This is a genomic window from Arthrobacter sp. NicSoilC5 (assembly GCF_019977395.1).
Lineage (GTDB): Bacteria > Actinomycetota > Actinomycetes > Actinomycetales > Micrococcaceae > Arthrobacter.
In genome coordinates, this window is sequence record NZ_AP024660.1 from 748943 (window position 1) to 806257 (window position 57315).

The following is a 57315-nucleotide window of genomic DNA, read 5'->3' on the forward strand; positions in this document are numbered from 1 at the left end:
GCCGACTGCTTGGTACCTTCGGCCGTGAGGATTGCTGCTCGCCGGTCGCGTTCGGCACGCATCTGCTTCTCCATGGAGTCCTGGATGGAGTGGGGCGGATCGATGGCCTTCAGTTCCACCCGTGAAACGCGGATGCCCCAGCGGCCGGTGGCCTCGTCCAGGACGCCGCGCAGCTGTCCGTTGATCTGGTCCCGCGACGTGAGGGCTTCCTCCAGGTTGAGGCCACCCACCACGTTGCGCAGGGTGGTGGTGGTGAGCTGTTCCACGGCCTGGATGTAGTTGGCGATTTCATACGTGGCCGCCCGCGGGTCCGTCACCTGGAAGTAGACCACCGTGTCGATGGACACCACCAGGTTGTCCTCGGTGATGACCGGCTGCGGCGGAAAGGACACCACTTGTTCACGCAGGTCCAGGAGCGGCAGGAGCCGGTCGACGAAAGGAATCAGGATGGTCAGGCCCGGATTGAGTGTCCGCTGGTACTTGCCGAGCCGTTCAACAACACCGGCGCGGGCCTGCGGAATGATCCGGACGGACCGGACCAAAACTATGATGACAAAGACGATCAGAACCACCAGCACGATGGCCAGTGCGGTTCCGCCTGCGTTTTCCATACAACTCCTTGTTCCCCAATTGTCAGGCTGTATCAGGCCCGGTGGCCGCCGTGGGCGGTACCGAAACCACTGCTGTTGCGCCGTCGATGGCCGCTACGACCACCGTCTGTCCTGCGGGAAGCACTCCCGCAGCGGAGCGCGCACTCCATATATCGCCGCCGATTTTCACCAGGCCGCCGTCGGACGTCACGGCCTCCATCACCACGGCCGGCTCACCGATCAGACGGTCCACGTTGGTTCGCTGCTCGGAGGGGCCCTTCTTCAGGTGGGACAGTGCCACGGGCCGGACAAAGGCCACCATGAGCAGCGACACGATGCAGAAGATGACTACCTGGAGCCAGGGCTCGGCGCCGGCAAAATCGGCTACCAGTGCGGCGAGCGATCCGCCGCCAAGCATGATGAAAAACAGGTCAAGGGTGATCATCTCGATCACTGCAAACGCCAGGAAAGCCGTGAGCCACAGCGCCCACCAGTTTTCCCCAAGCCATTCGAACATTCCTGCTTCCCCCTTCGTCACGGGGGAGCCGCGTCCGCGGACCCGCCAGCAACTGTCTTTTCATCCTAGTCCGCGGACCTGGCCTGTGGGCCGGTTCACAGCGGGTGCCGGGGGATAGTGGCCAAGTCGTTACGGGGCACCGTGGGCAGTAGGCCGAAACACGGACAGCCTGAATTTTGCGTCGGCTTCCACCGGTTCCGGTGAGTCTTCGAGGCGGGCGGCGATCTTGTCCCGGTCAAGGTGGTGGCCCGCCGGTCCCATGAACGCCAGGTCCGCGGCGGCCGCGCGGCCAAGCTTGAGCGGTATGTCCACGTCCAGGGCCTTTTCGGGCTCGAAGTGCCCGGCCAGCGCCTCTGCCAGCCGCTCATCCTTGCCCTCTTCAATGCCAAGCATTCCGGTCACGGCCGCGATGCCCGCCAGGTGTCCGGGCCGCGGTGTCACCACCGCCAGCACCCCCTCCGGTCGCAGGACCCGGGCGAACTCGGCGGGGTTCCGCGGTGCGAAGACCACGGTGACCGCGTCCACCGAGTTGTCCGCCACCGGCAGCGGCCGCCAGATGTCCCACACCAGGTTCACGGCTTCCGGGTTGAGGCGGGCAGCCCGCCTGAGGGCGAATTTCGAGATGTCCAGGCCAATGGCGGACGCCTTCCGCCCCCCGGCAGCTGCAGCATCGAGGATTGCCCGCAGATAGTGTCCGGTCCCCGTTCCCGAGTCAAGCACCACCGCGCCTTCCGGCCGCAGGACGGGTACGACTGCGGAGGCCAGGGCCTGCTGCAGCGGCCCGTAGTGCCCGTTCCCCAGGAAGGCGTACCGTGACGCCACCATCGCGGCGCTGTCCGGTTCGAAAGGTGTGCCTTTGCCCACCAGGAGGTTGAAGTAGCCCTGGCGCGCGGCGTCGAAGCTGTGCCCGGACGGGCACACCAGGCGCGGCTGGCGCGTGGCCTCCGCTTCCAGGTACTCCAGCGGATGTGAGCAGACGGGGCACAGGAGGGGAAGGTCCGCGGAAGGCATGGGAACCAGTTTAGGGCGGGCCGGGTATGCAGCCCTGCCCGCCCTGCATGCGGAGGGAGGCGGTGACCGTCAGCCGAGGGAGATCCCCGCAGGCCCGTCGTCGAAACCCAGCCCTTCCCGTGCCTTGTCAATGCCCGCTTCTGCCCAGTGCGCTGCGTATTCGGCATTGCTGCTCAAAGAGCGAAGCTGGGCGCGGTCTATGTACAGGATGCCGTCGAGGTGGTCCGTCTCGTGCTGCACGATGCGCGCCTGCCAGCCGGAGAACTCACGCCGCTTCGCCGCGCCGTCGGGTGTTACGTACTCCAGCAGCACGGCCTCCGGACGCGCCACCACCGCCTGCAGCCCATTGAGGGAAAGACAGCCCTCATAGAACGACGCGTGCTCCTCCCCAAGCGGCGTGTAATGGGGGTTGAGGATGGCCAGGAAATCCAGCGGACTCCGGTTGCGCAGGGCAGCGGCAACGGGATCGATGTCGAACTGGTCCTCCAGGACGGCGAGCCGCAGGGGGATGCCCAGCTGCGGCGCGGCAAGGCCCACGCCGGGCGCTTCGTGCATGACCTGCCGCATGATCCCGATCAGGCGGTCCAGCTGGTCCGCTGACAGCTGGCCGTCAAAGTCCGCGGCACGCTGGCGGAGCGCCGGGTGTCCGGCCTGGACGATGGGCGGGAGGGATCCGGCGGCCAGGATCCGCTCGACAATCTCACGGATCTGGCCGGCGCCGGCGGTGGTTGGGGGAACAGTCTGGGTCATGGGGACAGCCTACTGGCGGAGGGCGGGCGGGGACGTTGGGTAGGGTCTACTCCATGGCTGAAGATCCGCTCCCTGCAGCGTCCCCGCTGGAACACGTCCTTGAATTCATCCGGGTCCTTGAGTCGGGTGGCGGGGCAGCGGACATCCGGCCGTTCCTCTCTGCAGAGTTCGTGCTGACGGAAGCACCGCACCTGTTGGCCCCGGAAGGCTCCACGCGGACGCTGGCGGCGGTGCTGGCCGGTGCTGACCAGAGCCGCGACGTGGTGGAGGACCAGCAGTTCACTGTCCGGCGGACCACATGTGAAGGCGGCCGGGTGGTGGTGGAGGCGGATTGGTCTGCCACGGTGCTGATGGATCTGCGGTATTGGGACCGCGGCGAGACAATCCGGGCCAGGACCTCGTCCGTCTTCGAGGTCAGCAACGGCGTGATCGTGAGCCAGGACAGCTACGACTGCTACTTCCGGTAACCCGGCAAACTGGTCGGTGGTGTGGCCCCTAGTTCATGGTAAAACGCCTGGCGGCCCACTGGTTCACTGCCGGAATTGCGGCGGCCGCGGCAACACCGGCGGTACGCATCCGCAGGAGCGGGCCCGGCAGCGGCCTGCCCAGCATCATGTTGATTTCGGCCTGCCGGCGGGCCAGGACGGCAGCCCGCCGCCGGCTCTGCTCGAAGTCCCTGAGTTGAGTGCCCGGATCTTCACCGGTCAGTGCCGCGCAGGCCACCGGCACCAGGTCCCGGGCGCCCAGCCAACCGAGGTTCATGCCCTGGCCACCAATGGGGCTGATCTCATGGGCGGCATCGCCGAGCAGCACCGTCCGTCCGGCGACGGTCCGTTGGGCGATTCCGGACTGCACGTTGAAGGCACTGAGCATGGAGTTCGTGGCCGGATCCGGGCGAATCCCGGTCCTCCGGTGCACCAGCTCCGCAAGGTGGCCGGCCCCTGCCGCCGGTCCGGCCGGGGCGCCCAGCCGCACCACCCAGCGCCGGACGCCACCGGGCAGCGGGAAGGACTCAACGATTCCGTCCGGTTCAAGGAACAGGACAGCTTTGTCCCCGTAGTCCGTGCCGTCGTCGAAATCCCCCATGAGGTAGTGGTCGGGATACGTCTTCCGGACCATCGGGACCCCGAGCGCATCCCGCAGCCGTGACCGGGCACCGTTGGCCAGGACCAGCAAAGCCCCCGTCGCACTGCGGCCGGGACCCGTGGCACCCGCGCCGGCATCCACCGCGACGGTGACCGTGCCGGCGTCGTCGCTGACACCGGTGACTTTCGCACCCCTGACAATTGCCCCGGGGTCCAGGGCGAGGACGCGCTCTTCCAGGAACTGCTCCGTCCTGTACTGCGGGAGTGCCAGCACGAACGGAAAGTCCCTGGAGACGTCGTCGAATGCCATGGTGCCCACCGTCTTCCCGCGGCTCACCGCCATGCCGGACCGGATGTGGACACCCTCCTGCACCATGGCAGAGGCCACGCGCACGGCGGCCAGGGCCTCCAGGGCCGGCGGGTGGATGCCGATGGCCCGGGTATGCCGGTTCCGCTGCTGCCGTTGCTCAAAGACCCTTACCGAAACGCCTTCCTGCAGCAGCGCGGCCGCCAGGTACAGGCCCACGGGACCGCCGCCGGCGATCAGGACATCGGCATCCATCTCAGCCCTTCCGGTAGGCCAGGACCTGATGGAAGACCGATGAGTGCTCCACGGACCACCCCGGGGGAGCGGCTGCGGCAAGCTCGGCATGGGTGTAGCTGCGGCGGATGGACGTCAGCCCGTCTTCCCGGATGAAGGATTTCCGGAACGGCAGGGCGGCCACACCGAAGAGGGAGAATGCGATGGTGCTGCGGATGAGATCGTTGTGCAGCGCCTTGTGGCCGGCGAGGGTTTCCGAATCTGCCAGCAGTTGCTTGAGCTCCCCGGACTGGAGGTGGTGCAGTACGTGGTTGGAGATCACGACGTCGAACCTGGCACCTTCGCGGACCAGGTCACGGCTGTGCGCCTGGCGGAATTCCACGCCGGGCATGGGGGTGCGCCGGCCGGCGAAGGCGGCAGCGCGGGGATCCGGATCAATGCCGGTCACGTGCATGGACGTGCCGTCCCGGTGTGCCCAGCGGGCCAGCATGATGGCGAGGTCGCCGCCGCCGGACCCGATGTCCAGGACGGTCACGGGGCTTTTGTCCGGTTTGACGATGGTGCGCAATTCCCTGTTGTACAGGCCCCGCCAGCCGGACAACACCCGGTTGATGACCCAAAACTGCCGGTAAGTATTGTCCAGGAGCTTTTCATCGCAGTCCGTGCGGTCCATCTGCTCGATGTCCTCGGCGGCGCGCGTTCGCAGCAGAATCCCCATGGCCTGGCGTTCCAGTCAGGCCACGGGTGCTTCTGTGGGCGTCCGGTCCTGGCGCGCCTCCGGGGCGAATCCGGCAGCGTGGTCCTGCCGTACGAGGTCCTGGTTTGCGGCGATGGACTGCCGGAGCTTGGTGAACAGCCCCGTTTCCACGGTCAATCCCGGGCCGAAAGCCATGGAACAGATACGCCCGCCACCGTTGGAATCCCCGGGCAGCAGCGGCTGTTCCAGGATGTATTTGAGGACAAAGAGCACCGTGGCACTGCTCATGTTGCCGTAGTTCCGGAGGATGTCCCGCGCCGGAACCAGTTGCGCGTCGCTGAGGCCAAGCCGGGACTGGACCTTGTCCAGGATGCTGCGGCCACCAGGGTGGATGGCCCAGTGGGGGATCGCGGTGTAGGGGAGTGCCGCCAATTCCGGGTCCTTTGCCAGCAGTGGCTGCAGGGCACCCACGATGTGGTCATCGATGATGTGGGGCACATAGGTGCCCAGGACCATCTCGAACCCATGGTCGCCGATGTTCCATGCCATGGAGTCCTCACCGACCGGGGTCAGGACTGTTTCGAAGTGGTCCAGCTTCAGCAGCGCGGCTTCTTCCGCGCCGGGGCGTGCGGTCACGACGGCGGCGGCGGCGCCATCGGCGAAAAGGGCCGAACCCATGATGGTGTCCGGATCATTGGACGTGCGTACGTGCAGGGAGCAGAGTTCGGCGCAGACCACCAGGACCACCGCGTCCGGGTCCGATTCACAGAACAACTTCGCAGCGCGGAGCGCCGGAAACGCCGCGTAGCAGCCCATGAAGCCCAGGTGATACCGCTGTACGGAAGGACTAAGCCCGAGCTCGCGCACCACCTTGTAGTCCGGGCCCGGATTGAAAAAGCCCGTGCACGACACCGTCACGAGGTGAGTTATGTCAAGTAAATCCAGTTCGGGAGCCGCCTGCAGGGCAGCGCGGGCAGCCTCAACGAACAGCTTGGTGGCTTCCCGGGCGAAGATGTCGTTGCGGACCTTGGTGCTGGGATTCAGCAGGAGCCCGGTGTCCGGGTCATAGAACTGAGGATTGTCCGAGCGTGAGGTGTTGGTGAGTTCGCTGACTGCCGTAAATCTCGTGTCTATGGCTGCGCCGTCAAAGCAGGTGGTGACCAGGCGTGAACCAAGCCGGGAAAGACCCGGCTGCGCGGCGAATACATCACGGGCTTCGGACTGGATCAGCTTTGTCGTCGGAACTGCAGTTTCAAGTGAACGCACGTAGACCGTCATCACGTCATTCTTGACGTGCGCTTTGATTATGACAATGGTCCCGGCGGAATTGAACAGCGGTTTCGCCATGCATTTGTCCCGGGAAGCAGGCGCAAGTGTCCTGGATTGCAGGGCCTGGATTGCTTCGCATCCTGCCTCGCTCCGAGCCTCATCCCATTGCGCCGATAATCTACATTATGTCAAGTTATGTTTCGAGCGCTGCTGGGTAGAAGCCATTCCGGCGAGATCCCCCGCGCTGGTGGTCAATGACGCCTTTGCATCGAGGCCCCGACCACAGCTCCGACTCCGAGCCCCAACGCAAAGCCCCAGAATGGCGTGTGGAAAATCGCCAGCCCCAGGCTGATTCCCAAGGCTGCGCCCACCAGGCTGCAAATCCATAAGGCTTTGTTCACGATCTCTCCGTTATGGGCGGGTGGGCTCAACTACTGCAGCGACCTTACTTCATCCCTATCCGGTACATGCCTAAAAACGGGGAGATCCGCATCGAAATTGGGTAGCTCCCACCCATGCGCCACCGGCCTTGGGCGTCCTAACCTTTTGGACATGGCGGCAGGCCCACCCGGCCCACCGCGGGCGCGCGATGGGGCGGTCCCTGGATCCTCCTTTAGTCATGCAGACGGCGGCGGCGCCCGGTACTCCTTTTACTCCCCAGGACGCCCCCATGCGCGAACTCCCCCGCCCCCACACCTGCCCGCATTCCACGGCTACCTGCCCGGCTTGCCGTTCCGAGATGCGCGACGAAGCCCTGCGGCAGGCTCCCGGCAAACCCATTATTCTGCTGCGCCCCGCACCCGTCACGGTGCGTTCCATGCCGGCAAACGCCTTGGCCTACACCGTGACCGATGTCCTCATTGAGTGGGACGCGGACATGGATTACCACCTGCGGTGGGAGGCAAGCTGGCTTGTCCACCGGGTACAGGCAGCACACAAAGACCGCCACCTCCAGGAAGCGGTCTGACCGCCCGCTCCCCCACTCCGGGCACCGGGACGTCCCAACATGGCAGCCTCCCGTCGGCGGCTAAGCTCGAACCATGAGTTCGTTGAAAACCAAGCCTCCACAGACATCACCGGCACGGGCAGCAGTGGTGGCGGCAGCGGTGGATATGGTGCTGATCCTCGTTTTCGCCGCGATTGGCCGCGATGCACACCACCGTGAGGAGCCCATCCTCGGTGTGCTGTTGACTGCCTGGCCGTTCCTCGCCGGCGCGGCCGCCGGATGGATGATCGCCCGCGTATGGCGGAGCCCCTTCTCCATCACCCGGGCAGGGGTTCCAGTCTGGCTCGGAAGCCTGGTGGGCGGCATGCTCCTGCGGGCATTGACCGGCCAGACAGTTGTCCTGCCCTTCATCATCGTTGCCACGATTGCCCTGGCGGTGTTCCTTGTGGGCTACCGCCTCCTGCTGGCAGGCGCCTCACGCCTCCGCCGCAGGCCGGGCAGGTAGCGGGCACCAAAAGTTGGGCGGCAGGGTGGCGGCAGGGGAAACGGCACCCGTGTAATAGGCTGGCTGGAGAGAAAAGCCTGCCGTTCCCCAGTGCGGCGGCACCGATTGAAGGGGTACAAACGTGGTTACCGCATTTGTTCTGATCAAGACCGACGCCGCCCGCATTCCGGAGACGGCGGAAGAAATTTCGGCCATCGAAGGCATCAGCGAAGTGTATTCCGTCACCGGCGAATGGGACCTCATTGCGGTAGCCAGGGTCCGCAGGCATGAAGACCTCGCGGACGTCATTGCGGACAGGCTCTCGAAAGTTCCCGCCGTGGTCCACACCACCACCCACATCGCCTTCCGGGCGTACTCACAGCACGACCTCGACGCCGCCTTTTCGCTGGGTTTCGAACAGTAATCCGGCAACCCGGCCGTTAGGCGCGGGAGAGGGACACCCAACGGTCCAGGACGGCAGCGGCAGCACCGGAGTCGATCGAATGCGCTGCACGCGCGAAAGCCTCCTGCATCCGTGTCAGGAACGGGCCCTGTGCTTCGAGGTCGAACGCAACAAGGCCGGCCGCGGCGTTCAGCAGGACCGCATCCCGCGCCGGACCCTGGCTGCCGGCAAGGACGTCGCGGACGACTCCCGCGTTGGCCGCCGCATTGCCGCCGCGAAGCTGTTCAACAGTAGCCAGGCTGATGCCGAGGTCCTGCGGCGAGAAGTGCAGTTCATTGACGGCTCCGTGCCGGATTTCCCACACGGTTGATGGGCCAGTGGTGGTCAGCTCGTCCAGGCCGTCGTTGCCACGGAAGACCAGTCCCCTGCTCCCCCGGCGGGCCAGGACGCCCGCCACCAGCGGCGCCATCCGCGCGTTCGCAACGCCCACCGCCGAAGCCTGGACATTGGCGGGATTGGTCAGCGGTCCCAGGAAATTGAACGCAGTGGGCACTGCCAGCTCCCGCCGGGGCACGGCGGTGTGGCGGAATGACGGGTGGAACACCTGCGCGAAGCAGAACGTGATTCCCGCCTCTTCAGCGTTCCGGGCCACCCGGGCGATCGGCAGGTCAAGCCGGACACCGAGCGCTTCAAGAACGTCAGCAGACCCGGACGACGACGACGACGCCCGGTTGCCGTGCTTAACCACCTTCGCGCCGGCCCCGGCAGCGACCAGGGCGGCCATGGTGGAGATGTTGATGGTGTTAAGTTGGTCACCACCCGTGCCGACGATGTCCAGTTTCTCCCCGGTGATTGCCACGGGGTTGGCGTGGGCGAGCATTGCCTCAACCAGGCCGGAAAGCTCGTCCACCGTCTCGCCTTTGGCACTGAGGGCCACAAGGAATCCGGCAATCTGTGCAGGCGTGGCTTCACCGGACATGATGGTGTCCATGGCCCAGGAGGTGTTCTCCGCAGTGAGGTCATTGCCCTTGATCAGGGCCGAGATCAACCGGGGCCAGGTGTTGCCGGACGCTGTAGTTGCCTGAGAAGTCACTTGCTGATGCTATCGACCGACGGCGGCCACTGACCAATGTGAACGGTTGCGGGAACTTTTCCCGGCGATTTCGCGTCTTTGTAGAAAAAGTCCCCCGAAAAGGCGGTTTGCGTTGGGCAGCACGGACTTTTACAGACATAATGTCTATGTGACATCTGCGACCCATGCCCCCAGTACCCCGGCGCACCCCACGCTGAACCGCCCCAATATGGTTTCTGTTGGAACCGTTGTGTGGCTGTCCAGCGAGTTGATGTTCTTCGCCGGTCTCTTCGCCATGTACTTCACTCTGCGCTCCACCAGTGGGCAGATGTGGGCGGAAGAGACAGCCAAGCTCAACTTCCCCTTTGCGCTCGTAAACACGATCGTCCTCGTGGCCAGTTCCTTTACTTGCCAGATGGGCGTCTTCGCCGCAGAGCGGCTGCAGCCGCGGCGCACCGGAGGTGCACTGCAGTTCGCCCGCTGGGGAATGAACGAATGGTTCACCCTGACGTTCCTCATGGGCGCGTTCTTCGTTGCCGGCCAGACCACCGAGTACGCAATGCTGGTTTCCGAGCACGTCTCGCTCTCCTCCAACGCTTATGGCTCGGCCTTCTACATGACCACCGGCTTCCACGGCCTCCACGTCATCGGCGGCCTGATTGCCTTCCTGCTCATCATGGGCCGGTCCTTCGCCGCGAAGAAGTTCGGGCATTTCGAAGCAACGTCCGCGATCGTCACCTCTTACTACTGGCACTTCGTTGACGTCGTGTGGATTGGCCTCTTCCTGGTCATCTACGTACTCAAGTAGCCAGCTTTGATTCTTTTTCTACAAGAGGCAGAATTTCAGGTAGCGGCTCCCGGAGCCGGCGCAGGATCGAATAAAGGAACCACCACGTGAAGGCACTCTCACAAAAGCGGCGTCACCCACTTGCAGCAATAGCGCTGCTTCTGATGGGGCTCCTCATCACGGGTGGGCTGTACGCCGTGGCAACCACCGTCAACCAGGCCAAGGCTTCGACCACCACGTTCAGCGCAAGCGACACAGAGGAGGGCGGCAAGCTCTTCGCCGCCAACTGCGCCACCTGCCACGGCATGGGCGCCAGTGGTTCCAAGGACGGCCCCTCGCTGGTGGGTGTTGGTGCAGCCGCTGTTGATTTCCAGGTGGGCACCGGCCGCATGCCGATGCAGATGAACGGCCCCCAGGCCATGAAGAAGCCCGTCCAGTTCAATGACGAGCAGACCCACCAGCTTGCAGCCTACGTCGCCTCCCTGGGAGCCGGCCCGGCAGTTCCTGCAGAAGACCTGACAAACGGCGGCGGCGATGCAGCTGCCGGCGGTGAGCTCTTCCGGACCAACTGCGCCATGTGCCACAACGCCGCCGCTGCCGGTGGCGCGCTGACCCGCGGCAAGTTCGCACCCGCCCTTGCCGATGTATCCGGCAAGCACATCTACGAGGCCATGGTCACGGGCCCGCAGAACATGCCGGTCTTCAACGACGCGAACATCACTCCTGAAGGCAAGAAGGACATCATCACCTTCCTGAAGCAGATCGAGACCACCGGTTCACCGGGCGGTGCCGACCTCGGCTCGCTGGGTCCGGTTGCTGAAGGCCTGTTCGTTTGGGTTGCCGGTCTTGGCGTCATCATCGCCTTCACCATCTGGCTCACCTCCAGGACGTCCTGACGTTCCGCAGGAACACACAACTTCTGCTGCCCTGTCAGCAGCTTGAAATTAGAAACTAACCCGGCAAATGCCGGGACGAGAGAAGGATGAGGCGAATTATGGGCAACCATAGTGACGGCAGTCCGAACCACTCGGGCACCGTAGCTACGGCTGGTCAGAATGAGGTGGAGAAGTTCCAGGATCCTGGAATTCCCCCGCATCGTTTGCGCCTGGCTGACACGGACCCGAAGGCCGCAAAGCGGGCAGAACGGCAGGTCGCCTTACTATTTGGCATTTCTGTTGTTGGAACCCTGATCTTCCTGGTGGCGTACTTCGCCATTGATCTGGGTGATGACTCCAGCATCGCCACCATCCGGCTCCAGAACGCCCTGCTCGGCGTTGGCACTGCCTTCGCAATGCTGGGTATCGGTACCGGTATCGTGCACTGGGCCAAGGCCCTGATGCCCGACCACGAAGTCTCCGAGGAACGCCACGCCATCCGTTACGAAGAGGACCGCCAGGCTGCGGTGCGCATCGTTGACGACATCGTGGAAGAGACCGGCATCAAGCGCCGCCCGCTGATCCGCAACACCCTCCTGGGTGCGGTCGCACTTGCCCCGCTTCCCGCCGTCGCCATCTTCGGTGACCTCGGACCCCGCCCTGACGACAAGCTCGCGCACACCATGTGGGCTCCCCAGGACGGAAAGCGCAAGCGCCTTACCCGCGACCCCGATGGAACCCCCATCAAGGCCTCGGACGTCACCATCGGTTCCGCCTTCCACGTCATTCCCGAGGGCCTGAACGAACTGCAGGAGGGCAAGCTCAACGAGAAGGCAAAGTCCGTTGTGCTCCTCATGCGCCTCGATCCCGCGTCGCTGAACCCCTCCAAGGGCCGCGAAGAATGGGGTTACAACGGAATCGTTGCCTACTCCAAGATCTGCACCCACGTTGGCTGCCCCGTTGCTCTGTACGAGCAGCAGACGCACCACCTGCTGTGCCCGTGCCACCAGTCCACCTTCGACCTCACGCAAGAGTGCAAGGTGATCTTCGGCCCCGCCAGCCGTCCTCTCCCCCAGCTGCCCATCGCAGTTGATGACGAGGGCTACCTCGTCGCTACCAGCGACTTCCATGAACCCGTAGGACCAAGTTACTGGGAGCGTGATTCGCATGAGCGCAGCATCAACAGCTGAGCCGGCATTCGTCGCCAAAACCAAGGCAGGCCGGATCACCGACTTTGTCGACTCACGAGTTGGCGGCTCCGGGATCCTCCGCGAGTTCGGCCGCAAGGTCTTCCCCGACCACTGGTCATTCATGTTCGGTGAAGTGGCGCTGTACTCCTTCGTCATCCTGCTGCTGTCCGGAACGTTCCTGACGTTCTTCTTTGATCCGTCCATGGCGGAGACCCACTACGACGGCGGCTACATTCCCCTTAAGGGAGTGGAAATGTCGGTAGCGTACAGCTCCTCGCTGAACATCTCCTTCGACATCCGCGGCGGATTGTTCATGCGCCAGGTGCACCACTGGGCAGCCCTGCTGTTCGTGGCATCCATCGCAGTCCACATGCTGAGGGTCTTCTTCACCGGCGCATTCCGCCGCCCGCGTGAAATGAACTGGGTGGTGGGCAGCGTCCTGCTGATCCTGGCCATGGCTGCAGGCTTCACCGGGTACTCGCTTCCCGATGACCTGCTGTCCGGCAACGGCCTGCGCATCATCGACGGCGTCATCAAGTCCATCCCGATCATCGGAACGTACATCTCGTTCTTCCTGTTCGGCGGGGAATTCCCCGGCACGGCCATCATCAGCCGCCTCTACATGCTGCACATCCTGCTGGTGCCGGCGTTGATCCTGCTGATGATCGTCCTGCACCTGTTCATGGTCGTGGTGCACAAGCACACGCAGTACCCCGGCCCCGGCCGCAACGACAACAATGTTGTCGGTTACCCCCTGGGTCCTGTTTACGCAGCGAAGGCCGGTGGATTCTTCTTCATCGTCTTCGGCGTGATCGCCCTGATGGCGGCATTCTTCACCATCAACCCCATCTGGAACTACGGTCCGTACGACCCCTCCCCGGTGTCGGCCGGTACCCAGCCTGACTGGTACATCGGTTTCGTCGACGGTGCCCTGCGACTCATGCCCGGCACACTCGGCAACTGGCACGTGGAACAGATCTTCTTCGGCCACGTGTTCACGTTCAACGTGCTCCTCCCGGCCCTGGTCCCCGCTGGCATCCTGTTCACTGTGATGTTCACCTACCCGTGGATCGAGCGCTGGATCACCAAGGATGACCGCGAGCATCACGTCCTGGACCGCCCGCGCAACGCCCCGACCCGTACGGGCATCGGTGTTGCCGGATTCATCTGGTACTGCGTGATGTGGGCAGCTGCAGGTTCCGACCTCATTGCCACCCACTTCCACGTGTCCCTGAACGACGTCACGTACTGGCTCCGGGCCCTGTTCTTCGTCGGACCGATCATCGGCTTCATCGTTGCCAAGCGTGTTGCCCTTGCACTGCAGCGCAAGGACCGGGAAATCGCCCTGCACGGCCGCGAGACTGGCCGTATCGTCAGGCTCCCGCACGGCGAATTCATCGAGGTGCACGCCCCGCTGGATGAGTACAAGCGCTACAAGCTGGTTGGCTTTGAATCACCCGAGGTCATCCCGGCCCTGCCCAACGAGCACGGTGTCGTGACCCGCAAGGAGAAGCGCCGCGCGTTCCTCTCCCGCTGGTTCTTCGAGGACCGCGTTGCTCCTGCTACCCCTGCAGAGCTTGAAGCAGCCCACGGCCACGGCCACGAGGCAGTTGAAGCAGCAGAAGGTTCCAAGAGCCTGACGCACTAAGCGACGATTGATACAGGAAGGGCCCGATCCTATGGATCGGGCCCTTCCTGCTTTAAGAGTTCTCCTGCGTGCGCCACCAACGGCCCATGGCTGTGGCCTCCCGGCGTGCTGTCAGTGGTTGCGGGCGCGGCGCGCTCCCGGCCGCTGCAGTGGCACCCACAGCTTGTACCGGTCGGCCCTGTAGTACGACACGGAATAGTCAACCATCGCCCGTGCCACAAAGGCGTGCCGCTGGATCTTCAGCAGGGGCGCACCCACCTCCACGTTGAGCAGGCGTGCCGTGGACGGGGAGGCGGCGGTCGCCTCAATCATGTCCTCGCCCCACTCCATCACCAGGCCAAACTGTTCGCTCAGGACGTTGTAGAGCGACGTGGGTGGCTCGCCGTCGAGCAGGCCCGGGACGCGGTGTGCCGGGATGAAGTTCTCGTCCACGCTCATCGGTTCCCCGTCGGCCAGCAGGAGCCTGCGGAACCGGACCAGGGGTGTGCCCTCGTCCAGCTGGAGTTCGCGGGCCAGGAACGCGCTGGCGCCGATCTGCTCAAAGCTCAGCACCTTGGCAGCAGGCACCATGCCGCGCCTCTGCATCTCTTCGCTGTAGGACGTGAGCTTCACCTGCAGGTCGAGTTTCGGGCGCCGGACAAAAGTTCCCAGGCCCACTACGCGCTCGATGACCTCCTCCCCCACCAGGGCGTCGATGGCCTGCCGGACCGTCATCCTTGCCAGTCCAAACCGTTCGGCAAGGTCACGTTCTGATGGCAGCGCCGATCCGGGCGGGCACGACTGTGCGATGTAGCTCCGCAGGATCTCCCGAAGTTGCACGTAGATGGCCGTACCGCTGGTGCGGTCTATTTCACCCGTGATTGCCGTGGCGCCAGCTGCCATGATCTTCTCCTGCCGTTGGTTTCCCCTCAATTTTAGGACGGTCTAGACCAGTCCCGGGACGCGGACGCTCTTTCGCGCGGCAGGCATGGCGGCCGCTATATTTGGTCTGGAAATTTTGCCAGCAGACGGATGGGGCCGTCTTTCGTATAAGGAGTCCCTTTGCCAACACAGAAGGCCGTGGTGGCAGCGCCGGTAGGCCTGCATGCACGTTCCGCCGCGGTATTTGTCCGGGCTGTCACCGATACAGGGCTTCCGGTCACCATCAGCAAGGCGGGCGCGGCGAAGGTGGACGCCCGGTCCCTGCTCCAGGTGATGGCCGCCGACTTTGCACAGGGGTGTGAGGTGGAGCTGTCCGTCAGCGAAGCCGCGCTCGAGGACGACCTGGGACGTGAAACCGTGGAGGCGGCCCTTCGGGACCTTCGCGTACTTTTGGAGTCCCAGGGGGCCGGCTGAGGGCCGTAAAAACCCCTTAACGACGTCGGGCCCCACCATATTGGTGGGGCCCGACGTCGTTATTCTTATTGCTTGCCTAGTGTGCGTGGTCTCCGCGGCTGTATTCGTACACCCAGCCGACGAGGGCTACGATGGCGATCCCGCCGGCGATGAAGATGACCCAGGCGCCAACTGCCAGGCCCAGGAAGCCAGTGGCGCAGGCGATACCCAGGACCAGGGGCCACCAGCTCCAAGGGCTGAAGTGCCCCTGTTCGCCGGCGCCCTCGTGGATTTCCGCATCGCTGCGGTCCTCGGGACGAAGGCCTACGCGCTTGCCGGTGAAGCCCAGGTAGGCGCCGATCATGCCGGCCAGGCCGGCCACGAGCAGGATGCCCAGGATGCCCACCCATTCGCTCCAGTTGGTCAGGAATCCGTAGACCAGCGAGACGGGAACGAAAAAGAAGACTCCGGAGCCAAAGATCCAGGATTCGATTTTCACTGTGCGGTGTCCTTCTGGTCGGCGTTGCCGAGTACTGCCGCTGCGGGAGCCGGCGAGTCAACGGTGTGGACTTGGCGGAGTTCCGGGTGGTGCAGGTCCAGGGCGGGACGTTCGGAACGGATCCGGGGCAGGGACGTGAAGTTGTGGCGCGGCGGCGGGCAGGACGTGGCCCACTCGAGCGAAGCACCGAAGCCCCACGGATCATCGACCTGGACCTTTTCGGCCTTGCGCCAGGTGATGTAGACGTTCCAGAAGAACGGGATGAGGGACGCGCCCAGCACGAAGGATGCCACGGTGGAGAACTGGTTCATCCACGTGAAGTTGTCCTCCACGAGGTAGTCCGCGTACCGGCGCGGCATGCCCTCGACGCCCAGCCAGTGCTGGATCAGGAAGGTGCCGTGGAAGCCCAGGAACAGCAGCCAGAAGTGGATCTTGCCCAGGCGCTCGTTGAGCATCTTGCCGGTCCACTTGGGCCACCAGAAGTAGAACCCGGCGAACATGGCGAACACCACGGTGCCGAACACCACGTAGTGGAAGTGCGCCACCACGAAGTAGGAGTCCGAAACGTGGAAGTCAAGCGGCGGCGAGGCCAGGATGATGCCGGTAAGACCACCGAAGAGGAAGGTGATCATGAAGCCGAGGCTCCACAGCATCGGCGTCTCGAAGGTCAGCGACCCGCGCCACATGGTGCCGATCCAGTTGAAGAACTTCACGCCGGTGGGCACTGCGATGAGCATGGTCATGAACGAGAAGAACGGCAGCAGGACGGCGCCGGTGACGTACATGTGGTGGGCCCACACCGTGACCGAGAGGGCCGCGATGGCGATCGTGGCGTAGACCAGGCCCTTGTAGCCGAAGATCGGCTTGCGGCTGAACACCGGGAAGATCTCCGAGACGATGCCGAAGAACGGCAGCGCGATGATGTACACCTCGGGGTGTCCGAAGAACCAGAACAGGTGCTGCCAGAGGACGGCACCGCCGTTCTCAGGATCGAAGATGTGGGCACCGAACTTGCGGTCCGCGCCGAGGGCGAACAGGGCGGCGGCCAGCGGCGGGAACGCCATCAGGACCAGGATCGCGGTGATCAGGGTGTTCCAGGTGAAGATGGGCATACGCCACATGGTCATGCCCGGAGCGCGCATGCAGATGATGGTGGTGATGAAGTTGACCGCACCGAGGATGGTGCCGAAGCCGGACAATGCCAGGCCGAAGACCCACAGATCGCCGCCGATGCCCGGGGTGAACGTGGTGTTGGACAGCGGCGCGTAGGCGAACCAGCCGAAGGATGCAGCACCCTGCGGGGTGATGAAGCCGGAGACGGCGATGGTGGAGCCGAACAGGAAGAACCAGAAGGCCAGTGCGTTCAGACGCGGGAACGCGACGTCGGGCGCGCCGATCTGCAGCGGCATGATCACGTTGGCGAAGCCGGCGAACAGCGGGGTAGCGAACATCAGCAGCATGACGGTGCCGTGCATGGTGAACAGCTGGTTGTACTGTTCCTTGGTCTGCAGGATCTGCATGCCGGGCTCGAAGAGTTCCGCACGGATCAGCAGGGCCATGACGCCGCCGAGGCAGAAGAACACGAAGGACGCGATCAGGTACATGTACCCGATGGTCTTGTGGTCAGTGGAGGTGATCCAGTTGACGACGATGCGCCCCTTGGATTTGGGTACCACGGGAGCCGACAGGACCCCCGTGGGTGCGGATTGGGTGTACGTAGCCACGTCGCTCCCCTTACTTGGTTTCGTTCAGGTTCGGGTTGCGGTCGTACTCCACGCCGAGCAGGCCGGTGTTGCCTTCAGCCTTGAGCTGGTCCATGTGGGCCTGGAATTCAGATTCCGACACCACCTCGACGCGGAACAGCATTTCGGAGTGGTACTCGCCGCAGAGTTCGGCACACTTACCGTCGTAGGTGCCCTCTTTAGTGGGGGTGAACCGGATGTAGTTGGTCTTGCCGGGAATCATGTCGCGCTTCTGCAGGAAGGCGGGAACCCAGAAGGAGTGGATGACATCGCGGGCGTTGAGCTCGAGGTCAACGGACTTGTTCACCGGCAGGTACAGCGTGGGGAGCTGTTCCTTGTCGATGGTGTTGCCGGTGAGGTGCGCCTGGACGCCGGCCTCGTGGAGGTCTTCCTGGATGACATCGCCGGACTTGTAGTTGAAGTCCCAGGCCCACTGCTTGCCGCGGACGTCCACGACGACGTCGGCAGGCTGTGAGCGGTCATCGATGGCCTGCTGGTCACGGTCCGTGAAGTAGAAGAACACCAGGACCATGAAGATCGGGATGGTGAGGTAGAAGACTTCCAGCGGAAGGTTGAAGCTGGTCTGCCGCGGGAAGCCCACGGTTCCCTTGCGGCGCCGGTAAGCGACCACGCACCAGATGATCAGGCCCCACGTGATGGCGCCGACTACGAGCGCAGCAATCCATGAGTTGACCCAGAGGTCCATGATGCGGTCGGTGTTGCTGGTGGTGCCACGTTCAGTGGGCATCCACCCTTTCTCTACCTCTGGCGAACATCCGGTCAAAACCAACGCGCCGGCTATAGCCAAGCTTGAGATCGTGGTGATCGTTTTGCGTCGGCTGCCGGTTCGGTTCTGCGAACTCACAGACGGCCCTTCCTACTTGTTGCTGTTGTCCGGGCAGCCATCGGCGCTCCGGGCACAAAAAAGTTTTACTACTCGGTGTAGAGCTTACCGCTCCCCCGGGCGTTTCGCCCACATGTCGGCGCCGAGCCCCCGTGCCGTTTTATGCGGCAGGAAGCCCGGCGCCGACATCAGGCGAAATAACCGGCCTAGTGGAATGAATCGCCGCAGGCGCACGAGCCGCCGGCGTTCGGATTGTCGATGGTGAAGCCCTGCTTCGAGATGGTGTCCTCGAAGTCGATGCTTGCGCCGCTCAGGTACGGCACGCTCATTTTGTCGACGACGACCTCGACTCCGTCAAAGTCGCGGACGGCGTCTCCGTCAAGGAGCCGCTCGTCGAAGTAGAGCTGGTAGATCAACCCTGAGCATCCACCGGGCTGCACGGCCACGCGCAGGCGCAGGTCCGTGCGGCCTTCCTGCTCGAGGAGGCTGCGGACCTTGCCGGCGGCGACGTCGGTCAGGTTGACCTCGTGAACGGGCAGTTCGTCGCTGGCCACGGTGGTGGCGGTGCTGTTTTCGTTGGTTGAGGTGCTCATTGGCCTACCTTCTTAGGACGGTCTGGCGGCGTCGCCGTAACGGCGCCTGCCCCTACAAATACGGTATGGGCTATAGCTACATGCTACGCGCGGCAGTCCTGTAGCTCTAACTCCTGGCGTAACCGTCAAAGCACGCCGGTTGTTCCCTGGAAGCAGGGCGGCCGCCCGCACGCCGAAAGCTGCTCAATCCCCTGCGGTGAGGCCCTCGCTGTTCAACCGGGCCAGCATGAGCGCCTCCGCCAGAATGGCATTGCGGAAGTCACCGATGTGCAGCGACTCATTGGCACTGTGGGCCCGCGAGTCCGGGTCCTCCACGCCTGTAACCAGGATCTGCGCGTTGGGATACAGGTCGGTGAGGTCGGCAATGAAGGGGATGGACCCGCCAATGCCGGTTTCCACGGCCGGAACCCCCCAGGCCTCCCCCAGTGCCCACATGGCCACCGTTGCCGCGGCGGATGACGTATCGGTCTGGAAGGGGTTGCCCGCCTCCCCCGGTGTGAAGACCACCTTTGCACCGAAGGGCGCGTTGGCCTCGACGTGCCTGCGCACCGCTTCCATGGCCTCCGCGGGAACCTGGCCCGGCGCCAGCCGCAGGCTGAACTTTGCCCGCGCACGTGGAAGCAGTGTGTTGGATGCCACGTCCACGGCGGGGGCATCGAAGCCGATGATTGACAGCGCCGGCTTGGTCCACAGCCGCGAGGCGATGCTTCCCGTTCCGGCAAGGCGGACGCCGTCGAGTACGGACGCGTCGGCCCGGTAGTCCGCCTCCGGCATCTCGACGGCAGCCGTGTCGGTGGCCACCAGCCCTTCGATGGCAACGTTTCCGTCGGCGTCGTGAAGTGTGGCAATCAGGCGGGACAGCAGGGTGGGCGCATCCAGGACCGGCCCACCGTACATGCCGGAGTGCACCGCATGGTCAAGTACCTGCACCTCGATGGTGCCGTCCACCAGGCCGCGAAGGCTGGTGGTCAGGGCCGGTATCCCGACTTTCCAGTTGCTGGAGTCAGCCACCACAATGACGTCGGCCCGCAGCAGTTCACGGTTCGCCTCCAGGAACGTCCGGAATGTGGGTGACCCCGCTTCTTCCTCGCCTTCGATGAAGAACGTCAAGCCCAGCCCCAGCGAGCCGGCGAGGACCTCGGCAACGGCGGCGTAGGCGGCGACGTGGGTCATGATCCCGGCCTTGTCGTCCGCGGCGCCCCGGCCGTAAAGGCGTCCGTCCTTTTCGACGGCGGTGAAGGGCTCCGTTCCCCACAGGGATTCGTCGCCCACCGGCTGAACGTCATGATGGGCGTACAGCAGGACGGTGGGTTTTCCTTCGGCGGCAGGACGGCGGGCGACGACGGCCGGCCCACCGGGCGTACCGTCGGCTTTGTCCGCGGTCAGCACCTGGACCTCACCGATCCCGGCACCCCGAAGGAGTTCGGCGACGGCCTCGGCGCTTCGCTCCAGGGGGGTGCGCTCAAAGCTGGGCCAGGCAATCCCGGGTATGGCAACGAGCTCCTTGAGCCGTGCAAGTGTCTGGTCGAAGGAACGGTCTACCGCTGAACGAAGATCTTCCGTCCTGCCGGTAGCCTTAGGGCCCGGTCCTACCGTGGTGGTGGTGCTGTGCGGGGTTGCCGCGGGTGATGGAGTCATGGCCAAAACATTACCCCCGTCACATTCGGGTGCCGGCCGGGGCAGGCGCGGAAGCAAGCAGCGGGCACGCTGCTGCAAGGTATTCTGGTCAGGTGTTCGGACGTAGAAAAGAAGCGCCCTCGGCGCAGGAAACCATAGACCAGCAGGCAGCGGAGGCAGCGGCGCGGCAGAACAGTGTGGCGGGCAAGGGCGCCCCGACCCCCACGCGGAAGGCCCAGGAGGCCGCCCGCAAGCGGCCGCTGGTGCCCGAGGACCGCAAGGCCTCCAAGGCCGCCGAACGCCAGGCCGTGCAGGACCAGCGCCTTAAGATGCGCCGGGCCCTGGACACCGGTGACGAGAAGTTCCTGCCGCTGCGTGACAAGGGGCCCCAGAAACGCTTCGCCCGCGACTTCGTGGACGCGCGTTTCAATCTCGGGGAATACCTGATGTTCGGTGCGTTGGTGTTCGTGCTGGTGTCCCTGGTGGTCCCGGCTTCCAGCGACATGATGATCTACGTCCTTGGCGCTTTCTGGGTCATGTTCCTGGCGGTCTTCGTGGACGTCTTCATTCTGTCCCGCAAGCTCCGCAAGCGCCTGGCGGAAAAGTTCGGGCAGGTGGAGGGCGGCACCGTCTGGTACGGTTCCATGCGGTCCCTGCAGTTTCGGAAGCTGCGGCTGCCCAAGCCCCAGGTCCAGCGCGGACAGTACCCGGCCTGACCCCACAAACTTTAACAACCGACACCCCGGCGGAAATACCGCCGGGGTGTCTGGTTTATAGCGCCTTTCCCGTCACGGGAAGCATACGGCAGGGCGCGTCAGGACCGCCGCGTCCGCGCAAGCTGCTTGTTGATTCGTGCTGCCCAGAACGGGCCCTCGTAGAGGAAAGCGGTGTAACCCTGCACCAGGGTCGCGCCGGCGTCGAGCCTGTCCTGGACATCCCGGGCCGACTCCACACCCCCCACCGACACGAGCGTTAGGGCGTCGCCGGTGGCGTGCTTGAGCCGCTTCAGCACCTCAAGGGAACGCTCCTTCAGGGGAGCGCCGGACAAGCCGCCTGCACCGCATTTCTCCACCTCTTCGGCCGGCGAGGACAGTCCTGCGCGGGCGATCGTGGTGTTGGTGGCAATGATGCCGTCCAGTTTCAGGTCCAGGGCAAGGCGCGCCACGTCGTCGATGTCCTCGTCGCTGAGGTCCGGTGCGATCTTAACCAGCAGCGGTACGTGGCGTCCCGCGGCACGGTCAGCTTCCTGTCCTACGGCGGTCAGCAGCGGACGGAGCGTTTCCACGTCCTGGAGCAGCCGCAGTCCCGGGGTGTTGGGAGAACTGACGTTGACCACCAGGTAGTCAGCGGCGGGCGCCAGGCTGCGGGCGCTCACCAGGTAGTCGTCCACGGCGTCGGCAAGTTCCACCACCTTGGTTTTGCCGATGTTGACGCCGATGACCGGACGCACCGCCGGGTAGCGGCGCTGAAGCGCGGCCCGCGCGGCCTTAAGCCTGGGCGCAACGGCCGAGGCGCCGTCGTTATTGAATCCCATGCGGTTGATGACGGCCCGGTCCTGGACCAGGCGGAACAGCCGCGGTTTTTCATTGCCCGGCTGTGCCTGCCCGGTGATGGTGCCTACTTCAATGTGCCCGAATCCAAGATCCGTGAGCGCCTCGATGCCGTGCCCTTCCTTGTCAAAGCCGGCAGCCAACCCGAACGGCGACGGGAAAGTGACGCCAAAAGCGGTGGTCTGCAGGGACGGAGCAGGGGCGGTCAGCTTCTGCAGGACCCGTCCGGCGCCCGACGCATGCGCGAGACGGATGCCCTTGAATCCGATCTTGTGGGCGCGCTCGGCGTCCATCCATGAAAAGGCCAGCCTGAAGAAAGTGGGATAAACGCGCATGCCTCCAGTTTCCCGTCTTCGGGGGCGCCACACCAAAACGGAGAAGCTGCCCCATGGGCGGCGTGCCCCGGCGCGCCGGTCTAGCATGAGGTCATGCAGTGGCAGCAGGACATCCTGGGCGGGGATTTCGAGTCCCACACTTTCGCGGCCGCCGGCCCCGACGGGGTGGCACGGACGGCAACCCTGGTCCGGCTCCGGCCGGATCCGGACAGCCGCGTCGCCGACGGCCACCGCCGTGCCGTGCTTTTCCTGCACGGCTGGAGCGATTATTTCTTCAACGTGGACCTGGCGCAGTTCTGGGCCTCGGCCGGTTACGACTTCTACGCACTGGACATGCACAACCACGGACGGAGCCTGCGCCCCGAGGCTCCGGGCGGTTATGTGGCGGACCTTGCCGCCTACGACGCCGAAATCGAAGAAGCAGCCCGCATCATCCGCCGGGAGGGTGCGCCCGGACCGTTGGCGCTGATGGGCCATTCCACCGGGGGGCTGGTGGCGGCCCTGTGGAGCAGCGGGCATCCGGAAGCCGTTTCACTGCTGATCCTGAACAGCCCCTGGCTGGAGATGCACGGGAGTTCGCTGGTGCGGCGCGCCGCGTCCAGCATGGTCCGTCCCGTGGCCCGCTTCCGCCCGCAGGCGGTTCTCCGGCTCCCGGAGCGAGGCCACTACTGGCGCACCATCAGCAGCGCGGCCGACGGCGAGTGGCCGGTTGATGAGCGGTACCGGCCCCGCATGGCATTCCCGGTGCGCGCAGGCTGGCTGCGGGCGGTACTCGCCGGGCATGCCCGGGTGGCCCGCGGCCTGGAAATCGAGGCGCCGATTCTGGTCCTGCTCTCCAAGGGAAGCGCGAACGGCCTGCTCTGGTCCGAGGAAATGCGCCGCACCGATGCCGTCCTGGATGTGAATATCATCGGTACCCGCGCACTCACGCTGGGCCGCACGGTGACCATCGAGCGGATTGACGGTGCCCTGCACGACGTCTTCCTCTCGCCGGAGCCGATCCGCACCGATGCCTACTCGCGGCTGGCCCGGTGGCTGCGGGCCTACGGGCAGGGCTAACCCGCCTGGGGATCCGCCGGTGCAGGGGCTGCATCAACGGCACCGCCATACCGGCGGTCCCGCCTGGCATATTCTTCGACGGCGGCCCAGAGGGTCCGCCGGTCAACATCCGGCCACAGCGTGTCCATGAAGACGAACTCCGCATACGCGGACTGCCAGAGCAGGAAGTTGGACAGCCTCTGCTCCCCCGAACTGCGCAGGAAAAGGTCGACGTCGGGAAGATCGGGCTCATCCAGGTACTTCTGGATGGTCCGCTCGGTGATGGCGCCCGGCTTCAGCCTGCCGGCCGCCACGTCTTCGGCAATCGCGGACACGGCGTCGGTGATCTCGGCCCGGCCGCCGTAGTTAACACACATGGTCAAATTACAGGTGGTATTTGCCACCGTGAACTGCTCGGCCTCCTCCAGTTCCCGGATGACCGAACCCCAGAGGCGCGGCCGGCGTCCCGCCCAGCGCACCCGGACACCCCAGTCGTCCAGCTGGTTCCGCTGCCTTCGAAGCACGTCCTTGTTAAATCCCATCAGGAAGCGCACCTCCTCCGGTGAACGCCGCCAGTTTTCGGTGGAGAACGCATAGACGCTGACATATTCGATGCCCAGTTCGATGGCTCCTGCCATGACATCGATCAGCGCGGGCTCCCCCGCCTTGTGCCCCTCGATCCGCGGCAGCCCGCGCTGGTTGGCCCAGCGGCCGTTGCCGTCCATGACGATTGCCACATGCCGGGGAATGAACTCAGCCGGGATGGACGGAGCCACCGCACCGGAAGGATGAGGGTAAGGGGCCACCACGGGGTGGGTACGCTTCCGGGGGGCGTTGTTCTTTTTTCCCAGGGCCACTGTCAGCTACGCTCCACATGTTTGAGGGACTTCAATACTCGTTCCAAATGCCACTGCAGGTAAGCGGCCACCAGGCCGGCAGCCTCCTTGCGGTGCTGCAGCAAGGACGCGTCCGCGGTGCTCCAGTCCCCGGTCAGCAGGGCCGCAAGCAGGACCACGGTTTCGGCTGCGGGGGCCGGTGACCCGGGCGGCCGGCACTGTGCACAGACCATGCCGCCCAGGGGCGCGGAGAACGCCGTGTGCGGGCCCGGCATGCCGCAGCGGGAGCAGTCGGTGAAGCTGGGGGCCCAGCCGCCGGTGGCCAGGGCGCGCAGCAGGTAGGAGTCCAGGATGAGGCCCGCCGCATGTTCGTCACGGCTCAGCGCAGCGAGGGCTCCCACCAGCAGGTTGTACTGCGCGGTGCCGGCCTCGCCGTCCACGTCCGTCAGTTTCTCGGCGGTCTCCGTCATGGCGGCGGCAACCGTGTACCTGCCGTAATCCGCGGCGATGCTTCCGCCGTAGGCCCCCTTGGCGACGGCCTGCGTGACGATGTCCAGCGTGCGGCCGGAGACCAGTTGCAGGTCTGCCACCATGAAGGGTTCAAGACGGGCACCGAAGCGGCTGCTGGTGCGGCGCACACCCTTGGCGACGGCGCGGACCTGCCCATGGTGCTTCGTCAGGAGGGTGATGATCCTGTCCGCCTCGCCCAGCTTGTGGGTACGGAGCACCACGGCGTCGTCCCGGTAGGCCCGGGAGGCAAAAGACTGTTGGACCACGCTCTATCTTCCCATCCTGCCCGGCGGCGCGCTGCCAGGCCACGGTGGTGCCGCCGGTTGGTCACGGCGGCACCACCTGCAGGTATCAGGCCCGAGCATCCCGGATGGCGCGGTTGACCGCCGAGATGACGGCCTTGAGGGACGACATGCTGGTGTTCGCGTCGATGCCGACACCCCACAGGACCCGCTCCCCCACGGCGCATTCGACATAAGCTGCCGCCGCGGCGTTGCCGCCTTCAGACAGCGCGTGCTCGCTGTAGTCCAGCACCCGGACGTCCACGCCGTCCTCGTGGAGGATGTTCAGCAGTGCGGCAATGGGACCGTTGCCCGTGCCGGTACGGCTGACCTGGGCGCCGTCGATGGTGAGTGCGGCGTGAAGCGTCATGCCGCCGTCGGCATCCGTTTCCGTCTTGACCCCGCCCAGGGAGTAGCGTCCCCACTGCCCTTCGGCCTGGCCGGACGGCAGGTACTCGTCCTGGAAGATCTGCCACAGCTGTGCTCCGCTGACCTCGCCGCCCACGGTGTCGGTGCGGCGCTGGATGACGCCGGAGAACTCGATCTGTGCGCGGCGCGGCAGGTCCAGGCTGTGCTCGTTCTTGAGCAGGTAGGCCACACCGCCCTTGCCGGACTGCGAGTTCACGCGGATGACGGCCTCATAGCTGCGGCCCAGGTCCTTGGGGTCAACCGGCAGGTACGGAACCTGCCAGGTGAAGTCGTCCACGGCCTTGCCTGCAGCGGCGGCGTCGCGCTCCAGGGCTTCGAAGCCCTTCTTGATCGCATCCTGGTGGGAACCCGAGAAAGCGGTGAATACGAGGTCGCCACCGTACGGCGAACGCTCCGGTACCGGCAGCTGGTTGCAGTACTCAACGGTCCGGCGGACGTCGTCGATGTTGGAGAAGTCGATCATGGGATCAATGCCCTGGACGAACATGTTCAGGCCCAGGGTGACCAGGTCCACGTTTCCGGTCCGTTCACCGTTTCCGAACAGGCAGCCTTCAATGCGGTCGGCGCCGGCCATGTAGCCCAGCTCGGCGGCAGCCACCCCGGTTCCGCGGTCGTTGTGCGGGTGCAGCGAGAGGATGATGCCTTCGCGCGGGTGCAGGTGCCGGCTCATCCACTCGATGGAATCGGCGTAGACGTTGGGGGTGGCCATTTCCACCGTGGCCGGCAGGTTGATGATCACCTGGCGGTCGGCGGAGGCTTCGAACACATCGGCCACCGCGTTGCAGACCCGGACGGCGTACTCGAGTTCGGTGCCGGTAAAGGACTCCGGCGAGTACTCGTAGGTCACGTGGGTGTCCGCGAGCGTTTCCTCATACTTCTTGCACAGGCGGGCACCCTGCAGGGCGATGTCCAGGATGCCGTCTTCGTCCTGGTTGAACACGACGCGCCGCTGCAGCACGGACGTGGAGTTGTAGAGGTGGACGATGGCCTGCTTGGCGCCGACGAGGGACTCGTAGGTCCGCTCGATCAGGTGTTCCCGGGCCTGGGTCAGGACCTGGATGGTGACGTCATCCGGGATGTGGTTGCCTTCGATGAGCTGGCGGACAAAGTCGAAGTCCGTCTGCGATGCCGACGGGAACCCGACCTCGATTTCCTTGTAGCCCATGCGGACCAGCAGGTCGAACATCTTCATCTTGCGGGCGGGGCTCATGGGGTCGATCAGTGCCTGGTTGCCGTCGCGCAGGTCAACGGCACACCAGCGCGGGGCCTTGGTGATCATCTTGTCCGGCCAGGTGCGGTCCGGCAGCTCAACTTTGATCTGGTCCTGGAACGGCGTGTACCGGTGGGCGGGCATTCCTGAGGGCTTCTGTGCGTTTCGCATGATGTTCGTGGCCTTTTCTATCGATCTTCAGTGAAAGGGTGGCCGGGCAACACAAACTCCGCAGCGAGGGTGGGCCGTGCGCTAGATAGCGTCTGTGGCCTCGCCGCGGCAGCTAAGGAGAAGGAGCTCTGCACGCACACTTTGAGGGTAACACGGGTGCGTAAGATGAAAGGGCACTACCGTCCGTAAAGTCCAGCATGCAGACGCCTTCCGGTGTTCCGCCCGGCAGCAGCGTCCCAGCAAAGGAGTTGCAGTGCCCATTTCGGGGATCGATCTTTCCACCATTGATCACACAGTCCGGCCGCAGGATGACCTCTACCAGCACGTCAACGGCGCGTGGCTGAAGGCCACCGAGATTCCGGATGACCGGCCCCTGGAGGGGACCTTCACCGCCCTGCGTGACGGGTCCGAGATCGCCGTCCGGGACATCATCGAGGAAGCGGCGGCCAAAGGCGACGACGCCACGGGGATCGAGCGGAAGATCGGCGGGCTGTACAACAGCTTCATGGACGAAGCCACCGTTGAGGGCAAGGGCATGGAGCCCATCCGCGGGCGGCTCGCGGAGGTTTTCGCCACGACCTCGGTCCCGGAGCTCATTGCCCTGGCGGGCCGGTTGTTCCGCGCGGACGTGGGCGGGTTGTTCTACATCTATCCCGCCCCTGATGCGGGCAACCCCGACCGGGTCCTGCTGTACACCGGGCAGGGCGGCCTGGGCCTGCCCGACGAGTCCTACTACCGGGAAGAGAAGTTCGCCCCGATCGTCGGCGCCTATACGGCGCACGTGGAGAAAATGTTTGAACTGGCCGGACTGGCGGATCCGAAGGGTGCCGCGAACCGCGTGGTCGGGCTGGAGACAAGGCTCGCATCCCACCACTGGGACAACGTCACCCTCCGGGATCCGCAGAAGACCTACAACCTGAAGACGGCAGACGAAGCCACCGCACTCTTCCCCCTCTTCGCCACCTGGTTCGAGGCCGCGGGAATCGACGCTGGCAAGCGCACGGAAATCGTCGTCAGCACCCCAGACTTCTTTGCCGGCGCCGCCGGGCTCCTGGACGAAGTCCCGGTGGCCACCTGGCAGGAGTGGCTGGCCATGCGCGTCGTCAGCGCGGCGGCGCCGTACCTGTCCTCCGGGTTCGTGGATGCCAACTTCGCGTTCTACGGCACCACCATCAGCGGCACGCCCCGCAACAAGGACCGGTGGAAGCGCGGAGTGGCCGTCGTCGAGGCAGGGCTCGGGGAGGCCGTCGGCCAGATCTACGTGGCCCGGCACTTCCCCGAGTCCCACAAGGCACGGATGCAGACCCTGGTGGCGAACCTCATCGAGGCGTACCGCCGCAGCATCAATGACGTCAGCTGGATGGGCCAGGACACCAAAGCCGAGGCCCTGCGCAAGCTGGAGGCGTTCCGCGCGAAGATCGGCTACCCGGACGAGTGGATCGATTACTCGGCCGTGGAGATCGACCCCGACGACCTGCTGGGCAATGTGGAGCGCGCGCACAATGCCGACGTCGACCGTCACCTTGATGAGGTGGGCAAGCCGGTGGACCGGAACAAGTGGCTGATGACGCCGCAGACGGTCAACGCCTATTACCACCCCATGATGAATGAAATTGTGTTCCCCGCGGCCATCCTGCAGCCGCCGTTCTTCACCGCCGACGCCGACGACGCCGTGAACTACGGTGGGATTGGGGCCGTGATCGGCCACGAGATCGGACACGGCTTTGATGACCAGGGTTCACAGTTCGACGGCGGCGGGGCCCTTCGCAACTGGTGGACGGAGCAGGACCGCCGGGCCTTCGAGGCGCTGACGGCCCGCCTGGTGGCACAGTTCGATGCGCTCTCCCCCACGGCCGCGCCCGGGCACCACGTCAACGGCCGGCTCACGCTCGGCGAGAACATCGGCGACCTGGCAGGGCTGACCATCGCCTACAAGGCATACCGGATCAGCCTGGACGGCAAGGAGCCGGAGGTTCTTGACGGCCTGACCGGGGAACAGCGCTTTTTCGCGTCCTGGGCAGCTGGGTGGCGGCAGGTCATCCGGCAGGAGGAGGCCATCCGGCGGCTTGCCACCGATCCCCACTCCCCCAACGAATTCCGGACCAACGCCATCGCGAGAAACCTCGACCCGTTCCACGAGGCATTCGATGTTACCGAGGACGACGGAATGTGGATGCCCCCCGCTGAGCGCGTGAGCATCTGGTAGCTGAACAGCAAAAATGGGCCCCGCCATTGGCGGGGCCCATTTTGTTGCGGGACAGATTTGTCCGTGCAGGGAAGACCGGCTGTTACTGCCGCACGATCAGGTCAGGATTCGCCTGCTGGCACACCTTGTCCCCTGCCGTCTGGTTCACAATGTCCTGGGGCAAAGCCGCGGCGGCTCCGCCTCCTGCCCCAAAGGCAGTGCCGGTGGTGAAGTCGCTGCCGACGTACACCTGCACGCCTGCCACGCCCGGAGCAGGGATCATGAGGGTGGCCGGAATTCCCAGCAGCGCCGCCACATCGGCAGCAACGTCGGCAAAGCCATTGCCGTAATACACCGCGGTCTTGGCCACCGGCTGCGCGAGGAACTGGCCGGTCTGGGCGAAGCCGCCTGCAACCAGCGCCTGGACAAGCTCCTGGGCACGGCCGTTGATGCCACTTCCGTTGGCGACGGTCACGGGCTGGATCGCTTTGTTGTAGGGCGGCACGGGCGTCGCCGTCTCAGTGGGGGCAGGAGGTGCTGCCGTTTCGCTGGGCGACGGTGTGGTGGGCGCGGTGGGATCCGTCAGGTCCACATTCTTGCGCATTGCCGAAAAGAGCTGCGCACCTGCGGGTTCTGCGATGACCAGCCTGTTGGGGTCCACGGGCGCCGGTGTGGTGGGCACCGCGACAAACGCCACCTTGCTGATGTCGATGTCCTTGAGCCGATTGCCGATGGTCAGCAGCGTGGGAACGGACGCAAGACCGTTGTCCACTGTCAGGTTCTGGGTCACGACGTCGGCGATCTTCAGCATTTTCGCGGGGTCGGAGAGGGTCCCGTCGTCCTTGATCTTTCGGGTCAACGATGAGAGGAAGCCCTGCTGCGCCTTGATGCGGCCCAGGTCGCCGCCGTCGGCAAAGGCATGACGGGTGCGCAGGTAGGCAAGTGCCATTTCGCCCTGGACGGACGACGTTCCGGCAGGCAGCCGCAGCCGGGAGTCGGGATCATACACCGCGTCGCTGATGCACACATCCACCCCGCCCACGGCGTTGGACAGTTCCTTCACGGCGTTGAAATCAGCCATCATGAAGTGGTCAACCTGCATGCCGGTGAGCTTGTTGACCGTGTCCACGGCGCAGCCGATGCCGGCCTCGCTCATGGCCTCATTGATCATCACGCCGGTGCGGGCAGGGTAGTCCTTGTTGGTCTTCCTGTCCTTGCAGTCCGGAATGTCCACCAGGAGGTCCCGGGGAAAGCTGATGACGTTGACCCGCTTGTTGTCCTCGGAGATGTCCATCAGCATCATGACGTCCGACTTGCCGTAGCCGGTGGAATCGTCGGCGGTTCCGTACTCTGAGTTCTTCCCGTCCCGGGTGTCCGAGCCGAGGATCAGGATCTGCAGGCGTCCGGTGGCATCGTTCCCCGGGGACTCGGTGCTTTCGCCGCCGGCGTTCAGCGGGGCCTTGGAGATGTTGTTCTGGAGCCGGAAGAACCAGAACCCGGCGAACGCGGCAGCCGCCACCAGGACCAGGGCCACCACGCCGGTGACGGCCTTCAGCCACAGGGGCATGCTGCGCAGGGGGCCAAGGTGCCGTGCGGCACCGACGTCATGGCTGTCCGCGTGACGGGACGCCGGTCCCGGTCCGGCTGACAAGTCAGCCTCGTTGTCGCGGTTATCGCGGCCTCGACCCACGTGGTGAACCTTCCTCTAAAAACGAAATCCGGCCCATTTTAGTGGTCCAGTCTGGAGAACATGCCGGGAACGCCCCTGGGCGAAGCGTTTGTACGGGTCAGAAACCCAGTTTGACCAGCTGTTTCGGGTCGCGCTGCCAGTCCTTTGCCACCTTGACGTGGAGGTCCAGGTAGATGCGCGTGCCCAGGAGGGCTTCGATGCCCTTGCGGGCGTTGGTGCCGACTTCCCGCAGCCGGGCCCCGCCCTTGCCAATGATGATGGCTTTCTGGGAGGGACGCTCGACGTAGAGGTTGACGCGCACGTCCAGGAGGGGGTTGTCGTCCGGCCGGTCCTCCCGGGGGACAATTTCCTCCACCACGACGGCGAGGGAGTGCGGGAGCTCGTCCCGGACCCCTTCCAGGGCTGCTTCGCGGATCAGTTCAGCCACCATTACGGCTTCGGGCTCGTCGGTCAGTTCCCCGTCCGGATACAGGGGAGGCGACGGCGGCATGTGGCTGATCAGCACGTCGGCGACCGTTTCGACCTGGAAACCGTCGGCAGCGGAAACGGGAACGATGTCCTTCCAGCCGTCCTCGCCCATCACCTCGCGGCCGAGCGCCGCCACGGCAAGGAGCTGTTCGGTGAGCGCCTGCTTGTCCACCAGGTCAGCCTTGGTGACGATGGCGATCACAGGTTTGCGGCCGACGGCGGCAAGCTGCGCGGCGATGAACTTGTCACCGGGTCCGATCTTCTCGTTGGCAGGCAGGCAGAATCCGATGGCGTCCACCTCGGCGAGGGTGTCTGCCACGAGGTCGTTCAGGCGCTTGCCGAGCAGGGTCCGGGGACGGTGCAGGCCCGGTGTGTCCACCAGGATCAGCTGGGCGTCGTCGCGGTGGACGATGCCGCGGATGGTGTGCCGCGTGGTCTGCGGTTTGGCCGAGGTGATGGCCACCTTCTTGCCCACCAGTGCGTTGGTCAGGGTGGACTTGCCCGCGTTGGGCCTGCCGACCAGGACGGAAAAACCGGCGCGGAAACCGCCAAAGTCGTCCGGTTCGGCAGCCTTATTTTTCTTGCTCACGTGGAACTCCCTGCTGGGTTGCTTCGGCCTCTTCCAGGAGGCCTTCAAGGTCAGTCTCTACTCTTGGTACGGGTGCCGCAATGATGTGGCTGACCCGGTTCCGCCGGCCTTCCAGCCGGTCCGCCCGCAGCGATACGCCCTGCACGTCCACGCTGCTGCCCACGATGGGAACGCGGCCCAGCGCCTTGGCGAGGAGGCCACCCACGGTGTCCACCTCGTCGTCGTCGATCTCCAGGTCGAACAGCTCGCCCAGGTCGTCGATGCCCATCCGGGCGCTGACCCGGTAGGAGCCGTCTCCCAGGGCCACGGCTTCGGCGCTCTCGGTATCGTATTCGTCGACGATCTCGCCCACGATCTCCTCGATCAGGTCTTCGAGGGTCACCAGGCCGGCAGTGCCGCCGTACTCGTCGATCACGATGGCTACGTGCGTGGACTCCTTTTGCAGTTCGCGCAGGAGGTCGCTGACGGGTTTCGACTCCGGCACGTAGCGGACCTCGCGGGCCAGCGACTCCACCAGGGGCGGCGCCTGGTCCGCTCCCAGCTGGTGGATGACGGCCGCAACGTCCTTGAGGTAGACGATGCCGAGGATGTGGTCGGTGTTCTCGTTGATGACCGGGATTCGCGAGTATCCCGAGCGCAGGAACAGGGACATGGCCTGGTGGAGGCTTGAGCCGGCGTCGATGCTGACGATGTCCGTCCTGGGAACCATGACGGCTCGCACCAGGGTGTCCCCAAAGTCGAAGACCGACTGGATCATTTCGGCTTCGGTGTCCTCGATCATGTCGGACTCACTGGCCCGGTCCACGAGTTCCCGGAACTCCTGTTCGCTGAAGAACGCGTCGTCACCGCCGGGCGCACCGGGAGCCGCGGAGCTCCCCAGGGCCACGAGCCACCCTGGAATGGGCCCCAGCACGCTGGTGAGGAACCGGACCATCGGTGCGGTGAAGCGGACCACCGCGGTGGAGTGCAGCCTGCCAAGCTGCCTGGGTGAAACACCCACGATCACGAACCCCAGGAGGGCCATGATGCCGGTGGCCACCAGGCCGGCGACCCAGACGTTGTCCAGCAGGCTGGCGATCAGGACGGCGACGGCAACGGCCGAGGCCATCTCGAACCAGACGCGCCAGAAGCGGAGGGCCCGGGTGTGGGCAACCGGTTCTGCAAGGATGCGGCGCATGGCGGTGCCGCGGCTTCTGTGGAGCGCCTGTTCAGCGTCGTGCCGGGGAAGGAAACTGAAGGCGGCCTCGGCCGCTGTCAGCAGGGCCGCGACGGCAAGGAAAACCAGTGCCACCGCGACCAGGAGCAGTTGCGTCACTGGGTCGTCTCGGCAGGTGCTTCTTTGCCGGTGAAGCCGGACAGGAGTTCCCGCTGGAGCCCGAACATCTCCGCCTTCTCTTCCGGTTCGGCATGGTCGTAGCCCAGCAGGTGAAGGATCCCATGCGTGGTGAGCAGCAGCATCTCGTCCTGCAGCGAGTGGCCCGCGTTCCGGGCCTGCACCGTGGCCACCTGCGGGCAAATGGCAATGTCGCCCAGCATGCCCTGGGGTGTGGGCCGGTCAGGGGTCCCTGGAGTCAGCTCGTCCATGGGAACCGAGAGCACGTCCGTGGCTCCCGGTTCGTCCATCAGCTCGATGTGCAGCTTCTCCATGGCCGGTTCATCCACCAGGAGGATGGAGAGTTCGGCCTGCGGATGGATGTAGAGCTGCTCAAAAATGTACCGCGACAGGGCCACGAGCCCGGACTCATCCACCTGGACGCCGGACTCGTTGTTCACCTCGATGCTCACGCGTGTTCCCCCCGTTTTTCGCGGCTTGCTGAATGTTTGACGCGGTTCCGCTGGGCTTCATCCCAGATGCTGTAGGCGTTGACGATGTCGCCAACAAGCCTGTGCCGCACAACGTCGGCGGCATCCAGGACAGAGAAGTTGACGCCCTCGATGCCCTGCAGGATTTCTTCGACGATCCGCAGCCCGGAACGCGTTCCGAAGGGCAGGTCCACCTGGGTGACGTCTCCGGTGACCACCATCCTGGATCCGAAACCGAGCCGGGTGAGGAACATCTTCATCTGTTCCGGCGTGGTGTTCTGGGCCTCGTCAAGGATGATGAAGGCGTCGTTGAGGGTGCGGCCGCGCATGTAGGCAAGGGGCGCCACCTCGATAGTGCCGGCCGCCATGAGCCGCGGGATGGATTCCGGGTCCATCATGTCGTGCAGGGCGTCGTAGAGCGGGCGCAGGTAGGGATCGATCTTGTCGCTGAGCGTGCCGGGCAGGAACCCGAGCCGCTCCCCCGCCTCCACCGCAGGGCGCGTCAGGATGATCCGGCTGACCTCTTTCTGCTGCAGTGCCTGGACGGCTTTCGCCATGGCGAGATAGGTCTTGCCGGTGCCGGCCGGGCCGATTCCGAAGATGACCGTGTTGGCATCGATGGCGTCAACGTAGTTCTTTTGGTTCAGCGTCTTGGGCCTGATGGTCCTGCCGCGGCTGGAGAGGATGTCGTGGGTGAGCACATCCACGGGATTCTGGAGTGACTGGGTGCGCAGGAGGGCAACCAGCTGCTGCAGCACCGCGGGCGTGATGACTGTGCCCCGGGCCACCAGGCCACGGACTTCCTGGAGGAGCCGCATGATGCGGGGAACGTCACTGACGGGGCCGCTGATGGACAGTTCGTTGCCGCGGGCATGGAAGTTGACGTCCGGGAACTGCTCTTCGATGAACCGCAGCGCCTCGTCATGGCTGCCGAGCGACTGAACCATTTGGTCGGAGTTCTCAAAGAGGACTACTTCGGTCCGGATGCCAGGCAGGGAGTGCGGGAATTCCCCCGGACTGCCGTCGCCCGTGTTGATCCGGCGCTTACCATTTGCTGATTCAGTCATGGTGCTGGCCCGCAGGCCCGTGGTCCCCTCGAAGATCGACATCATTTGTTTGCTTCGGCTGATGCCGGCGCCCCTTGCACGGTGCTCCTTGCCCAGCGATCCCTTTATCTTACGCCAGCACCCGCCCTGACCGGGCACTGGAACGCAGACCAGGCGGGTCACCCGGCTGCGCGTGGCACCGGCCCTTCAGCCAGGGAAGTGGACCCGCAAACGGGTAAGAATGCAGCGTTAGGTATCAACTTCATATCGGCCTCATATCGTTCCCGTTGCAGTTGCGGCCGGGGAGGCCAAAGAGCGGCTGGAGGCACCCTCCCCTGTGTAATGCTGGAAATCCAGCGTCTGCTGGAACGCCAGGCCGCCAGGGGGATCGGCCCGCCACGCCAGGAAAGGACTAGGCAGGACAGTGCCGGAAACCTCTGTGCCCGAACGGGCAGGACGACCGATGGGCCGAGTGCGCCCTGCCGTCCTCGCAGGAATCCTGGTGCTCGTTCCCGCCCTTGCAGCCTGCACCGCCGAGAACGGACCAACGCCCTCCGTCACCTCCGCCTCAGTCCCGGCCACGGGCGGCACCATGCCGGACGCACCGGCCACCAGCGCTCCGCTGGAAACCACCCAGTCCTCCAATAAGGCCCCGGTGTACTGGATTGGCCGCAGCGGCGGGAACATCTTCCTCTACCGTGAGTTCCGGGACGTTCCGGAACAGGAGAACCCGGTGACGCGGGCACTCCGCGCCATGATGTCGGAGAAGCCGCTGGACCCCGACTTCTTTACGCCCTGGCAGAACCCGGACAAACTTGCCACCTCCATCTCGGGCAAGGACATCATCACGGTCGACGTCTCGGCCGACGCCTTCAACAGCAACCTCGACGCCGACATGGCCGCCCGCGCCATCCAACAGCTGATCTACACGGCGACCGCCGCCGCTGCCAGTTCGGGCCTGATCGACACAGGGCAGCAGGTCCGGGTGCGGATCCTCGTGGACGGCCACACGGACTATGTCGCGTTCGGAAAAGTCCAGCTGGGCGCACTGATGACCCGGGCAGCCGGGCTGGTGGCGCCGGTGTGGATCATTGATCCGCAGGAAAGCACCGAGGTACCTGCCGGCAGCGTAAAGATCACCGGCCGCAGCACGTCGCCGGGAGCAAAGCTCCGCTGGCAGATCCTGCAGTCCGGGGACGGCGGCAGCAAGGCCCCGTTCCTGACCGGGGAAACCACGGCCGGCGCCGGGCAGGGGCAGGCGGGCGTCTTTGCGCTGGCACTGACCTTGCCGGCCGGCGACTATGAGCTCCGGGTGGCGCAGGCAGGGTCCGGCGGGGAGCCGGACCGCAACGAGGACACCAGGTCCTTCAAGGTCAGGTAGCCGTCCACCGGCCGAGGATGTCGCTTGCAAGCACGACGGCGGCAGGCCCAGCCGTGGAGGACCGCAGGACGTGGTGCCCCAACAGGGCGGTCACAGCGCCTTTGTCGCAGAGTTTCGTTACTTCCCGCGGGCTGATTCCGCCTTCCGGGCCGACGATCAGCAGGACTTCCCGGATTCCGTCGTGCCCACTCCCCTGCCACGCTTCCAGGACGGTCCGTAGCGGACGCACGGCATCTTCGTGGAGGATGACGGCCAGGTCTGCACCCTCCACGGCGGCGGAAAGCCCGGCAGTATCGACGGCGGCCCGGACCTCGGGGATCCAGGCGCGCCGCGCCTGCTTGGCGGCGGCGGCCACGGTGGACTCCCACTTGGCGTGGGCGCGGGCGGCCCTGTCACCTTTCCAGCGCACGATGGACCGCTCCGACTGCCAGGGTATGACGGCATCGATGCCCAGCTCGGTGGCCGTTTCAATGGCCAGTTCGTCGCGGTCGCCCTTGGCCAGGGCCTGAACCAGCACCAGACGGACGTCCGGCCTGTCTTCCATTGCCAGTGCGCCGCACTCCACTTCAAGTCCCGTGGGCGCGGCGGAGGCGACCTTGCCGCTCATGCGCGCGCCGGCGCCGTCGACAATGTCCACGGCCTCGCCCGGAGACAGGCGTTTGACGGTGACTGCATGCCGGGCCTCCGCCCCTTCGAGGACAAAGAGCTGGCCGGGCACCATGCCCGCCAGTGAACCGGCGGAGGTGAAGAAGACGGGGTTGCTCACCGCTACAGGTTACCGAGCCGGTCCCGGAGCTTGGCGAACATGCCGCCGCTGGCGGCGAGCTTGCCCTCGGTGATCTGTTCGCCGCGGAGCTTGGCGAGCTGCCGGAGGAGGTCCTCCTGTGCCGGGTCGAGCTTGGCCGGAGTGTCCACCTGGAGGTGGACCTTCAGGTCCCCGCGGCCGTATCCCCGCAGGTGCGTGACACCCAGGCCACGCAGGGTGATGATCTCGCCGGACTGTGTTCCGGGCTTGACGTCGATGTCCTGGGTACCGTCGAACGTTTCCAGGCTGACGTCCGTGCCCAGTGCAGCCGCCGTCATGGGGATGTGCAGGGTGGCGTGGAGGTCATCGCCTTCCCGCACGTAGGTGGCGTCATTGTTGACGCGGATTTCCACGTACAGGTCACCGGTCGGTCCGCCTGCAGGTCCGGCTTCGCCCTGCCCGGCGAGCTGGATCCGGGTTCCGGTGGCCACACCGGCGGGAACCTTGATGGTCAGCGACCGCCGGCTGCGGATACGGCCCTGGCCGCTGCACTCGTTGCAGGGATCCTTGATGACCGTGCCGAAACCTTCGCAGGTGCCGCAGGGGGCGGCCGTCATGACCTGGCCCAGGATGGAACGCACGGCCCGCTGGACCTGGCCGCTGCCGCCGCAGATGTCGCAGCGCTCGGGGTGGGTGCCGGGCCGGCAGCAGGATCCGTCACAGGTGGGGCAGACCACGGCAGTATCCACTTCGAGCTTCTTGTTCACGCCGAACACGGCGTCGCGGAGGTCGATCCGGACGCTGATGAGGGCGTCCTGGCCGCGGCGGACGCGGGAAGCCGGGCCGGAGGTGCCACCGGCGCCGAAGAAGGTGTCGAAGATGTCCTGGAAAGCAAAGCCCTGGCCCGCGTAACCGGCACCGCCGAAGCCGTTGTCCGTGCCGTTCTCGTTGCCTGTGGTGTCGTAGATCCTCCGCTTTTGGGGGTCGGAAAGGACCTCGTAGGCGTGAGTTACTGCCTTGAAGCGTTCTGAAGCGTCCGCACCGGGGTTTACATCCGGGTGAAGGGTGCGGGCCAGTTTGCGGTAGGCCTTTTTGATCTCTTCGCCCGTAGCTTCGGGTGAGACTCCAAGGACGTCATAGTGGCTGCTCAAAGTTCGTATCTCTTCCTTGTTGTACTGCGTTCAGTTTGGGCGGCCCCGCTCTGTGTTCCGGTCCGGAAAAGGCTCCGGCGGCGAAGAGTCAGGGCCCCAAAATCCTGGAAAGGTAGCGGGCCACAGCCCTGACGGCGGCCATGGTGGTGGGATAGTCCATCCTGGTTGGGCCGAGGATCCCTACCTTCGCGGCGCTGTCCGGGCCGTAGCCGGTGGCCACGACGGAGGCTTCGGCAAGGCCGTCATAAGGGTTTTCCCTTCCGATACTGACGGCGACTCCGCGGTGGTCCTGGGCCATTTCGCTCAACAGCCGCAGCATCACCACCTGTTCCTCCAGTGCCTCGAGCACGGGGCCGATGCTGAGGGGGAAGTCCACGTTGGACCTGGCCAGGTTCGCTGTCCCGGCCATGACCATCCGGTCCTCCCTGGTGTTTTGCGCCAGCCCCTCGAGGCCAAGTGCCAGGGCGTGCGCGGCCTGGCACTGGCCGTGCGCGGTGCCGGCCACGACGGCGGGGAGCGCCTTGGCCAGCTGGCTGAGCGGAGTTCCGGCGAGTGCGGCAAGGAAGCGGGTACGGAGCGCGGCCAGGGCGTCGTCGCCAAGGTCCTGGCCGACGTCGATGACCCGCTGCTCCACCTTGCCGCTGTTGGCAATCAGCACCACCAGCACCTTACGGGGGGCCAGGAGCACGAACTCGATGTGGCGCACCAGTGCCTTGCTGAGGTGCGGATACTGGACCACAGCCACCTGGTTGGTCAGCTGCGACAGCAGCCGGACGGTGCGGTCCAGGACGTCGTCGAGGTCGTCTGCGCCTTCCAGGAGGGACTGGATGGCCCGGCGCTCCGCTGCCGACAGGGGCTTGACGGCCGAGATCTGGTCGACAAAGAGCCGGTAGCCCTTGTCCGTGGGAATCCGGCCTGCACTGGTGTGCGGGGCCGTGATCAATCCCTCGTCTTCAAGGGCCGCCATGTCATTGCGGATGGTTGCACTCGAAACGCCAAGATGATGCCGTTCGACCAATGCCTTTGACCCGACCGGTTCGCGGGAGTGGACGTAGTCCTCCACGATGGCCCGCAGCACTTCCAGTTTGCGTGGCTCGCTCACTCTCCACCTCCATCCATGGTCCGGGGCGCATGCCCCGCCAGGCGCCACCACTGTTAGCACTCGACATGCCTAAGTGCTAACAGTCTATTATGCCTCGGCCCGTTGTTAGCATTGGTACCGCTCCGGGCGAAATTCCGGTGCGGAGGACCTAGCGCTAGGCGGATTGAATCCATGGATTACCAAAACTGGGGGCCCCGCGGCATTTCCGCCCCGGCCAAGGCGGAATTGCCCGAGGTGCCGGTGGAGCGGGGCATGGTGCTCGAGGATGTCCAGTCGGGCTGGGTAGGCGCCGTCACCCGGGTGGAAAAGTCCGGCGGCATGCACGTCGTGGCGCTGGAGGACCGCCGAGGGAAGTCCCGGTCCTTCAAGCTCGGCTTCGGTTTCCTCCTTGAGGGCCGCCCCATCCGGCTGATGCCTCCCGCCGCCCGGCCGGCAGCCTCCGGCCCCGCCGCCGGCAGGACAGCCTCAGGCTCCGTCCGGGTCGCCGGCCAGCGGGCCCAGGTCGCCAAGGCAAGCCGAATCTGGGTGGAAGGCAAGCACGACGCCGAACTGGTGGAAAAGGTCTGGGGAGACGACCTTCGGGTGGAAGGCATCGTCGTCGAACCCCTGCACGGCATTGACGACCTCACCGCTGCAGTTGCCGCCTTCAAACCGGGGCCGGGCCGTCGCCTCGGCGTGCTCGTTGACCACCTCGTCCCTGACTCCAAAGAGTCCCGGATAGCCGACGCCGTCATGGCATCCCCCGGCGCGGCCGGAAATGTCCTGATCGTGGGCCATCCCTATGTGGACGTCTGGCAGGCAATCCGGCCCGCGGTCCTCGGGATCGACAAATGGCCTGCCGTGCCGCGCGGACAGGATTGGAAGACCGGAATCCTGAAGGCCTTTGGCTGGCCGCACGCCACCAAGGAGGACATCGGGCTGGGGTGGCAGAAACTGCTGGGCGCGGTCCGTACCTATGCGGACCTGGAAGCGTCGCTGCTGGGGCGGGTTGAGGAAGTCATCGACTTCCTCACCGTCCCCTGAAGGCCGGGCCCCGGCCCGGGAGCCAGTATTCTTGGTAGTGCAGCGCCTTTTCCGAAGGCCGCTGCACACCGCGCCCGTACATGAAGTCAGCACCACTTGCACCTCCGAAGGAACAGACTGTGGCAGAAAACGCACGTGATCACAGGGACGGCCAGGGCCGTTCCGAGTACCATGGCGTCCCCGCAAATGCGCTGCCGCTCACGGCCAGCGAAGACCGCCAATGGGCCACGCTCGCGCATTTCGGCGGGATACTGGGGTGCGTCCCCTCGCTGCTGATCTACCTGATCTTCCGTGACCGCGGCCCGTTCACCGCGCAGGAATCCAAAGAAGCGCTGAACTTCAGCCTGCCGCCCACCATCGCCGCCGTGCTGGCCAACATCCTGGTGTTCATCCCTTATGTGGGAAACATCTTCGCGGTCATCGCCACCCTGATCTGGGTGGCGCTCACCTGCTTCTCCGTGGCAGCAGGGATCCACGTCAACAAGGGCCAGCCGCACCGCTACCAGTACAACCTGCGCTGGATTAAGTAGCCGCGCCTCCCCGCGGGGCCACCGGCCCCGCGGTACGGGCCCGACGGACGTGGGTACAGTCAGTCGGGCAGGATACGGCGGACTACCGCGTCCGCCAGGAGCCTGCCCTTGAGCGTGAGGACCAGGCGGCCCTGGAAGGCAGCGGCAGGTTCCACCAGGCCGTCCGCAATCAGGCCGGCTATTTGGTGCCGTCCGGCTGCGCTTAGAGTGGAGACTTCAAGCCCTGACTGCAGGCGCGCCTCCAGCATCACCCGCTCCAGGTTCCTGGTGTCGGCATCCAGGGTCTCCCTGCCCGCCGCAGGCGACAGGCCCTGGGACAGGCGGTTCGCGTAAGCGGACGGGTGCTTCACGTTCCACCAACGCACCCCGCCCACGTGGGAGTGCGCGCCGGGGCCGATGCCCCACCAGTCGTCGCCACGCCAGTAGGCCAGGTTGTGGCGGCACGCGTGCTCCGGGCTCCGCGCCCAGTTGCTGACCTCATACCAGCCGAGCCCGGCTTCGGTGATGAGCTGGTCGGCGAGTTCGTACTTGTCGGCGTGGTCGTCGTCGTCAATTCCCGGCACCTCGCCGCGGCGCATCTGCGCGGCCAGCTTGGTCCCGTCCTCGACAATCAGGGCGTAGGCGCTGATGTGGTCCGGCTGGTAGGAGAGGGCAGTCTCCAGGGAGTGGCGCCAGTCCGCCAGCGACTCCCCCGGCGTGCCGTAAATCAGGTCCAGGCTGACATCCAGCCCGGCCTCCCGCGCCCACTGCACCACCTGCGGAACGCGGCTGGGCGTGTGGGTGCGGTCCAGGACCTTGAGCACATGCGGAACGGCGGACTGCATGCCGAAGGAAATCCTGGTGAAGCCCGCCTCCTTGAGGACGGCGAGGGATTCGGGGGTGACCGAATCGGGGTTGGCTTCGGTGGTGACCTCGGCTCCGTCCTCGATGCCCCACTGGTCAATGGCAGCGCGAAGGATCAGGGCGAGGTCATCTGCCGGCAGCAGGGTGGGCGTGCCGCCGCCGAAAAAGACAGTGCCGAGCTTCCGCTCCGGCAGCCCCGACCGTGCCATCACGGTGCCGGCCAGGGACACTTCCGACACGGCGGTTTGGGCGTAGGCATCCTGTGACGCGCCGCCGCCCAGTTCCGTGGCGGTGTAGGTGTTGAAATCGCAGTACCCGCAGCGCACGGCGCAGAACGGGATGTGGACGTACAGGCCAAAGGCCCGGGCCGCCGCACCGTCTGCTGCCTGCGCAGGCAGCAGACCGTCCGACGGCGCCGGGTCGCCGAGGGGAAGAACGCTGGGCATCAGCGGGTCCCCTGCTGCGCAGTGGTCACTTCTTCTTGGCCTTGTCCTTTGATTCGTCGGTGGTGAGGGCCGCAATGAACGCTTCCTGCGGCACCTCCACCGTTCCCACCATCTTCATGCGCTTCTTGCCTTCTTTTTGCTTTTCCAGCAGCTTGCGCTTTCGTGAGATGTCACCGCCGTAGCACTTGGCCAGCACGTCCTTGCGGATGGCCCGGATGCTTTCGCGGGCGATGATCCTGGATCCGATGGCCGCCTGGATGGGCACCTCGAACTGTTGCCGCGGGATGAGTTCGCGGAGCTTTCCGGTCATCATCACGCCGTAGGCGTAGGCCTTGTCCCGGTGGGTGATGGCGCTGAAGGCGTCCACTTGCTCGCCCTGGAGCATGATGTCCACCTTCACCAGGTCGGCAACCTGCTCGCCGTCGGCCTTCCAGTCCAGAGAGCCGTAGCCACGGGTCTTTGACTTCAGGATGTCGAAGAAGTCGAAGACGATTTCGGCCAGCGGCAGCCGGTAGCGGATTTCCACCCGGTCCTCGGAGAGGTAGTCCATGCCGCCCATCACGCCGCGGCGGGACTGGCACAGTTCCATGATGGCGCCGACGAATTCGTTGGGCGCCAGGATGGTGGCCGAAACCATGGGTTCGCGGACCTCGGCGATTTTGCCCGTGGGGTACTCGCTGGGGTTGGTCACGCGGACCACCTTCTTATCCTCCAGGGTCACCTCGTATTCCACGTTGGGTGCCGTGGAGATGAGGTCCAGGTTGTATTCGCGTTCCAGGCGTTCGCGGGTGATCTCAAGGTGCAGCAGGCCCAGGAAACCCACACGGAAGCCGAAGCCCAGCGCAGCGGAGGTCTCCGGTTCGTACACCAGTGCGGCGTCGTTGAGCATGAGCTTTTCGAGGGCGTCGCGCAGCACCGGGTAGTCGGCGCCGTCCAGGGGGTAGAGGCCGGAGAACACCATGGGTTTGGCATCGGCGTAGCCGGGCAGGGACTCGGCGGCCGGCTTGGCCAGGTTGGTGACGGTGTCGCCCACTTTGGACTGGCGGACGTCCTTCACACCGGTGATCAGGTAGCCCACTTCGCCAACACCGAGGCCCTTGGAGGGTGTGGGTTCCGGGGAGCTGACGCCGATTTCCAGGAGTTCGTGCGAGGCCCTGGTGGACATCATCTGGATGCGTTCACGCGGGTGGAGCATCCCGTCCACCACGCGCACATAGGTCACCACGCCGCGGTAGGTGTCGTAGACCGAGTCGAAGATCATGGCACGGGCCGGCGCGTCGGGGTCGCCCTTTGGCGCCGGGAGGTCGCGGACGATCTTGTCCAGGAGGGCTTCCACGCCAACGCCGGTCTTGCCGGACACCCGCAGCACATCCTCGGGGTCGCCGCCGATCAGGCTGGCGAGCTCGGCGGCGTACTTTTCAGGCTGCGCGGCCGGCAGGTCGATTTTGTTCAGGACCGGGATGATGGCGAGGTTGTTCTCCATCGCCAGGTACAGGTTCGCGAGCGTCTGGGCCTCAATGCCCTGGGCTGCGTCCACCAGCAGGATTGCGCCCTCGCAGGCGGCCAGTGACCTGGAGACCTCATAAGTGAAGTCCACGTGCCCCGGGGTGTCGATCATGTTCAGCGCGTAACTGACACCGTCCACCTCCCACGGCATGCGGACGGCCTGGGACTTGATGGTGATGCCGCGTTCGCGCTCGATGTCCATGCGGTCCAGGTACTGGGCCTTCATGTCGCGCGCCTGGACCACCCCGGTGGACTGCAGCATACGGTCAGCCAGGGTGGACTTGCCGTGGTCGATATGCGCGATGATGCAAAAGTTCCGAATAATTGCCGGATCTGTCGCGGCGGGCACCGGTGCGGTGCGGGCCATGGGAGACACGCAGGGTCCTTACTGTTGGCTTTTCTGCAGCCATCCGCCAGGCACGCGAAAGGCGCCTGCGGTCCAGCCGCACATCTTTAACGTCCAGTGTCCCACGTCCGCGACCCCGCCACCGCATCCTGGCTGGCCCATGCACGCTGTTTCAACGGCAGCCCCGCCGATAGGCTGTCGGGATGGCCATAGATCTCCGCTCCCTGGGAAACGCCGTCCGCCGCGGCCTGCGCTTGCTGCAGAAACGGTCCGTGGCCCCGCGGCCGGTCCAGGACCAGCGCCCCGGCGGCAATCGGCGCGCCGACGGCCAAGGGGTTCCCGGCGAAGCGGCGGCCTATCCCGGCGATTACCGTGGCCGCGCCTCTGTCCGCTACGCCCCGCAGCCCGACGGCGACCCCGATCCGGGCGAGGTGGTGTGGGCCTGGGTGCCCTATGAGGAGGATCACGGCAAGGGGAAGGACCGGCCGGTGCTGCTGGTGGGGCACAACGGCCCCTTCCTCCTGGGGCTGATGCTGACCAGCAGGGACAGGGTTCCTGCCGGGACGTCGTCCGGGGACTACGTGGATCTCGGCTCCGGGGGTTGGGACAGGCAGGGCCGGGCAAGTGAGGTGCGGCTGGACCGTATCCTGCAGATCCGCCCGGACAGCATCCGGCGCGAAGGCGCGGTATTGGACAAGGCGCGGTTCGAGAAGGTGGCGTCCGGGCTTCGGCGGCGACACGGCTGGGCCTGACCCGCTGAAATGGCCAGAGCCGCCGCTGACCTGCTAGTCTTTATTGCTGTGTGTCCGTGCAGGTCGACGGTCACTGATGGTTGGCCGCCATAGGTATCCCCACGCCGCTCAGTCAAGGCCAGCCTGAAAGCCCTCTAGACCATTTCCGCATTACAAAGAGAGTTCACACGTGGCGAATATCAAGTCCCAGAAGAAGCGCATCCTGACCAACGAGAAGGCCCGCCTGCGCAACAACGCAGTCAAGTCTGAGCTGAAGACGGCCATCCGCGCCGTCAACACCGCTGTTGAGTCCGCTGACAAGGAAGCTGCTACTACTGCGCTCGTTTCTGCCAGCCGTAAGCTGGACAAGGCTGTCAGCAAGGGTGTTCTGCACAAGAACAACGCAGCGAACCGTAAGTCGGCGATCTCCAAGAAGGTCAACGCACTCTAAGGTTTCCAGTTCCCACGAACTGATGGTGTGGCCGGTACCCTCGGGTGCCGGCCACACGCCTTTAAGCCGCCAGTCCGCGAGCCGCGGCAGCTCGACGCCAGGAGCGTCCGGGCCTGCTGGGCGCTGCGGGGGTCTATCTGCCCTGGACGGACATGGCAATCACGGTGACGGCGTGCTCCACGGCGTACACCGGATCCCGGGACAAGCCTTTGACCTGCGCGTCGGCTTCCGCCGTGGCCTGGATGGACCGCACCAGGCCTTCAGGGGTCCAGCGCCGCACGTCGCGCTGCGCCTGCTCCACCAGCCACGGCTGCATGCCCAATTCCGCAGCGATCTGCGCGGACGGCCCTGAGGCGCCCGCCACCCGCGCCACCGTCCGCAGCTTCGAGGCAAGTGCAGCGACCAGCGGTACCGGATCAGCACCAGTGGCGAGGGCGTGGCGCAGCGTCGACAGTGCAAGGGGGGCGTTTCCGGCCATGGCGGCGTCGGCCACCTTGAACGCGGTGGCTTCGACCCGTCCGCCGTAATACTTGTCGACGGTGTCAGTGCTGACCGTGCTCCCTGCATCGGCGATCAGCTGGGAGCAGGCGGCAGCGAGTTCTGACAGATCTGCTCCCACGGCATTCACCAGGGCCTGCACGGCGTCAAGGTTGATCCGGCGTCCGGCCGCCTTGAATTCCGCGGCGACGAACTGGACCTTGTCCGCATCCTTCTTCAGCGGCTGACACTCCACTACCGGCCAGCCCCCTTTCCTGACGGCGTCGAGGAGCTTCTTGCCGCGGACCCCGCCTGCGTGGCGCAGCACGACGACGGCGTCCTCCTCCGGGTGTTGCAGGTAGCCGAGGGCATCGGCAAGGAAGGCGTCATTCATCCCTTCCACAGCCTCCACCTCGATCAGCTTGCTCTCGCCAAAGAGGGATGGACTCACCTGCATGGTCAGGGTGCCGGCCTCATATGCCGCCGCGTTGATGCGGCTGACCTCCACGTCCGGTTCGGCCGCCCTGACCTGGGACCGGATCCTGTCCATCGCCCTGATACCCAGGTACTCTTCGGGACCGCTCACCAGTACGATCCGGGCCGGGGTTACGTCCCGCCAGGAGGCTGTGTTCGACGCCGGGGAGCGGGGTGCTCGCTTTTGCGCAGCGGCCATCGACAGTTCCTTCCGGAGGTTTTATTGCAGGATCCCAGCCTGCCACGTCTGTGCCCGGGGTCCAAGCTGCGGACACCCCGGAAGCGATGCAGGCGCGACTCCAGCAACTCCAGGAATACGACAGTTTCTGCGTGCGCCGACCGGGCCCACCGGATAAGGCGGACCGGCCTTGCCGCCGCCCCGACGCCAGCCAGCGACAGGACCGACAGCAGCACCATGGACAGCATCCCGGGCACCCCTTCCGGCCATGGGAGCGCGGATCCCGGCAGCTGGGCCGCGGTCCTTGCCGCAGCCGCGACGCCCCCGCTGAAAGTCCCGGCAACGGCTATCAGTGCTGCGGCGGCCCACGGCAGGACGACCACCAGGGGCACCGCTGCTGTTCCCAGCAGGGTCACGGGAGCCACCAGGGGCGAGGCGACGACATTGGCTGCCAGGGAATATGTTGAAAAATGGGGCTGCAGAAGCACGATGACGGGCCCGCACAGCAGCTGGGCGGACAACGGAACCGCTACCGCGGCAGCGAGCCACCGTGGGACCGCCGCGGGAATCCAGCTGATGATCCGCCGGCCTATAAGAACGATTCCCAGTGTGGCCAGGACAGAAAGCAGGAAGCCAAAACTCGTGCCAAGGGCTGGATCCGCCAACAGCAGCCCCAGGACAGCCAGGCAAAGGAAGCTCAGTCCACGCCCTGAACGTCCACCCGCCAGCGAGGCGATGCCGATGGCTCCCATCAGCGCTGCCCGCAGAACGCTGGCATCAGGCCCTACCAGGACCACGAACAGGGCCAGGCCGCCAAGGGCCGCAGCTGCGGCAGGGGCACGCGGCATCCGGAACCACCGGCACAGCAGCAGCAGCGCCCCCAGCACCAGGCTGCAGTTTGCCCCGCTGACTGCCGTCAGGTGCGTCATGCCAACGGCCTTCATGGCGTTGTTCAACCCCTCATCCAGCGCACTGGTGTCACCGGTGACCATCCCGGGGAGGAGCCCGCGGGCATCCGGTTCGAGGAAAGCCGAGGCGGAAACGAACCGGCCGCGGAGCTCCCTGGCTGACTCTTCCAGCAGTGAGCCACCCGAGGGCTTGCCTGGAGCCGTCGATGCGGCCAGGTTTCCCGCCTCCTGCCCACCGGGGTCTGCCGGCCGCAGCTTGCCGGCAGCGCGCAGCGTCTGACCCGGCACCACGCCGCCCCACCCCTGCCCGCCCATCACCACCAGCCGGGCGCGGGTGCGAACCAGGATGCCACCCGTTGTCACTTCCTGCGTCCACACCGGGACCGACCACCTCTCCGCCGCCGCTCCGGGTCCGGCCAGGGCCCGCGGGTTTCCGGCTACCTCGACCATGACGACGGCCGACTTTCCGCCCGCGATGGCCTCAGCGAGCGGCCCCTCGGACCGCTGGCTTGAGGAGGTCGCGGAATGGGCTGCCGCCGCGCCGGCCAGCATCAGGGAGACGCCCAGTGCTGCCCGGAAGCTTCGGCCCCGGGCACCATGTCTCCGTCCCGGACCCGAGGCGCGGGCGGCGGCACGCAGGCTTCCCCTCCGTCCTCCCTTCGCGGCACGGGCCAGGAAAAGGCCTCCAAGCACCGTCAGCGCGCAGCACACAGTAGCCAGCCACGGGGACGGCAGCCAGAGCCCTGCCACCGAGGCAGCCCACACCGAAACTGCGGGGAGGGCAAGCCGGAGGTCCGTGCGTCGTCCCGGTCCTACTGAGCCGGAGTCGCTTTCCTCCCGCTCGTGGCCGCTTTCAACCAGCCGCTGGCGAACGCGGCCCAGGCACTGCGCCCAATACCCTTTCATGTCCCCAAAGGTCAGAGCCCGGCAGGTCAGAGCCCCGGCTTTGAGGGCGCGGCCCTTCGGGGTCCGGCCTTTTGGGGTCCGGTCTTTTGGGGTCCCGCGGCGGCGTGCCGGCAGACCTGGCGCTTGCAGGCGTGCCCGTCCCAGGGACGGTGGAACTGCTCCGGGACGCGAACGTGTTCCGGGCGGGTGCGTTGTCGACGGTTGCGTTGTCGATGGGTGCACCGTCCGTGCGGGAGCCCCGGTGTTTGGCCTTCGGCCGGGCCCCTGAACCGCGGATTCCACGAACCGGCTCCAAGGGCTCGTGGCTCCCTCTCCGCCAGCGGGGCCTCCCCGCCTTTGCGGGCCGTCGGCCCTGCCTGGCCTGCCCCTCTCCGTCGCCATCCGGGATGCCTTAGACCGTCACCAGGGGCAGCAGGGCCTCGAGCATCTTCGGTCCGACGCCATCCACCGCATCCAGTTCCTCGACGCTTTTGAAAGGTCCATGGTCTTTTCGCCAATCCACGATCCGCTGAGCGAGTACCGGCCCGACCTTTGGCAGTGTGTCCAGTTCCGCGGCGCCGGCGGTATTGAGGTTGATCTTCCCGCCGGCTGCCCCTCCTGCCTGGCCGGTGCCGGTGGACCCAACGCCGCCCGGGTCCATGCCACCCGGGCCCGTTCCCCCGGAACCGGAGGATTCGGCTGCGGAGGACGCCGGCTCCCCTTGCCGCGGGACGTAGATCTTCTGCCCGTCCTCCACCGCCAGGGCAAGGTTGAGCCGGTTCACGTCCGCGTCCGGGGCAGCCCCGCCCGCGGCAGCAATGGCGTCATCAACCCGGCTGCCCTGCTGGAGCCTGATGACACCGGGCGCGGCTACAGCCCCGGCCACGTGCACCACTACAAGGCCGCCGGACGCGGGCTGCCCCGGGCCGCGCCCGGATTCCCCGCCGCCAGGTCCCCCACCGTCTTGATCCACCGGCGTAGTGCTGTCCGCGGCGGCTCCTCCGCTGCCCGGGGCCTTGCCGCCGGAACTGGCGCCGCTCAGGGGCAGGACCTCCGGGGATGCCGCCCCGGCCTGCCACCAGAACCAGGCTCCCGCAGCCACTGCCAGGACACCCAGCAGCAGGGCAACCCGCAGTCCCACCCGCCACCGGAGCGACGGCACACCGCCGGAACAGCTCCCGGATCCGCCCTCAGGGCCCCTGCCGGTTTCGGATCCGCCCGTTACCGTGCCTGTTTCGCCGGGGCCGCTGTACTCGAAACCGCCGGGGCCGGGCCCGTCCTCCAGGAGCCCGGGGGGCGCGTCCCCCAGAGTGGCTTGCAGCCGGTCCCTCGCATGCCGGGCCTGCTGACGTGCTGCTCCAGCATCCCGGCGTGACATAGCTCCACCCTAGGAACCTCCCCCGCTGCGCGACACACTCAAGGCCGCTATGTGGAAAGCTGCGCACGCCGTACAAGTCCGGCAGTGGCGGCTAATGGTGCCTTGGCGCGTCGATAAACTCCTTCGCAATCTGCGTCATCACGCTAAGGGCCTCTTCCTCGCTTATCGCCATCCCGGTGTTGGATCCCATGTCGAGTGACACTGTTCCGGCAAGGACGCGGAGCCCGACGCCGGTGATGTTCCCGTTAGAGGATTGCCTGGTCGCGTAGGCCTTCTCGCCGATGTCCGGACCCGGAAGAAGTTGAATGGTGAGCTTCTCGGGTGCGGTGGCGCCGGTCACTGTCTGGTCGAACGTGGCGCAGCGAGCCATCAGCTCCTGGCTGTAATCAAAGTCGGCTTTGGCGAGGGTGTCCCGGGGCGCGCTTCGCACATCGAAGAGGATCATGCCGACTCCATGATCGCCAAGGTTGGACACTTCCCCCAGCGCAAAGCCCATGGAGAGGTCCAGCTGTGCCTCGTGCTGCCACGACCTGTGGAATACGTCGCATTCTGCTGGTTCGGTGGGACCCAGAGGGGACGACCCGGACGCAGGTGGCTGGGTCATCAACGCGTACGACTTGCGTGCCATGGCCGTGTCCCCGGCTCTTCCGCCGTGTGGCGCAAGGACTTTACTGCTGATGGCCATGAGTTCCTGGTCCGTGAAGACCCGGGGCGACCCCGTGGTGGGCTCCGCCACGGGGGTCGTGCTCGATGCACCTGCGCGGGTGGTGCTGCTGCCGGTCTGTGAAGCCGTGTCAGCTGGCTGGCCGGACCCGCATGCGGTGAGGATCAACAGCGCAGCGGTTAGCACTCCAACGCTTCGGAACCGACCCGCGCACGTGGGCTTTTGCACGGAGCTGGCTTCCCTGGCCATCCGGATCCCCTCCTACGTGTACAGCCCTGGAGTTTGTTGGCGCAACAGGCACAGGCTGGCTTAGAAGTCGATGCCCTTGACCAGCGTGACGAACTGTTCCTTGATCTGCTCTTCGGTGGGCCCCTGCGGTGAAATCAGGAGCTGTGCGGTGAAAATTGCCATGTTGTTGCCGCGTGCCACCATCAAGGTCATGGAGGTGACCGGAACGCTGCTTTCCGGCCTGAGGGACTTCGGTCCGCCCGGATTTGAGCTGATAATGAGCGTTGCTTTGTCGCCAACGCCCTGGATGTTTTGTCCATGCGGCGGCAAAATGCCGGACAGCAGGGACGCGCCGCCTTCGTGGAGTTCGATGGCGAACACGAGCGAGTCCGGACCGGGTGTGCCCAACGCGCCAAAGCGGTACCGGCAGCTGCCCTCCCCCGGGAGAACCTGCGCCTGGGTGGTGGTACCAAAGGCCTGCTTGAGGGCATCAGCACTGACCAGGGCGCATACGGGGCTGTTTGTGGACGTCTGCGGACCGGTAGATGGCGCCGGCGGAACCCGAAGTTCAGTGCCGTTGCCCCACCCGGCCTCGACAGCCGCCTGCGCCAGGGCGTGTGCGGACACGTTGCCGTCCGGTACCGGGGTTCCTGCTGCGATGGGCGGCATTGCCACGATGCGGAGGTCAAGGGATTCCTGGCCCTTGACGGCCTTAAGCACGGTGTTCGCCGATGCCCCGCCGGGCTCGCCGCGGAACCATCCCGTTCACTGCATGCAGGCGAAGTCCCCAATGCCATCCACCACAGAGCAGTCGGGGGCCTTTTTCGCGTCGGTGATGTCGGCGGCCGATGCGGGCGAGATGAGCGAGACGGAGAGCGCAAGGACCTTCTCGTACTTGCTCATGTAGCTGCACAGATAGGCCGGGCTTCCCGCCGGTTTCCCGTTTTGCCCCATCTGGACCAGGCCGAGATCGACCTTGGCAGCGATGGCAGGCGTGATCAGGTCGCAGGCCGGGTTCGGCGATCCGCTTGACGGGGCTTGGGTGGGCGATGGCTGGCGGCTTTCCTGTCCGCACCCGGCCAGGACGAGAGCCAGTAGGGCCGGGAGCGCAAGGACGGCCCGGAAAGTGCGAATTCCGTGAACACGCATGCTGGTCCTCCGGCCCCCAAACTGCCGTCCCGAACCGAAACGGCGACGCTGATGCGAACGCTACGGATCCCGGTGAACTCCCACCAGAGGCCAAGGACCCGGCGAAAGACCTGCGGGCGCTCAGCCTGCGTGGAGGCCTGCGGGCCCCCACCTGCCAGGGCTTACCCTGGCAGGTGGGAGCCGGTGGTCCTGCCAACAATCACCGCAAGGACCCCAAGGCCGGCGTGCGCTGCCAGGACCGCGGGAAGGGAACTGATCTGGGCCGGTGGGCACTGTGGAAGGGCCGCCTCGAGGCGCACCGCCAGGCTCTCCGCTTCCTCAGGATTGCCGAAGTGGTGGACGGCCAGGACCACGGAGTCGCCGGGATGCGCCTCCGCCTCCGCCACCACGATTTCCTCAAGCCGGGCCACAGCCCTGGCACCTGAGCGCACCTTTTCCAGCGGAACTATCCTGCCGCCGTCGACCGCCAGAATTGGTTTGATGGCGAGCATGGTCCCCAGGAGCGACGCCGCCGCCCCGATCCGCCCGCCGCGGCGCAACTGCTCAAGGGTGGGCACGTAGAAGAAGACCTTGGTGCGTGCTGCCTGGGCCGTTGCCGCGCCGGCCACCGCGGACCGGTCACCGCCGGCTGATGCTGCTTCCACCGCTGCCTGTACGGCCATGCCCTGCGCCATGCCCACGGTTCCCGTGTCCACCACGTCCACAGGAATCCCCACCCTGGCCGCAGCCAGGCGCGCGGCGTCCGCGGTGCCGGAAAGTCCGCCCGAGATGTGGATCGAAACGATCGCTTCGTATCCCCGGAGTTCAGCGGCCCGGTAGGCCTGCTCAAACTGCCCGGGTGAAGGCCTGGACGTCTTGACCGGCGTCCCGGCGGCCAGGGCCACGGCGATGGTCTCCAGGATGTCGTCTTCGCCCTCACCGTAGATTTCAGCGCCGACCATGACAGGCATCGGAGTCACCGTCAGGATCCCGTCCCGCGGCAGTCCGGCAACGTAGTCCGCAGGCAGGGCAGCAGCAGAGTCCGTGACGACGGCGGTGCGGGCGACAGGGCTGGCACCCGGACGCCGTGTTCCCGGCCGGGCCGCAGGACGGAGGCCCGACAGCCGGGCACGGACCCAAGGCCAGGCGGCGGCGTTACTGTCGGGCAAGGGGCCTCCTGGAGACGCTGTCCGGCTCAACCGGCACCGGCCGCCGGAAAGTTTCCGGCGGCCGGTGCATCACTGCGGGTGCAGCAACTAGGCCGGAACGATGTTGACCAGCTTAGGCGCCCGGACGATCACCGTGCGGATGCCCCGGCCATCCATTGCGCGCTGGACGTTCTCCGACGCCAGTGCCAGTTCGCGCAGCTCGTCTTCGGAGACGTCCGGGGACACCTCCAGCCGGTCGCGGACCTTGCCCTGGACCTGGACGACGGCGGTGACCGTGTCCTGGACCAGCAGGGCGGGGTCGTGGGACGGCCAGCCGGCGTTGGCAACCGATGCAGGGTGGCCCAGCAGGTTCCACATGTCCTCGGCGGTGTACGGCGCGAACAGGCTGAGGATCACGGCAACCGCCTCCGCGGCCTCGCGGACTGCGGGATCCGCTGCGCCCGCACCGGAGTCGATCGCTTTGCGGGTGGCGTTAACCAGCTCCATGAGCTTGGCCACCACCACGTTGAACTTGTTGGCGTCCAGGAGTTCGGCGGCATCGGCGATGGTGCGGTGCGTTACCGAACGCAGCCCGCGGTCTCCGGCGGCGGCATCCACTCCAGGTTCACTGGTGACGTCCTGTGCCAGGCGCCAGGCCCTGGCCAGGAACTTGGCGGAACCGGACGGCGACACGTCGGCCCAGTCCACGTCGTCCTCGGGCGGGGACGCGAACACCATCGTCAGGCGGACAGCGTCCACGCCGTACTTGTCCAACTGCTCGCCGAGGTCAACGCCGTTGCCCAGGGATTTGCTCATCGCCTTGCCGCCGTTGAGCACCTGGCCCTGGTTCAGCAGCGCACTGAACGGTTCGTCGGCATCGATCATGCCGAGGTCGTGGATGACCTTGGTGAAGAAGCGTGCGTACAGCAGGTGGAGGATGGCGTGCTCCACGCCGCCCACGTACTGGCCCACCGGCATCCAGTCATTGATCTTCTGCGGATCGAAGGGCCCCTCGGTGTAATGCGGGGAGACGAAGCGCAGGAAGTACCAGGACGAGTCCACGAACGTGTCCATGGTGTCGGTGTCCCGCTTGGCGGGCCCGTGGCAGGTGGGGCATTCCACATTGACCCAGGACTCCGCCGCAGCCAGCGGCGAGGTGCCCTTCGGTGCAAGGTCCTCACCACGGAGGTCCGCGGGCAGGGTAACGGGCAGCTGCTCATCAGGCACGGGGACTTCACCGCAGGACGGGCAGTGGATGATGGGGATGGGGGTGCCCCAGAAGCGCTGGCGGCTCAGCAGCCAGTCGCGGAGCCGGAAGTTCACGAACTTCTCGCCGGTACCCTGCTGTTCCAGCATGGCAATGGCGGCAGGAATGGCCTCAGCCTTGGGCAGGCCGTCCAGCGCGCCGGAGTTGATCAGGGTGCCCTCGCCCGCTGTCGCGGTGCCGGAGACGGCCGGGTCTTCTTCGCCGGTGTCCAGGACAGCGCGGACCGGCAGGTCGAAGGTCTTGGCGAAGTCGAGGTCGCGCTGGTCGTGGGCCGGGACGGCCATGATGGCGCCCGTACCGTAGTCCGCCAGGACGTAGTCGGCGGCCCACACGGGCAGCTTCTCCCCGTTCAGCGGGTTGATGGCGTAGCGGCCGGTGAAGACGCCGGTCTTCTCGCGTTCCGTCGACTGGCGTTCGATTTCCGAGAGTGCCTTGACCCGTTCACGGTATTCGTCCAGGGCCGCGGCGTGTTCGTCCGTGACAAGTTCGACGGCGAGCGGCGCGTCCGCAGCGACCACGAAGAACGTTGCCCCGTACAGGGTGTCCGGGCGGGTGGTGAAGACCGTGACGTCCTTGGCGGGCCTGCCGCCATCGGCCTCGATCACGAAGTTCACGTGCGCACCCTCGGAGCGGCCGATCCAGTTCTTCTGCATGGCCAGGACGCGTTCGGGCCAATGGCCGCGGAGCTCGTCCATGTCATCCAGCAGGCGGTCCGCGTAGTCGGTGATCTTGAAGTACCACTGGTTCAGGGACTTCTTGGTGACGGTGGTGCCGCAGCGCTCGCAGGCGCCGTTGACAACCTGCTCGTTGGCCAGGACGGTCTGGTCCTTGGGGCACCAGTTGACCGGGGAGTTCTTCCGGTATGCCAGGCCACGCTCGTAGAAGCGCTTGAACAGCCACTGCGTCCAGCGGTAGTACCCGGGATCGGAAGTGTGCAGGCGGCGCGACCAGTCGGCGGAGATGGCGTACCGCTTGAAGGAGGCTGCCTGGGTGTCGATGTTGGCGTACGTCCACTCGCTGGGGTGGGCGTTGCGCTTGATGGCAGCGTTCTCCGCAGGCAGGCCAAAGGAGTCCCAGCCGATGGGATGCAGGACGTCGTAGCCCTTCTGACGCAGGTAGCGGGCCACCACGTCGCCCATGGCGAACGCCTCGGCGTGGCCCATGTGCAGATCGCCCGACGGGTACGGGAACATGTCAAGCACGTAGCGGCGCTCCCGCGACCCGTCGTCCACCGGGGTGAAGACCTTGAGGTCGTCCCACACCTGGGGCCATTTGGCCTCCATGGCGGCGAAACTGTAGGTGCCCTCTTCAGGCTCCGCCGATACTGTTGTTGCTGTTCCGGTCTCTGTCTCCGGCTGAACGCCCACTGCTGCCCTCTTCTGTTCTGTTACGGCATCTGTGCTGCCATAACGGCCTGATCCTCCTGCTGCCGGCCCGGCGCCATGCCCCGGACACACAAAAGCCCCTCTCCATGGAGGGGCTGCCGCTCAGCTGTCCGATAATCGGAGCCGGCGGCTAACTAAGCAGAAGGATCGCACGCATGGATCTACTTTAGCGCACCGGCACGTCCCCCGCCTCAGCCAGGCCGAACGGCCCTTTGCATTGGCCGGGGCAAGTGCGCATGATCGTCCCACAACGTTGGGAGGCGGCACACCATGTCAGAGGAAACCACCGCCGGGCCTGCTGAAGGACAGCCCCTCTCCCTGTGGCTGGCAACCGCCGGCGCCACCGATTTCCCGCAACTTCATGGCACCGTGGAAGTGGACGTGGCAGTCATCGGCGGAGGCATCGCCGGGCTGACCGCAGCACTGGCCCTGAAACGTTCGGGACACTCGGTGGCAGTCCTGGAGGCCGGCCGGATCGGCACGGGCGTCACTGGCCACACCACCGGCAAGGTGACCTCACTGCACCGCCTCGCCTACACGGACCTGCAGCGCAGTCACGGCGTTGCAGCGGCCAGGAGCTATGGATTGGCGAACCAGGCGGCGGTGGAGTACATCGGTGCGGTGGTGGACGCTGAGAACATTTCCTGCGGTTTCCGCCGGGTCGCCAACTACACCTTTGCCGCAGGCCCTGACGCGCTGCCACAGGTGCGGGCCGAAGCCGGGCTTGCGGCGGACCTCGGCCTTCCGTCAACGTTCACCGTCGACGTTCCCCTGCCGTTTCCCGTAGCCGGTGCCGTACGGTTTGACGGCCAGGCCCAGATCCATGCCGTCCAGTACCTCCAAGGGCTCGCCGGACGGGTGGACGGAAACGGCAGCTTCGTCTTCGAACGCACCCGTGCACTGGAGCTGCGCGAGGGCCGTCCCGTCACGGTGGCCGCCGCCGACGGCACCGTGCTCGCCCGGGATGCGATTGTGGCCACGAATGTTCCCTTCGCCGACCACGGCCGATTCGAAGCACTCTGCCGGCCGCACCGCTCCTACATCGTCGCCGCGCCGATCGATACCCCTCCCCTGGACGCCACCTTCATCAGCGCGGATGAGCCCATGCGTACGCTGCTGACGGTCCGCCTCAACGGGGTGACGTACCTGCTGACGGGCGGCGAGGGCCATCCCGCGGGCACGCAGGTAGACCCGGCACCGCGCCAGGCGAGCCTGGCCCGTTATGCGCGCGTCCAGTTCGGGGCCGGCGGCGTGGCCTACCGTTGGTCCACCCAGGACGCGCTGCCCCTCGACGGCGTGCCCTACGCCGGGCCCCTGAACCCGGACAGCCGGCACGCGTTCATCATCACGGGCCTGCGTAAGTGGGGCCTGACCAACGGTACGGCCGCGGCGCTGATGCTGGCGGATCTGCTCAACGGCACGCCCAATGAGTGGGCGGCCCTGTTTGACACCAACCGTGCGACGTCGCGGGCCGCCACGGCCCCAGGGCCACCAGCAGCGCCCGGGGACACCGTTCCCCGGCAAAAGGCCGCACGCCGGACAGCGGACCTTGCTCCCGGCGACGGCACTGTCATTGAAACGGACGGGACCAGCACCGCGTGCTACCGGGATCCTGCAGGACAGGTCCACGCGGTGTCCGCGACCTGCACCCATCTTGGCTGCACTGTCGGATTCAACCGGGAAGACCGCACGTGGGACTGCCCCTGCCATGGCTCCCGCTTCGATGTGGACGGCAAAGTCATCCAGGGGCCGGCCACCGAGGACCTGCCGGGGCGCCCTGCGCCGTGACGTGCCCGCACGCTGCCGGCCGAACCCGGCCTGGCACAAATCCCGGAAAGGTCCGCCGGACACGGCAGGGGCCGCCCTGCCTTTCCAGGCAGGGCGGCCCCGAGGTGTGAAGGACGTTACCTGACGTCCTCGTCCACCCACTCCATGGACTTGGTGACGGCCTTCTTCCAGAGACGCATCTGGCGTTCCTGTTCGGCCTTGTCCATCTGCGGCTCCCAGCGCTTGTCCTCGGACCAGTTGGCCGAGCACTCGCCCAGGTCCTTCCAGAACCCGACGGCCAGGCCTGCCGCGTAGGCAGCCCCCAGCGCCGTGGTCTCAATGACCTTGGGACGGATGACCGGGACGCCAAGGATGTCCGCCTGGAACTGCATCAGGGCGTCATTGGCAACCATGCCGCCGTCGACCTTCAGCTCGCTCAGCGGCACGCCCGAGTCAGCGTTGACCGCGTCCAGCACCTCGCGGGTCTGGAACGCGGTGGCCTCCAGCGCTGCGCGGGCGATGTGGTTCTTGTTGACGAACCGGGTCAGGCCCACAATC

55 protein-coding genes (2 of these 55 only partly in view) are annotated in these 57315 nt (G+C 65.8%); 18 read left to right on the top strand and 37 right to left on the bottom strand.

Annotation, left to right across the window (positions count from 1 at the left end; all coding sequences use genetic code 11):
• The 4 genes from LDO22_RS03415 to LDO22_RS03430 form a co-directional block, all read right to left on the bottom strand.
• On the bottom strand, positions 1–611 hold the 5' portion of the coding sequence (locus LDO22_RS03415; RefSeq protein ID WP_159631972.1) for an SPFH domain-containing protein. Its footprint begins 337 nt before the window's first position; the window shows 611 of its 948 coding nt (coding positions 1–611); its start codon is at positions 609–611; its stop codon lies off the left edge, out of view.
• A 22-nt stretch (positions 612–633) separates the two neighbouring features.
• Positions 634–1107, bottom strand: coding sequence for an NfeD family protein (locus tag LDO22_RS03420; protein WP_141160411.1), 474 nt, complete (start codon positions 1105–1107; stop codon positions 634–636).
• Positions 1108–1236: 129 nt separating this feature from the next.
• Positions 1237–2118 carry a methyltransferase domain-containing protein gene (locus tag LDO22_RS03425; RefSeq protein WP_159631971.1) on the bottom strand — a complete coding sequence of 294 codons (882 nt, stop codon included), beginning with the start codon at positions 2116–2118 and terminating at the stop codon, positions 1237–1239.
• Positions 2119–2187: 69 nt separating this feature from the next.
• Positions 2188–2868, bottom strand: coding sequence for a peptide deformylase (locus tag LDO22_RS03430; RefSeq protein ID WP_224026107.1), 681 nt, complete (start codon positions 2866–2868; stop codon positions 2188–2190).
• Positions 2869–2921: 53 nt separating this feature from the next.
• On the opposite strand from LDO22_RS03430, the gene LDO22_RS03435 reads away from it, so the two are divergent.
• On the top strand, positions 2922–3335 hold the full coding sequence (locus LDO22_RS03435; protein WP_224026108.1) for a nuclear transport factor 2 family protein: 414 nt from the start codon (positions 2922–2924) through the stop codon (positions 3333–3335).
• Positions 3336–3363: 28 nt separating this feature from the next.
• Here LDO22_RS03435 and LDO22_RS03440 read toward each other — a convergent pair whose 3' ends face one another.
• The 3 genes from LDO22_RS03440 to LDO22_RS03450 are packed head-to-tail and all read right to left on the bottom strand — an operon-like array spanning position 3364 to position 6469.
• Positions 3364–4515, bottom strand: a complete 1152-nt coding sequence (locus LDO22_RS03440; RefSeq protein ID WP_224026109.1) for an NAD(P)/FAD-dependent oxidoreductase — start codon at positions 4513–4515, stop codon at positions 3364–3366.
• Position 4516: 1 nt separating this feature from the next.
• Positions 4517–5212, bottom strand: a complete 696-nt coding sequence (locus LDO22_RS03445; protein WP_224026110.1) for a class I SAM-dependent methyltransferase — start codon at positions 5210–5212, stop codon at positions 4517–4519.
• A 15-nt stretch (positions 5213–5227) separates the two neighbouring features.
• A complete protein-coding gene (locus LDO22_RS03450) occupies positions 5228–6469 on the bottom strand; it encodes a type III polyketide synthase (RefSeq protein WP_224026111.1) in 1242 nt (413 codons plus the stop codon).
• A 661-nt stretch (positions 6470–7130) separates the two neighbouring features.
• On the opposite strand from LDO22_RS03450, the gene LDO22_RS03455 reads away from it, so the two are divergent.
• The 3 genes from LDO22_RS03455 (at position 7131) to LDO22_RS03465 (ending at position 8314) form a co-directional block, all read left to right on the top strand.
• The gene (locus LDO22_RS03455) at positions 7131–7427 is read left to right on the top strand and encodes a hypothetical protein (protein ID WP_224026112.1); all 297 of its coding nucleotides are present in this window, start codon (positions 7131–7133) and stop codon (positions 7425–7427) included.
• A 73-nt stretch (positions 7428–7500) separates the two neighbouring features.
• Positions 7501–7911, top strand: coding sequence for a DUF3054 domain-containing protein (locus LDO22_RS03460; protein ID WP_159631966.1), 411 nt, complete (start codon positions 7501–7503; stop codon positions 7909–7911).
• A 121-nt stretch (positions 7912–8032) separates the two neighbouring features.
• On the top strand, positions 8033–8314 hold the full coding sequence (locus LDO22_RS03465; RefSeq protein WP_141160402.1) for an Lrp/AsnC ligand binding domain-containing protein: 282 nt from the start codon (positions 8033–8035) through the stop codon (positions 8312–8314).
• 16 nt (positions 8315–8330) lie between these two features.
• Here the strand turns inward: LDO22_RS03465 and trpD are convergent, their stop codons facing one another.
• Positions 8331–9386 (bottom strand): anthranilate phosphoribosyltransferase, encoded by a 1056-nt coding sequence (trpD, locus tag LDO22_RS03470; RefSeq protein WP_224026113.1) that lies wholly within the window; start codon positions 9384–9386, stop codon positions 8331–8333.
• A 112-nt stretch (positions 9387–9498) separates the two neighbouring features.
• Between trpD and LDO22_RS03475 the strand changes: the two genes are divergently transcribed.
• From LDO22_RS03475 to LDO22_RS03490, 4 genes are all read left to right on the top strand, one after another.
• Positions 9499–10173 (top strand): heme-copper oxidase subunit III, encoded by a 675-nt coding sequence (locus tag LDO22_RS03475; protein WP_217509392.1) that lies wholly within the window; start codon positions 9499–9501, stop codon positions 10171–10173.
• Between the two features lie 86 nt (positions 10174–10259).
• Entirely contained in the window at positions 10260–11048 is a 789-nt protein-coding gene (locus LDO22_RS03480; RefSeq protein ID WP_224026114.1) for a cytochrome c, read from the top strand.
• Between the two features lie 98 nt (positions 11049–11146).
• On the top strand, positions 11147–12217 hold the full coding sequence (locus tag LDO22_RS03485; RefSeq protein WP_159631963.1) for a Rieske 2Fe-2S domain-containing protein: 1071 nt from the start codon (positions 11147–11149) through the stop codon (positions 12215–12217).
• Positions 12195–13865, top strand: coding sequence for a ubiquinol-cytochrome c reductase cytochrome b subunit (locus LDO22_RS03490; RefSeq protein WP_224026115.1), 1671 nt, complete (start codon positions 12195–12197; stop codon positions 13863–13865). Before LDO22_RS03485 ends, LDO22_RS03490 begins: the two co-directional genes overlap by 23 nt.
• A 111-nt stretch (positions 13866–13976) precedes the next feature.
• Here LDO22_RS03490 and LDO22_RS03495 read toward each other — a convergent pair whose 3' ends face one another.
• Entirely contained in the window at positions 13977–14747 is a 771-nt protein-coding gene (locus LDO22_RS03495; RefSeq protein WP_159631961.1) for a GntR family transcriptional regulator, read from the bottom strand.
• Positions 14748–14906: 159 nt separating this feature from the next.
• Here LDO22_RS03495 and LDO22_RS03500 point away from each other — a divergent pair, with 159 nt between their 5' ends.
• The gene (locus LDO22_RS03500) at positions 14907–15200 is read left to right on the top strand and encodes an HPr family phosphocarrier protein (protein ID WP_159631960.1); all 294 of its coding nucleotides are present in this window, start codon (positions 14907–14909) and stop codon (positions 15198–15200) included.
• Positions 15201–15276: 76 nt separating this feature from the next.
• On the opposite strand, the gene LDO22_RS03505 is transcribed toward LDO22_RS03500, so the two are convergent.
• From LDO22_RS03505 to LDO22_RS03525, 5 genes are all read right to left on the bottom strand, one after another.
• Positions 15277–15678, bottom strand: coding sequence for a cytochrome c oxidase subunit 4 (locus tag LDO22_RS03505; protein ID WP_159631959.1), 402 nt, complete (start codon positions 15676–15678; stop codon positions 15277–15279).
• Positions 15675–17402: a cytochrome c oxidase subunit I gene (gene ctaD, locus LDO22_RS03510; protein WP_159631958.1), complete on the bottom strand. Its 1728-nt coding sequence runs from the start codon at positions 17400–17402 to the stop codon at positions 15675–15677. The genes LDO22_RS03505 and ctaD overlap by 4 nt, the downstream gene beginning before the upstream one ends.
• Positions 17403–17412: 10 nt before the next feature.
• Positions 17413–18285 carry a cytochrome c oxidase subunit II gene (coxB, locus tag LDO22_RS03515; protein WP_224026116.1) on the bottom strand — a complete coding sequence of 291 codons (873 nt, stop codon included), beginning with the start codon at positions 18283–18285 and terminating at the stop codon, positions 17413–17415.
• Between the two features lie 185 nt (positions 18286–18470).
• Positions 18471–18857, bottom strand: coding sequence for an iron-sulfur cluster assembly accessory protein (locus tag LDO22_RS03520; protein ID WP_159631956.1), 387 nt, complete (start codon positions 18855–18857; stop codon positions 18471–18473).
• Between the two features lie 183 nt (positions 18858–19040).
• On the bottom strand, positions 19041–20495 hold the full coding sequence (locus LDO22_RS03525; RefSeq protein WP_224026117.1) for a dipeptidase: 1455 nt from the start codon (positions 20493–20495) through the stop codon (positions 19041–19043).
• Between the two features lie 92 nt (positions 20496–20587).
• Between LDO22_RS03525 and LDO22_RS03530 the strand changes: the two genes are divergently transcribed.
• Complete coding sequence (locus LDO22_RS03530; RefSeq protein ID WP_159631954.1) at positions 20588–21190, top strand: DUF3043 domain-containing protein; 603 nt, start codon at positions 20588–20590, stop codon at positions 21188–21190.
• A gap of 98 nt (positions 21191–21288) precedes the next feature.
• Here LDO22_RS03530 and LDO22_RS03535 read toward each other — a convergent pair whose 3' ends face one another.
• A complete protein-coding gene (locus tag LDO22_RS03535) occupies positions 21289–22359 on the bottom strand; it encodes a quinone-dependent dihydroorotate dehydrogenase (RefSeq protein ID WP_224026118.1) in 1071 nt (356 codons plus the stop codon).
• Between the two features lie 93 nt (positions 22360–22452).
• Here LDO22_RS03535 and LDO22_RS03540 point away from each other — a divergent pair, with 93 nt between their 5' ends.
• Entirely contained in the window at positions 22453–23418 is a 966-nt protein-coding gene (locus LDO22_RS03540; RefSeq protein ID WP_224026119.1) for an alpha/beta hydrolase, read from the top strand.
• On the opposite strand, the gene LDO22_RS03545 is transcribed toward LDO22_RS03540, so the two are convergent.
• From LDO22_RS03545 to leuA, 3 genes are all read right to left on the bottom strand, one after another.
• Positions 23415–24254 (bottom strand): isoprenyl transferase, encoded by an 840-nt coding sequence (locus LDO22_RS03545; RefSeq protein ID WP_224026120.1) that lies wholly within the window; start codon positions 24252–24254, stop codon positions 23415–23417. The genes LDO22_RS03540 and LDO22_RS03545 overlap by 4 nt on opposite strands.
• Before the next feature lie 2 nt (positions 24255–24256).
• Positions 24257–25009 carry a DNA repair protein RecO gene (gene recO / locus LDO22_RS03550; protein ID WP_224026121.1) on the bottom strand — a complete coding sequence of 251 codons (753 nt, stop codon included), beginning with the start codon at positions 25007–25009 and terminating at the stop codon, positions 24257–24259.
• 85 nt (positions 25010–25094) lie between these two features.
• A complete protein-coding gene (leuA, locus tag LDO22_RS03555; RefSeq protein ID WP_224026122.1) occupies positions 25095–26834 on the bottom strand; it encodes a 2-isopropylmalate synthase in 1740 nt (579 codons plus the stop codon).
• A gap of 253 nt (positions 26835–27087) precedes the next feature.
• On the opposite strand from leuA, the gene LDO22_RS03560 reads away from it, so the two are divergent.
• Positions 27088–29040: a M13-type metalloendopeptidase gene (locus tag LDO22_RS03560; protein WP_224026123.1), complete on the top strand. Its 1953-nt coding sequence runs from the start codon at positions 27088–27090 to the stop codon at positions 29038–29040.
• Between the two features lie 82 nt (positions 29041–29122).
• Here the strand turns inward: LDO22_RS03560 and LDO22_RS03565 are convergent, their stop codons facing one another.
• From LDO22_RS03565 to LDO22_RS03585, 5 genes are all read right to left on the bottom strand, one after another.
• Positions 29123–30709, bottom strand: a complete 1587-nt coding sequence (locus tag LDO22_RS03565; protein WP_224026124.1) for an LCP family protein — start codon at positions 30707–30709, stop codon at positions 29123–29125.
• A 97-nt stretch (positions 30710–30806) separates the two neighbouring features.
• Positions 30807–31766, bottom strand: a complete 960-nt coding sequence (era, locus tag LDO22_RS03570; RefSeq protein ID WP_159631946.1) for a GTPase Era — start codon at positions 31764–31766, stop codon at positions 30807–30809.
• Positions 31750–33081, bottom strand: a complete 1332-nt coding sequence (locus tag LDO22_RS03575; protein WP_159631945.1) for a hemolysin family protein — start codon at positions 33079–33081, stop codon at positions 31750–31752. The genes era and LDO22_RS03575 overlap by 17 nt, the downstream gene beginning before the upstream one ends.
• A complete protein-coding gene (gene ybeY, locus LDO22_RS03580; RefSeq protein ID WP_159631944.1) occupies positions 33078–33551 on the bottom strand; it encodes an rRNA maturation RNase YbeY in 474 nt (157 codons plus the stop codon). Before ybeY ends, LDO22_RS03575 begins: the two co-directional genes overlap by 4 nt.
• Entirely contained in the window at positions 33548–34636 is a 1089-nt protein-coding gene (locus LDO22_RS03585; RefSeq protein WP_224026125.1) for a PhoH family protein, read from the bottom strand. The genes ybeY and LDO22_RS03585 overlap by 4 nt, the downstream gene beginning before the upstream one ends.
• A gap of 442 nt (positions 34637–35078) precedes the next feature.
• Between LDO22_RS03585 and LDO22_RS03590 the strand changes: the two genes are divergently transcribed.
• Entirely contained in the window at positions 35079–35996 is a 918-nt protein-coding gene (locus LDO22_RS03590; protein WP_224026126.1) for a GerMN domain-containing protein, read from the top strand.
• Here LDO22_RS03590 and LDO22_RS03595 read toward each other — a convergent pair.
• The 3 genes from LDO22_RS03595 to hrcA all read right to left on the bottom strand — a co-directional run bounded on the left by LDO22_RS03595 (position 35989) and on the right by hrcA (position 38994).
• Positions 35989–36762, bottom strand: a complete 774-nt coding sequence (locus tag LDO22_RS03595; RefSeq protein ID WP_224026127.1) for a 16S rRNA (uracil(1498)-N(3))-methyltransferase — start codon at positions 36760–36762, stop codon at positions 35989–35991. The genes LDO22_RS03590 and LDO22_RS03595 overlap by 8 nt on opposite strands.
• A 2-nt stretch (positions 36763–36764) precedes the next feature.
• The gene (gene dnaJ, locus LDO22_RS03600) at positions 36765–37892 is read right to left on the bottom strand and encodes a molecular chaperone DnaJ (RefSeq protein ID WP_224026128.1); all 1128 of its coding nucleotides are present in this window, start codon (positions 37890–37892) and stop codon (positions 36765–36767) included.
• An 88-nt stretch (positions 37893–37980) separates the two neighbouring features.
• Complete coding sequence (hrcA, locus tag LDO22_RS03605) at positions 37981–38994, bottom strand: heat-inducible transcriptional repressor HrcA (protein ID WP_224026129.1); 1014 nt, start codon at positions 38992–38994, stop codon at positions 37981–37983.
• 171 nt (positions 38995–39165) lie between these two features.
• Between hrcA and LDO22_RS03610 the strand changes: the two genes are divergently transcribed.
• Together LDO22_RS03610 and LDO22_RS03615 are read left to right on the top strand one after the other, a co-directional pair.
• Entirely contained in the window at positions 39166–40017 is an 852-nt protein-coding gene (locus tag LDO22_RS03610; RefSeq protein WP_159631939.1) for a DUF3097 domain-containing protein, read from the top strand.
• 119 nt (positions 40018–40136) lie between these two features.
• Positions 40137–40547 carry a DUF4870 domain-containing protein gene (locus tag LDO22_RS03615; RefSeq protein ID WP_141941485.1) on the top strand — a complete coding sequence of 137 codons (411 nt, stop codon included), beginning with the start codon at positions 40137–40139 and terminating at the stop codon, positions 40545–40547.
• A gap of 59 nt (positions 40548–40606) precedes the next feature.
• Here the strand turns inward: LDO22_RS03615 and hemW are convergent, their stop codons facing one another.
• Both hemW and lepA read right to left on the bottom strand, forming a co-directional pair.
• A complete protein-coding gene (hemW, locus tag LDO22_RS03620) occupies positions 40607–41836 on the bottom strand; it encodes a radical SAM family heme chaperone HemW (protein WP_224026130.1) in 1230 nt (409 codons plus the stop codon).
• A 25-nt stretch (positions 41837–41861) separates the two neighbouring features.
• Entirely contained in the window at positions 41862–43718 is a 1857-nt protein-coding gene (gene lepA, locus LDO22_RS03625; RefSeq protein ID WP_043454334.1) for a translation elongation factor 4, read from the bottom strand.
• Between the two features lie 173 nt (positions 43719–43891).
• Here lepA and LDO22_RS03630 point away from each other — a divergent pair, with 173 nt between their 5' ends.
• On the top strand, positions 43892–44440 hold the full coding sequence (locus LDO22_RS03630) for a type II toxin-antitoxin system PemK/MazF family toxin (protein WP_224026131.1): 549 nt from the start codon (positions 43892–43894) through the stop codon (positions 44438–44440).
• 169 nt (positions 44441–44609) lie between these two features.
• Complete coding sequence (rpsT, locus tag LDO22_RS03635; RefSeq protein WP_018761400.1) at positions 44610–44870, top strand: 30S ribosomal protein S20; 261 nt, start codon at positions 44610–44612, stop codon at positions 44868–44870.
• A 133-nt stretch (positions 44871–45003) separates the two neighbouring features.
• On the opposite strand, the gene holA is transcribed toward rpsT, so the two are convergent.
• From holA to leuS, 8 genes are all read right to left on the bottom strand, one after another.
• Positions 45004–46020, bottom strand: a complete 1017-nt coding sequence (gene holA, locus LDO22_RS03640; RefSeq protein WP_224026132.1) for a DNA polymerase III subunit delta — start codon at positions 46018–46020, stop codon at positions 45004–45006.
• Positions 45954–47813 carry a ComEC/Rec2 family competence protein gene (locus LDO22_RS03645; RefSeq protein ID WP_224026133.1) on the bottom strand — a complete coding sequence of 620 codons (1860 nt, stop codon included), beginning with the start codon at positions 47811–47813 and terminating at the stop codon, positions 45954–45956. Before LDO22_RS03645 ends, holA begins: the two co-directional genes overlap by 67 nt.
• Positions 47814–48204: 391 nt before the next feature.
• Positions 48205–49170 (bottom strand): helix-hairpin-helix domain-containing protein, encoded by a 966-nt coding sequence (locus LDO22_RS03650; RefSeq protein ID WP_224026134.1) that lies wholly within the window; start codon positions 49168–49170, stop codon positions 48205–48207.
• 91 nt (positions 49171–49261) lie between these two features.
• Positions 49262–49906, bottom strand: a complete 645-nt coding sequence (locus tag LDO22_RS03655; protein ID WP_224026135.1) for a hypothetical protein — start codon at positions 49904–49906, stop codon at positions 49262–49264.
• Positions 49907–50143: 237 nt separating this feature from the next.
• Positions 50144–50782 carry a hypothetical protein gene (locus LDO22_RS03660; RefSeq protein ID WP_224026136.1) on the bottom strand — a complete coding sequence of 213 codons (639 nt, stop codon included), beginning with the start codon at positions 50780–50782 and terminating at the stop codon, positions 50144–50146.
• 45 nt (positions 50783–50827) lie between these two features.
• The gene (locus LDO22_RS03665) at positions 50828–51211 is read right to left on the bottom strand and encodes a hypothetical protein (protein ID WP_224026137.1); all 384 of its coding nucleotides are present in this window, start codon (positions 51209–51211) and stop codon (positions 50828–50830) included.
• A gap of 161 nt (positions 51212–51372) precedes the next feature.
• On the bottom strand, positions 51373–52359 hold the full coding sequence (locus LDO22_RS03670) for a DegV family protein (RefSeq protein ID WP_224026138.1): 987 nt from the start codon (positions 52357–52359) through the stop codon (positions 51373–51375).
• A gap of 87 nt (positions 52360–52446) precedes the next feature.
• The gene (gene leuS, locus LDO22_RS03675; RefSeq protein ID WP_224026139.1) at positions 52447–54972 is read right to left on the bottom strand and encodes a leucine--tRNA ligase; all 2526 of its coding nucleotides are present in this window, start codon (positions 54970–54972) and stop codon (positions 52447–52449) included.
• A gap of 288 nt (positions 54973–55260) precedes the next feature.
• Between leuS and LDO22_RS03680 the strand changes: the two genes are divergently transcribed.
• Positions 55261–56778 (top strand): FAD-dependent oxidoreductase, encoded by a 1518-nt coding sequence (locus tag LDO22_RS03680; RefSeq protein WP_224026140.1) that lies wholly within the window; start codon positions 55261–55263, stop codon positions 56776–56778.
• 116 nt (positions 56779–56894) lie between these two features.
• On the opposite strand, the gene glpK is transcribed toward LDO22_RS03680, so the two are convergent.
• Positions 56895–57315, bottom strand: partial view of a glycerol kinase GlpK gene (gene glpK, locus LDO22_RS03685; RefSeq protein ID WP_159631931.1) — the 3' portion only. Its footprint extends 1094 nt past the window's final position; 421 of the gene's 1515 nt are visible here — the last part of the coding sequence; its start codon lies off the right edge, out of view; its stop codon occupies positions 56895–56897.

Coding starts and splice junctions, on each gene's coding strand:
- LDO22_RS03420 (WP_141160411.1), bottom strand. CDS start 1,107: ATGTTCGAATGGCTTGGGGAAAACTGGTGGGCGCTGTGGCTCACGGCT.
- LDO22_RS03425 (WP_159631971.1), bottom strand. CDS start 2,118: ATGCCTTCCGCGGACCTTCCCCTCCTGTGCCCCGTCTGCTCACATCCG.
- LDO22_RS03430 (WP_224026107.1), bottom strand. CDS start 2,868: ATGACCCAGACTGTTCCCCCAACCACCGCCGGCGCCGGCCAGATCCGT.
- LDO22_RS03435 (WP_224026108.1), top strand. CDS start 2,922: ATGGCTGAAGATCCGCTCCCTGCAGCGTCCCCGCTGGAACACGTCCTT.
- LDO22_RS03440 (WP_224026109.1), bottom strand. CDS start 4,515: ATGGATGCCGATGTCCTGATCGCCGGCGGCGGTCCCGTGGGCCTGTAC.
- LDO22_RS03445 (WP_224026110.1), bottom strand. CDS start 5,212: ATGGGGATTCTGCTGCGAACGCGCGCCGCCGAGGACATCGAGCAGATG.
- LDO22_RS03450 (WP_224026111.1), bottom strand. CDS start 6,469: ATGACGGTCTACGTGCGTTCACTTGAAACTGCAGTTCCGACGACAAAG.
- LDO22_RS03455 (WP_224026112.1), top strand. CDS start 7,131: ATGCGCGAACTCCCCCGCCCCCACACCTGCCCGCATTCCACGGCTACC.
- LDO22_RS03460 (WP_159631966.1), top strand. CDS start 7,501: ATGAGTTCGTTGAAAACCAAGCCTCCACAGACATCACCGGCACGGGCA.
- LDO22_RS03485 (WP_159631963.1), top strand. CDS start 11,147: ATGGGCAACCATAGTGACGGCAGTCCGAACCACTCGGGCACCGTAGCT.
- LDO22_RS03490 (WP_224026115.1), top strand. CDS start 12,195: ATGAGCGCAGCATCAACAGCTGAGCCGGCATTCGTCGCCAAAACCAAG.
- LDO22_RS03495 (WP_159631961.1), bottom strand. CDS start 14,747: ATGGCAGCTGGCGCCACGGCAATCACGGGTGAAATAGACCGCACCAGC.
- LDO22_RS03520 (WP_159631956.1), bottom strand. CDS start 18,857: ATGAGCACCTCAACCAACGAAAACAGCACCGCCACCACCGTGGCCAGC.
- LDO22_RS03525 (WP_224026117.1), bottom strand. CDS start 20,495: ATGACTCCATCACCCGCGGCAACCCCGCACAGCACCACCACCACGGTA.
- LDO22_RS03535 (WP_224026118.1), bottom strand. CDS start 22,359: ATGCGCGTTTATCCCACTTTCTTCAGGCTGGCCTTTTCATGGATGGAC.
- LDO22_RS03540 (WP_224026119.1), top strand. CDS start 22,453: ATGCAGTGGCAGCAGGACATCCTGGGCGGGGATTTCGAGTCCCACACT.
- leuA (WP_224026122.1), bottom strand. CDS start 26,834: ATGCGAAACGCACAGAAGCCCTCAGGAATGCCCGCCCACCGGTACACG.
- LDO22_RS03585 (WP_224026125.1), bottom strand. CDS start 34,636: ATGACTGAATCAGCAAATGGTAAGCGCCGGATCAACACGGGCGACGGC.
- LDO22_RS03590 (WP_224026126.1), top strand. CDS start 35,079: ATGGGCCGAGTGCGCCCTGCCGTCCTCGCAGGAATCCTGGTGCTCGTT.
- LDO22_RS03610 (WP_159631939.1), top strand. CDS start 39,166: ATGGATTACCAAAACTGGGGGCCCCGCGGCATTTCCGCCCCGGCCAAG.
- hemW (WP_224026130.1), bottom strand. CDS start 41,836: ATGCCCAGCGTTCTTCCCCTCGGCGACCCGGCGCCGTCGGACGGTCTG.
- LDO22_RS03630 (WP_224026131.1), top strand. CDS start 43,892: ATGGCCATAGATCTCCGCTCCCTGGGAAACGCCGTCCGCCGCGGCCTG.
- holA (WP_224026132.1), bottom strand. CDS start 46,020: ATGGCCGCTGCGCAAAAGCGAGCACCCCGCTCCCCGGCGTCGAACACA.
- LDO22_RS03645 (WP_224026133.1), bottom strand. CDS start 47,813: ATGAAAGGGTATTGGGCGCAGTGCCTGGGCCGCGTTCGCCAGCGGCTG.
- LDO22_RS03650 (WP_224026134.1), bottom strand. CDS start 49,170: ATGTCACGCCGGGATGCTGGAGCAGCACGTCAGCAGGCCCGGCATGCG.
- LDO22_RS03665 (WP_224026137.1), bottom strand. CDS start 51,211: ATGCGTGTTCACGGAATTCGCACTTTCCGGGCCGTCCTTGCGCTCCCG.
- LDO22_RS03680 (WP_224026140.1), top strand. CDS start 55,261: ATGTCAGAGGAAACCACCGCCGGGCCTGCTGAAGGACAGCCCCTCTCC.